Annotated in this window: 42 protein-coding genes (1 of these 42 running past the window's edge); 20 read left to right on the top strand and 22 right to left on the bottom strand. The window is 68.6% G+C overall.

Annotated features, from left to right (window positions below):
• The 8 genes from AC3WPZ_RS06610 to AC3WPZ_RS06575 all read right to left on the bottom strand — a co-directional run.
• A protein-coding gene (locus AC3WPZ_RS06610; RefSeq protein WP_492438709.1) for a 3-hydroxyacyl-CoA dehydrogenase NAD-binding domain-containing protein crosses the window boundary here: on the bottom strand, window positions 1-1,873 show its 5' portion. Its footprint begins 242 nt before the window's first position; the window shows 1,873 of its 2,115 coding nt (coding positions 1-1,873); its start codon is at window positions 1,871-1,873; its stop codon lies off the left edge, out of view.
• 343 nt (window positions 1,874-2,216) lie between these two features.
• Complete coding sequence (locus AC3WPZ_RS06605; RefSeq protein ID WP_382157796.1) at window positions 2,217-2,912, bottom strand: ABC transporter ATP-binding protein; 696 nt, start codon at window positions 2,910-2,912, stop codon at window positions 2,217-2,219.
• The gene (locus AC3WPZ_RS06600; protein ID WP_382324916.1) at window positions 2,912-3,694 is read right to left on the bottom strand and encodes an ABC transporter ATP-binding protein; all 783 of its coding nucleotides are present in this window, start codon (window positions 3,692-3,694) and stop codon (window positions 2,912-2,914) included. The genes AC3WPZ_RS06605 and AC3WPZ_RS06600 overlap by 1 nt, the downstream gene beginning before the upstream one ends.
• Before the next feature lie 2 nt (window positions 3,695-3,696).
• The gene (locus tag AC3WPZ_RS06595; RefSeq protein ID WP_492438707.1) at window positions 3,697-4,989 is read right to left on the bottom strand and encodes a branched-chain amino acid ABC transporter permease; all 1,293 of its coding nucleotides are present in this window, start codon (window positions 4,987-4,989) and stop codon (window positions 3,697-3,699) included.
• A gap of 3 nt (window positions 4,990-4,992) precedes the next feature.
• On the bottom strand, window positions 4,993-6,027 hold the full coding sequence (locus AC3WPZ_RS06590) for a branched-chain amino acid ABC transporter permease (RefSeq protein WP_382157790.1): 1,035 nt from the start codon (window positions 6,025-6,027) through the stop codon (window positions 4,993-4,995).
• An 81-nt stretch (window positions 6,028-6,108) separates the two neighbouring features.
• Window positions 6,109-7,344, bottom strand: coding sequence for a branched-chain amino acid ABC transporter substrate-binding protein (locus AC3WPZ_RS06585; protein ID WP_382157788.1), 1,236 nt, complete (start codon window positions 7,342-7,344; stop codon window positions 6,109-6,111).
• A gap of 136 nt (window positions 7,345-7,480) precedes the next feature.
• On the bottom strand, window positions 7,481-9,124 hold the full coding sequence (locus AC3WPZ_RS06580; protein ID WP_492438705.1) for a 3-(methylthio)propionyl-CoA ligase: 1,644 nt from the start codon (window positions 9,122-9,124) through the stop codon (window positions 7,481-7,483).
• A 181-nt stretch (window positions 9,125-9,305) separates the two neighbouring features.
• Window positions 9,306-11,030, bottom strand: coding sequence for a carboxylesterase/lipase family protein (locus AC3WPZ_RS06575; RefSeq protein ID WP_492438703.1), 1,725 nt, complete (start codon window positions 11,028-11,030; stop codon window positions 9,306-9,308).
• Between the two features lie 219 nt (window positions 11,031-11,249).
• Between AC3WPZ_RS06575 and AC3WPZ_RS06570 the strand changes: the two genes are divergently transcribed.
• From AC3WPZ_RS06570 to AC3WPZ_RS06550, 5 genes are read left to right on the top strand one after another with little or no spacing between them, the layout of a single operon-like run.
• Window positions 11,250-12,245, top strand: a complete 996-nt coding sequence (locus AC3WPZ_RS06570; protein WP_492438701.1) for an AraC family transcriptional regulator — start codon at window positions 11,250-11,252, stop codon at window positions 12,243-12,245.
• 44 nt (window positions 12,246-12,289) lie between these two features.
• The gene (locus AC3WPZ_RS06565; RefSeq protein WP_444686607.1) at window positions 12,290-13,777 is read left to right on the top strand and encodes a protein adenylyltransferase SelO; all 1,488 of its coding nucleotides are present in this window, start codon (window positions 12,290-12,292) and stop codon (window positions 13,775-13,777) included.
• Window positions 13,778-13,788: 11 nt separating this feature from the next.
• Window positions 13,789-14,208 carry a peptide-methionine (R)-S-oxide reductase MsrB gene (msrB, locus tag AC3WPZ_RS06560; RefSeq protein ID WP_444686608.1) on the top strand — a complete coding sequence of 140 codons (420 nt, stop codon included), beginning with the start codon at window positions 13,789-13,791 and terminating at the stop codon, window positions 14,206-14,208.
• Window positions 14,205-15,125, top strand: coding sequence for a cysteine synthase A (gene cysK, locus AC3WPZ_RS06555; RefSeq protein ID WP_382324931.1), 921 nt, complete (start codon window positions 14,205-14,207; stop codon window positions 15,123-15,125). Before msrB ends, cysK begins: the two co-directional genes overlap by 4 nt.
• A complete protein-coding gene (locus tag AC3WPZ_RS06550; RefSeq protein ID WP_382324933.1) occupies window positions 15,122-16,147 on the top strand; it encodes an LLM class flavin-dependent oxidoreductase in 1,026 nt (341 codons plus the stop codon). Before cysK ends, AC3WPZ_RS06550 begins: the two co-directional genes overlap by 4 nt.
• Before the next feature lie 90 nt (window positions 16,148-16,237).
• On the opposite strand, the gene AC3WPZ_RS06545 is transcribed toward AC3WPZ_RS06550, so the two are convergent.
• Window positions 16,238-17,197: a YcjF family protein gene (locus tag AC3WPZ_RS06545; protein WP_382324934.1), complete on the bottom strand. Its 960-nt coding sequence runs from the start codon at window positions 17,195-17,197 to the stop codon at window positions 16,238-16,240.
• 140 nt (window positions 17,198-17,337) lie between these two features.
• On the opposite strand from AC3WPZ_RS06545, the gene AC3WPZ_RS06540 reads away from it, so the two are divergent.
• The 3 genes from AC3WPZ_RS06540 to AC3WPZ_RS06530 all read left to right on the top strand — a co-directional run bounded on the left by AC3WPZ_RS06540 (window position 17,338) and on the right by AC3WPZ_RS06530 (window position 19,106).
• Window positions 17,338-17,886, top strand: coding sequence for a septation protein A (locus AC3WPZ_RS06540; protein ID WP_382324935.1), 549 nt, complete (start codon window positions 17,338-17,340; stop codon window positions 17,884-17,886).
• A gap of 61 nt (window positions 17,887-17,947) precedes the next feature.
• On the top strand, window positions 17,948-18,226 hold the full coding sequence (locus tag AC3WPZ_RS06535) for a BolA family protein (RefSeq protein ID WP_382324937.1): 279 nt from the start codon (window positions 17,948-17,950) through the stop codon (window positions 18,224-18,226).
• A 100-nt stretch (window positions 18,227-18,326) separates the two neighbouring features.
• A complete protein-coding gene (locus tag AC3WPZ_RS06530; protein ID WP_382324939.1) occupies window positions 18,327-19,106 on the top strand; it encodes a peptidylprolyl isomerase in 780 nt (259 codons plus the stop codon).
• Between the two features lie 67 nt (window positions 19,107-19,173).
• Here the strand turns inward: AC3WPZ_RS06530 and AC3WPZ_RS06525 are convergent, their stop codons facing one another.
• Together AC3WPZ_RS06525 and AC3WPZ_RS06520 are read right to left on the bottom strand one after the other, a co-directional pair.
• Window positions 19,174-19,869, bottom strand: coding sequence for a heparan-alpha-glucosaminide N-acetyltransferase (locus AC3WPZ_RS06525; protein WP_492438720.1), 696 nt, complete (start codon window positions 19,867-19,869; stop codon window positions 19,174-19,176).
• Window positions 19,870-19,924: 55 nt separating this feature from the next.
• On the bottom strand, window positions 19,925-20,680 hold the full coding sequence (locus AC3WPZ_RS06520; RefSeq protein WP_382326637.1) for an alpha/beta fold hydrolase: 756 nt from the start codon (window positions 20,678-20,680) through the stop codon (window positions 19,925-19,927).
• 69 nt (window positions 20,681-20,749) lie between these two features.
• Here AC3WPZ_RS06520 and AC3WPZ_RS06515 point away from each other — a divergent pair, with 69 nt between their 5' ends.
• Window positions 20,750-22,717 (top strand): peptidase U32 family protein, encoded by a 1,968-nt coding sequence (locus AC3WPZ_RS06515; RefSeq protein WP_444686610.1) that lies wholly within the window; start codon window positions 20,750-20,752, stop codon window positions 22,715-22,717.
• 5 nt (window positions 22,718-22,722) lie between these two features.
• Here AC3WPZ_RS06515 and AC3WPZ_RS06510 read toward each other — a convergent pair whose 3' ends face one another.
• The 4 genes from AC3WPZ_RS06510 to purL are packed head-to-tail and all read right to left on the bottom strand — an operon-like array spanning window position 22,723 to window position 28,840.
• Window positions 22,723-23,694 (bottom strand): DUF808 domain-containing protein, encoded by a 972-nt coding sequence (locus AC3WPZ_RS06510; protein WP_382326633.1) that lies wholly within the window; start codon window positions 23,692-23,694, stop codon window positions 22,723-22,725.
• A 12-nt stretch (window positions 23,695-23,706) separates the two neighbouring features.
• Complete coding sequence (locus AC3WPZ_RS06505; protein WP_382324943.1) at window positions 23,707-24,540, bottom strand: phytanoyl-CoA dioxygenase family protein; 834 nt, start codon at window positions 24,538-24,540, stop codon at window positions 23,707-23,709.
• A 3-nt stretch (window positions 24,541-24,543) separates the two neighbouring features.
• Window positions 24,544-24,816: a DUF2164 domain-containing protein gene (locus AC3WPZ_RS06500; RefSeq protein ID WP_444686611.1), complete on the bottom strand. Its 273-nt coding sequence runs from the start codon at window positions 24,814-24,816 to the stop codon at window positions 24,544-24,546.
• A gap of 13 nt (window positions 24,817-24,829) precedes the next feature.
• Window positions 24,830-28,840 carry a phosphoribosylformylglycinamidine synthase gene (gene purL / locus AC3WPZ_RS06495; protein WP_492438696.1) on the bottom strand — a complete coding sequence of 1,337 codons (4,011 nt, stop codon included), beginning with the start codon at window positions 28,838-28,840 and terminating at the stop codon, window positions 24,830-24,832.
• Between the two features lie 127 nt (window positions 28,841-28,967).
• Here purL and map point away from each other — a divergent pair, with 127 nt between their 5' ends.
• Complete coding sequence (gene map / locus AC3WPZ_RS06490; protein WP_382157755.1) at window positions 28,968-29,792, top strand: type I methionyl aminopeptidase; 825 nt, start codon at window positions 28,968-28,970, stop codon at window positions 29,790-29,792.
• Window positions 29,793-29,796: 4 nt separating this feature from the next.
• Window positions 29,797-32,484, top strand: coding sequence for a [protein-PII] uridylyltransferase (locus tag AC3WPZ_RS06485; RefSeq protein WP_444687477.1), 2,688 nt, complete (start codon window positions 29,797-29,799; stop codon window positions 32,482-32,484).
• 275 nt (window positions 32,485-32,759) lie between these two features.
• Here the strand turns inward: AC3WPZ_RS06485 and AC3WPZ_RS06480 are convergent, their stop codons facing one another.
• The 4 genes from AC3WPZ_RS06480 to def all read right to left on the bottom strand — a co-directional run bounded on the left by AC3WPZ_RS06480 (window position 32,760) and on the right by def (window position 39,144).
• Window positions 32,760-35,924, bottom strand: a complete 3,165-nt coding sequence (locus AC3WPZ_RS06480; protein WP_382324949.1) for an efflux RND transporter permease subunit — start codon at window positions 35,922-35,924, stop codon at window positions 32,760-32,762.
• Window positions 35,925-35,934: 10 nt separating this feature from the next.
• Window positions 35,935-37,056 carry an efflux RND transporter periplasmic adaptor subunit gene (locus tag AC3WPZ_RS06475; protein WP_382326629.1) on the bottom strand — a complete coding sequence of 374 codons (1,122 nt, stop codon included), beginning with the start codon at window positions 37,054-37,056 and terminating at the stop codon, window positions 35,935-35,937.
• Window positions 37,053-38,483 carry an efflux transporter outer membrane subunit gene (locus AC3WPZ_RS06470; RefSeq protein WP_382326627.1) on the bottom strand — a complete coding sequence of 477 codons (1,431 nt, stop codon included), beginning with the start codon at window positions 38,481-38,483 and terminating at the stop codon, window positions 37,053-37,055. The genes AC3WPZ_RS06475 and AC3WPZ_RS06470 overlap by 4 nt, the downstream gene beginning before the upstream one ends.
• A 121-nt stretch (window positions 38,484-38,604) precedes the next feature.
• Entirely contained in the window at window positions 38,605-39,144 is a 540-nt protein-coding gene (gene def, locus AC3WPZ_RS06465) for a peptide deformylase (protein ID WP_382324951.1), read from the bottom strand.
• 459 nt (window positions 39,145-39,603) lie between these two features.
• Here def and AC3WPZ_RS06460 point away from each other — a divergent pair, with 459 nt between their 5' ends.
• Both AC3WPZ_RS06460 and AC3WPZ_RS06455 read left to right on the top strand, forming a co-directional pair.
• The gene (locus AC3WPZ_RS06460; protein ID WP_492434955.1) at window positions 39,604-41,067 is read left to right on the top strand and encodes a collagen-like triple helix repeat-containing protein; all 1,464 of its coding nucleotides are present in this window, start codon (window positions 39,604-39,606) and stop codon (window positions 41,065-41,067) included.
• A gap of 20 nt (window positions 41,068-41,087) precedes the next feature.
• Window positions 41,088-42,785 carry a ShlB/FhaC/HecB family hemolysin secretion/activation protein gene (locus AC3WPZ_RS06455; protein ID WP_492438694.1) on the top strand — a complete coding sequence of 566 codons (1,698 nt, stop codon included), beginning with the start codon at window positions 41,088-41,090 and terminating at the stop codon, window positions 42,783-42,785.
• Between the two features lie 4 nt (window positions 42,786-42,789).
• Here the strand turns inward: AC3WPZ_RS06455 and ligA are convergent, their stop codons facing one another.
• From ligA to smc, 3 genes are read right to left on the bottom strand one after another with little or no spacing between them, the layout of a single operon-like run.
• On the bottom strand, window positions 42,790-44,862 hold the full coding sequence (gene ligA, locus AC3WPZ_RS06450) for an NAD-dependent DNA ligase LigA (RefSeq protein ID WP_492438692.1): 2,073 nt from the start codon (window positions 44,860-44,862) through the stop codon (window positions 42,790-42,792).
• Window positions 44,863-45,999 carry a cell division protein ZipA C-terminal FtsZ-binding domain-containing protein gene (locus tag AC3WPZ_RS06445; RefSeq protein ID WP_382157739.1) on the bottom strand — a complete coding sequence of 379 codons (1,137 nt, stop codon included), beginning with the start codon at window positions 45,997-45,999 and terminating at the stop codon, window positions 44,863-44,865.
• A gap of 14 nt (window positions 46,000-46,013) precedes the next feature.
• A complete protein-coding gene (gene smc / locus AC3WPZ_RS06440; protein ID WP_492438690.1) occupies window positions 46,014-49,532 on the bottom strand; it encodes a chromosome segregation protein SMC in 3,519 nt (1,172 codons plus the stop codon).
• A 150-nt stretch (window positions 49,533-49,682) separates the two neighbouring features.
• On the opposite strand from smc, the gene dapC reads away from it, so the two are divergent.
• From dapC to AC3WPZ_RS06405, 7 genes are all read left to right on the top strand, one after another.
• The gene (dapC, locus tag AC3WPZ_RS06435) at window positions 49,683-50,906 is read left to right on the top strand and encodes a succinyldiaminopimelate transaminase (RefSeq protein WP_444686619.1); all 1,224 of its coding nucleotides are present in this window, start codon (window positions 49,683-49,685) and stop codon (window positions 50,904-50,906) included.
• Between the two features lie 53 nt (window positions 50,907-50,959).
• Window positions 50,960-51,784: a 2,3,4,5-tetrahydropyridine-2,6-dicarboxylate N-succinyltransferase gene (gene dapD, locus AC3WPZ_RS06430; RefSeq protein WP_291121525.1), complete on the top strand. Its 825-nt coding sequence runs from the start codon at window positions 50,960-50,962 to the stop codon at window positions 51,782-51,784.
• Window positions 51,785-51,824: 40 nt separating this feature from the next.
• On the top strand, window positions 51,825-52,985 hold the full coding sequence (locus AC3WPZ_RS06425; protein WP_291121522.1) for a PilT/PilU family type 4a pilus ATPase: 1,161 nt from the start codon (window positions 51,825-51,827) through the stop codon (window positions 52,983-52,985).
• A 4-nt stretch (window positions 52,986-52,989) separates the two neighbouring features.
• Window positions 52,990-54,162 carry a succinyl-diaminopimelate desuccinylase gene (gene dapE / locus AC3WPZ_RS06420; RefSeq protein ID WP_382157731.1) on the top strand — a complete coding sequence of 391 codons (1,173 nt, stop codon included), beginning with the start codon at window positions 52,990-52,992 and terminating at the stop codon, window positions 54,160-54,162.
• Window positions 54,163-54,169: 7 nt separating this feature from the next.
• Entirely contained in the window at window positions 54,170-55,075 is a 906-nt protein-coding gene (prmB, locus tag AC3WPZ_RS06415; protein ID WP_382324967.1) for a 50S ribosomal protein L3 N(5)-glutamine methyltransferase, read from the top strand.
• Window positions 55,072-57,078, top strand: coding sequence for an ABC-F family ATP-binding cassette domain-containing protein (locus tag AC3WPZ_RS06410; RefSeq protein WP_444686621.1), 2,007 nt, complete (start codon window positions 55,072-55,074; stop codon window positions 57,076-57,078). Before prmB ends, AC3WPZ_RS06410 begins: the two co-directional genes overlap by 4 nt.
• Before the next feature lie 107 nt (window positions 57,079-57,185).
• The gene (locus tag AC3WPZ_RS06405) at window positions 57,186-57,434 is read left to right on the top strand and encodes a GlsB/YeaQ/YmgE family stress response membrane protein (RefSeq protein ID WP_382157725.1); all 249 of its coding nucleotides are present in this window, start codon (window positions 57,186-57,188) and stop codon (window positions 57,432-57,434) included.
• Window positions 57,435-57,671 lie beyond the last annotated feature (237 nt).

Here is a 57,671-nt window from a genome sequence, read left to right as displayed (position 1 = left end):
CGGCCTCGTTCACCAGCGAGTACACCAGGCGCTGCACGATCTCCTCGTCGGAGATCTTGCGCGGCGTGATGCCGAGCGACTTGCGGTGGTCCTCGATCATCTTCACGACCTCGGCGTTCGGGATCGCGTCGCGCTTGCCCGGCACGTAGTCGTACCAGCCGGCACCGGTCTTCTGGCCGAAACGGCCCTTCTCGCACAGCAGGTCGGCCGTCTTGCTGTACTTCATGTCCGGCTTTTCCTGGTAGCGGCGCTTGCGGATCGCCCAGCCGATGTCGTTGCCGGCCAGGTCGCCCATGCGGAACGGGCCCATGGCCATGCCGAACTTCTCCATCGCCTTGTCCACCTGTTCGGGCGTGCAGCCCTCGTCCAGCAGGAAACCGCCCTGGCGGCCGTACTGCTCGATCATGCGGTTGCCGATGAAGCCGTCGCACACGCCGGAGACCACCGCCGTCTTCTTGATCTTCTTGGCCACGGCCATCACGGTGGCCATGACGTCCTTGGCGGTCTTCTCGCCGCGCACCACTTCCAGCAGCTTCATCACGTTGGCCGGGCTGAAGAAGTGCAGGCCCACCACGTCCTGCGGGCGCTGGGTGAAATTGGCGATCTGGTTCACGTCCAGCGTGGAGGTGTTGGAGGCCAGGATCGCGCCGGGCTTCATCACGCGGTCGAGTTCCTTGAACACCTTTTCCTTCACGCCGATCTCTTCGAACACGGCCTCGATCACGAGGTCGGCCGAGCCGATGTCGTCGTAGCTCAGTGTGGTGCTCAGCAGCGCCATGCGCTGCTCGTACTTGTCCTGCTTGAGCTTGCCCTTCTTCACCTGGGCTTCGTAGTTCTTGCGGATGGTCGCGATGCCGCGGTCCAGCGCCTCCTGCTTCATCTCCAGCATCTTCACCGGAATGCCGGCGTTGAGGAAGTTCATGGAGATGCCGCCGCCCATGGTGCCGGCGCCGATGACGGCCACCGAGGCGATCTCGCGCTTGGGCGTGTCTTCCGGCACATCGGGAATCTTGCTCGCGGCGCGCTCGGCCGTGAACAGGTGGCGCAGCGCGCGGCACTCGGGCGTCCACATCAGGTTGATGAAGATCTCGCGCTCGAAGGCCATGCCGTCGTCGAACTTCTTCTTGGTGGCGGCTTCCACCGCGTCCACGCACTTGGCCGGCGCCGGGAAGTTCTTGGACATGCCCTTGACCATGTTGCGCGCGAACTGGAAGTACGCGTCGCCCTTGGGGTGCTTGCAGGGCAGGTCACGCACCCGGGGCAGCGCGCTGCCGTCGGCGTGTTTCGCGGCCATCTCGCGGGCCAGGGCCAGGGCTTCCTCGGCCAGGCTCTCGGGCGAGGCCGACAGCTTGTTGAACAGCATCTGGCCGGGCACCTGCGCCAGCATCTCGCTCTTGACGGCCTCGCCGCTCACGATCATGTTGAGCGCGGGCTCCACGCCCAGCGCGCGCGGCAGGCGCTGCGTGCCGCCGGCGCCGGGAATCAGGCCCAGCTTCACTTCGGGCAACGCCACGTTGGTGCCGGGCGCGGCGATGCGGTAGTGGCAGCCCAGGGCCAGCTCCAGGCCGCCGCCCATGGCGACGGAGTGGATCGCGGCGATGACCGGCTTGGAGGCGTTTTCCACCGCCAGGATCACCGACAGCAGGTTCGGCTCGGCCAGCGCCTTGGGCGAGCCGAACTCGCGGATGTCCGCCCCACCCGAAAACGCCTTGCCGGCACCCGTCAGCACGATGGCCTTCACGGCCGGATCGGCCTCGGCCTTGGCCAGCCCGTCGGTGATGCCCTGGCGGGTGGACAGCCCCAGGCCGTTGACCGGCGGGTTGTTCATGGTGATGACGGCCACATCGCCGTGGACCTGGTACTCAGCGGTCATGAAAAAGCTCCTTCGTTGTATGTCGGACAGTGCCTGAGGGCGTTGACTGTGACGCTCTTCTTTAAAAAGAACGATCGTTCGATTCTAGAAAGATTGTGCAACGCCGCAAGACCCGGGTGTCGCCGGCTTGTCTCAGGGAGGCGAAAAAAGGAATTGGCTCCGGAGGGCGTGCCCGCAACCAGGATGCCGTGGGTCCGGCTCCGCCGGCCCACAGGCATCGCCCCCCAGTGGGGGGGTGCCGCCGCAGGCGGCGCGGGGGAGTCCCGGCGCCGGGCCGCCCCAAGCCGGGAAAGCCCCCTTGGGGGGCAGCGACCCGCGCAGCGGCGGAGCGTGGGGGCCACACCTAAACCTCCAGCCACTCCTTGCGGGTGTAAGGATCGGCGCGCAGGCTCTCCGGCGTGCCCTGGAACACGATGCTGCCGTGCCCCATGACCAGCGCGCGATCCGAAATCGCCATGGCAATCGTCAGCTTCTGCTCGATCAGCAGCACCGAGATCCCGCGCGACTTGAGCGTCTGCAGGTACTGGCCGACCAGCTCCACGATCTTGGGCGCCAGGCCCTCGGTGGGCTCGTCGATGATGATGAGGTCGGGGTCGCCCATGAGGGCGCGGCACAGCGTGAGCATCTGCTGCTCGCCGCCCGAGAGCACGCCCGCTTCGGTGTGCTGGCGCTCGCGCAGGCGCGGGAACATGCCGTACATGTCCTCGAAGCTCCAGCGCGAGCCCTTGCCGCGGCCCTTCTGCCCCAGCATCAGGTTCTGGTGCACGGTGAGCGTGGGGAAGATGTCGCGGTTCTCCGGCACGTAGCCCAGGCCCAGGTGGGCCACCTCATAGGCCTTCTTGCCCATGATCTGCTGGCCCTTCCAGTGGATGCTGCCCTGGCATTCCACCAGGCCCATGACGGCCTTGGCGGTGGTGGAGCGGCCCGAGCCGTTGCGGCCCAGCAGCGCGACGATCTCGCCGGGCTGCACGTCGAAGCTCACGCCGTGCAGGACGTGGCTCTTGCCGTAGTAGGCGTGGAGGTTTTCGATTTTCAACATCAGTGTGCCGCTCCCTGCGCGTCTGCCACGTGCGAGCCCAGGTAGGCCTCCTGCACGCGCTGGTTGGCCCGGACGGCGGCGGGTGTGTCGAAGGCGAGCACCTCGCCATAGACGACCACGGCGATGCGGTCGGCCAGGCCGAACACCACGCCCATGTCGTGCTCCACCGTGAGCAGGGTCTTGCCCACGGTCACTTCCTTGATGAGGCTGATGAAGCGGCTGGTTTCGCTCTTGCTCATGCCGGCGGTGGGCTCGTCGAGCAGGATCACGTTGGCGCCGCCGGCGATGGTGATGCCGATCTCCAGCGCGCGCTGCTCGGCGTAGGTCAGGTTCATGGCCAGCGTGTCGCGCTTGCGGTCGAGTTTGATCATCTCCATGAGCTGCTCGGCGCGCTCGTTGGCGTCGTCCAGGTCGGCCAGGAACTTCAGGAAGGTGTACTTGTAGCCCAGGCTCCAGAGCACGCCGCAGCGCAGGTTCTCGAACACGCTGAGCTTGGGGAAGATGTTGGTGATCTGGAAGCTGCGCGAGAGCCCGGCGCGGTTGATCTCGAACGGCTTCTTGCCGTCGATGCGCTGGCCGTTGAGCAGCACCTGGCCGCTGCTGGGCGCGAAGCGCCCGCTGATGAGGTTGAACAGCGTGGACTTGCCCGCGCCGTTGGGGCCAATGATGCCCACGCGCTCGCCCGCCTTCACAGCCAGGTTCACGCCCCGGATGATCTCGGTCTTGCCGAAGCTCTTGCGCAGGTCCTTGAGTTCCAGCGCGTAGGTTGATGGTGCGTTCATGCTCACAGCGCCTCCCGCCGCTTGATTTCTTTTTCGATGTATTCCTGGATCTCGCCCCATTCGCGCAGGAAGGCGCGGCGCGTGAGTTCGAACAGGCCCAGGCCGGTGAGCATGACCATGCCCGCGCCGAACCAGCTGTTGATGCCCTTGGCGTCCAGTGGCACGCCGAGGAAGCGCAGTTCGGAGCCCAGGGTGGTGTTGAGCTGCAGGTGGTAGACCATCTCGATCATGGCCGCCGCGCCCACCAGCATCACCAGGGCGGTGCCGGCCAGCGCGAGGTAGCTCACCCAGAGTTCGCGCAGGCGCCCGAAGGCCGCCACGCGCAGGTTCATCATGATCAGGCTGGCGATGCCGCCGGGGGCGTACATCACCATGAACAGGAAGATCAGGCCCAGGTAGAGCAGCCAGGCCTTGGTGAACTCCGAGAGCAGCACGAAGGCCAGCACCATGAGGATGCCGCCGATGATGGGCCCGAAGAAGAAGGTGGCGCCACCCAGGAAGGTGAACAGCAGGTAGGCGCCCGAGCGCGCCGCGCCCACCACCTCGGCGGTGACGATCTCGAAGTTCAAGGCCCCCAGGCCGCCCGAGATGCCGGCGAAGAAGCCGGCGATGATGAAGGCCATGTAGCGCACGCGCTGGGTGTCGTAGCCCACGAACTCCACGCGCTCGGGGTTGTCGCGCACGGCGTTGAGCATGCGGCCCAGCGGCGTGCGGGTGAAGGCGAACATGAGCCCGACCGAGATGAAGGTGTAGACGGCGATCAGGTAGTACACCTGCACCTGCGGCCCGTAGGTGATGCCCATGAAGGGCTTGCCGGCCATGCGGTCGCCCGAGACGCCGCCTTCGCCACCGAAGAACTCGGGGATCATGAGCGAGAGCGCGAACACGAGTTCGCCCAGGCCCAGCGTGATCATGGCGAAGGTGGTGCCCGACTTGCGGGTGGTCACGTAGCCGAACAGCACCGCGAAGCCCACGCCCGCGAGGCCGCCCACGATGGGGATCAGCGACACCGGCAGCGGCAGCGAGCCGGCGGTCACGCTGTTGAGCGCGTGGATCGCCAGAAAGGAGCCCAGGCCGGTGTAGACCGCGTGCCCGAAGCTGAGCATGCCGCCCTGCCCCAGCAGGATGTTGTAGGACAGGCAGGCGATGATGGCGATGCCCATCTGCGAAAGCACCGTCATCGCCAGGCCGCTGGTGAAGATCCTCGGCGCCACGATGAGCAGCAGCGCGAAGAGGCCCCAGGTCAGCCAGCGCCCGACGTTGAGCGGCTTGAATTCGTAATGTTTGGAGGTCATCGCTCAGCCCTCCCGTTTGCCGAGCAGGCCACGCGGCCGGAAGATCAGGATCAGCACCAGGAACAGGTACGGCAGGATGGGCGCGACCTGGGACAGCGTGAGCTTGACGTACGAGTTGTTGGCCACGGCGTCCGACAGCGGCAGGCCGATCTGCTGGGCCAGCGTCGCCAGCGAGTACTCGAAGGCCACGGCGAAGGTCTGGATGACGCCGATGAGGATGGAGGCGACGAAGGCACCCGAGAGCGAGCCCATGCCACCGACCACCACCACCACGAAGATCACCGAGCCCACCGTGGCGGCCATGGCCGGTTCGGTGAGGAAGGTGCTGCCACCGATGACGCCGGCCAGGCCGGCCAGCGCGGAGCCCGCGCCGAACACCAGCATGAAGACGCGCGGCACGTTGTGGCCCAGCGACTCGACGGCTTCGGGGTGGGTGAGCGCGGCCTGGATCACCAGGCCGATGCGGGTGCGCGTGAGCAGCAGCCAGACCGAGGCCAGCATCACCACCGCCACCAGCATCATGAAACCGCGTGTGGCCGGGAACGGCGAGCAGACCACGCGGATGGCCGCGTCGGCGGCGCTGCACAGCTCGGGCGGCGCGGCGCCCCAGACCATGCGCAGGCCTTCGACGGAGTTGTTGATCAGGGTGAAGACCGGACCGCGCAGCTCTTCGGGCGGGCGGAACTCGACCGCGATGCGGCCCCAGACGAGCTGCACCAGCTCGACGATGACGTAGGACAGGCCGAAGGTCACCAGCAGTTCAGGCACGTGGCCGTACTTGTGCACCTTGCGCAGGCACTGGCGTTCGAACGCCGCACCCAGCAGGCCCACCACGATCGGCGCGATCAGCAGCGCGGGCCAGAAGCCCACGAACTGCGCCACCGTGTAACCCACGTAGGCCCCCAGCATGTAGAAGCTGGCGTGCGCGAAGTTGAGCACGCCCATCATGCTGAAGATCAGCGTGAGACCCGAACTCAGCATGAACAGCAGGAGCCCGTAGCTCAGCCCGTTCAGCATCGAGATGATGAAAAACTCCATTCCCTCAAACCTTCCTCATCGATGAATGAAAAAGAGCCCGATACGGCAACCCGCTCGGGCTCTTTGGATGGGTGTGGTGGTTTACCCGGGGCGCTTCATCTGGCAGCTCGTCGGCGTGCTCGACACGTAGTTGGGGTACTCCGCCACCGGCGCCAGCGTCATGCCGGTCTTCTCGGGGCTGTAGGGGTACTTGGCATCGGCCTTCTGCCAGACCGACATGTACAGCGGCTGCTGCAGCTGGTGGTCGTTCTTGCGCATCTGCACTTCGCCGTTGAAGCTCTTGACGGTGAGGCCTTCCATGGCGGCGGCCACCTTCACGGGGTCGGTGGACTTGGCCTTGGCCATGGCCGCGCCGAGGAACTCGAAGATGCGGATGGTGGAGCCGGTGTAGAAGTCGTCGTTGTACTTCTGGTTGAACTCCTTCATCCAGGCGTCCATCTGCCCACCCATGTTGTAGTGGTTGTAGGCGATCTGGTAGACCCGGCCGGCGCCGTTGGAGCCCAGCGCGGTGGGCGTGCCGGTGACGCCGGCGTAGTAGGTGAAGAACTTGCCGGTGTAGCCGTTCTCGTTGGCCGCCTTGATCAGCAGCGAGAGGTCGGAACCCCAGTTGCCGGTGATCACGGTGTCGGCGCCCGAGGCCTTGATCTTGGCGATGTAGGGGGCGAAGTCGCGCGTCTGGGCCAGCGGGTGCAGGTCTTCACCGACGAACTGGATGTCCGGGCGCTTGCGCGTGAGGGCTTCCTTGCCGAACTTCACGACCTGGTGGCCGTGCGAGTAGTTCTGGTTCAGGAAGTACACCTTCTTGATGTCGGGCTGCTTGGCGATGAAGCTGGCCATGGCTTCCATCTTCATGGAGGTGTCGGCATCGAAGCGGAAGTGCCAGTAGCTGCACTTGCTGTTGGTCAGGTCCGGGTCCACGGCGGAGTCGTTGAGGTACAGGACTTCCTTGCCAGGGTTGCGGGCGTTGTGCTTCTCGACCGCGTCGGCCAGTGCCAGCGCGACGGAGGAGCCATTGCCCTGGATGATGTAGCGCGCGCCCTGGTCGATCGCGGCCTTGAGCGCGTTCAGGCTTTCGGCCGGGCTCAGCTTGTTGTCGATCGGGGTGACTTCGAACTTCACGCCGGCCGGGTTGCCCTTGCCGCTGAACTTTTCGGCGAAGAACTGGTAGCCCTTGATCTGGCTCACGCCCACGGGACCGAGCAGGCCGGTCAGCGGGTCGATCCGGATCATCTTGACGGTTTCACCCGCCTGGGCAAACGACGCACCGGCGGCCACCAGCATGGCGGCGCCTGCAATCATCTTCACGGTCAGTTTCATACCTATGTCTCCTTGTTGTTGACGAATCGAATAGGCGCAGCGTAAGGGCTTCTGGTGCGGTGCAGCGTAGGGGATTGCCCGGGCTTCTATCACGCAGGCGACAAGGTGCCTTGCGATGGTGCGCCCGGGCCCCTTTTCACACGCCCGGCAGCACGTAGTCCTTGAGCTGCTCGCGCAGGGTCATCTTCTGCATCTTGCCGGTGGCGCCCAGCGGGATCGCCTCGACGAACACCACGTCGTCCGGGATCTGCCATTTGGCGATCTTGCCTTCGTAGAAGGCCAGCAATTCCTCGCGGCTGAGTTCGGTGCCGGGTTTCTTCACCACCACCACGATGGGGCGCTCGTCCCACTTGGGGTGCTTCATGCCCACGCAGGCCGCCATGGCCACGCACGGGTGCGCCATCGCGATGTTTTCCACGTCGATCGAGCTGATCCACTCGCCGCCGGACTTGATCACGTCCTTGCTGCGGTCGGTGATCTGCATGAAACCGTCGGCGTCGATGGTGGCCACGTCGCCGGTGGGGAACCAGCCGTGCCCCTGCGCGTCGTAGCGCAGCGGGTCGCCGCCCTCGCCCTTGAAGTAGCTGGCGATGATCCAGGGGCCGCGCACCAGCAGGTCGCCGTAGGCCTTGCCGTCCCAGGGCAGCTCTTCGCCGGCCTCGTTGACGATCTTCATGTCGGCGCCGAAGATGGCGCGGCCTTGCTTGAGGCGAACCTTGAGCTGCTCGGCCGGCGACAGCGCCAGCTGTGCGTTCTTCAGCGTGCAGACCGTGCCCAGCGGCGACATCTCGGTCATGCCCCAGGCGTGCAGCACGTCCACGCCGTACACGTCGTTGAAGGCGCTGATCATGGCCGGCGGGCAGGCCGAGCCGCCGATGACGGTGCGGTTGAGCGTGCTGAACTTGAGGTTGTTGGCCTGCAGGTGGCCCAGCAGCATCTGCCAGACGGTGGGCACGCCGGCGGCCATGGTGACCTTCTCGGCCTCGATCAGTTCGTAGACCGATTTGCCGTCCAGCGCCGCACCGGGGAACACCAGCTTGCAGCCGACGGCCGCCGCCGCGTAAGGCAGGCCCCAGGCGTTGACGTGGAACATGGGCACCACGGGCAGCACACTGTCGCGCGCCGAGAGGCACATGGCGTCGGGAAGCGCCGCGCCGAATGCATGCAGCAGCGTGGAGCGATGCGAGTACAGCGCGGCCTTGGGGTTGCCGGTGGTGCCGCTCGTGTAGCACATGCTCGAGGCGGAGTTCTCGTCGAAGGTCGGCCAGTCGTAGGTCGTGGGCTGTTGGCCCATCCAGGCCTCGTAGCTCCGCAGGCCGGGAATGCCGCTGTCGGCCGGCAGCTTGTCCGCGTCGCACAGCGCGATCCAGTGCTTCACCGTCGGGCACTTGGCCGCCACCGCCTTGACCAGCGGCAGGAAGGTCATGTCGAAACAGACCGCCTTGTCTTCCGCGTGGTTGACGATCCAGACCAGTTGCTCGGGGTGCAGGCGCGGGTTGAGGGTGTGCAGCACGCGGCCGGTGCCGCTCACGCCGAAATACAGTTCCAGATGGCGGTAACCGTTCCAGGCCAGCGTGGCCACGCGGTCGCCCTGGGGCAGGTCCAGGCCGTCCAGCGCATTGGCCACCTGGCGCGAGCGGCTCGCGATCTGGCCCCAGGTGCTGCGGTGGATGTCGCCTTCCACACGGCGGGACACGATTTCGCCACTCGAGTGGTGCCGCTCGGCATGCACGATCAGCGAGGAAATCAAAAGGGGTTGGCTCTGCATCTGGCCCAGCATGGGGAGTCTCCTGTCGATGAGGGGGTTGGAATCGGCGTTCATCGTAGCGGGTTGCCCCGCACGGCTGCCCCGGGGATATCCAGGGGGAATGCCCTCGGTGTCCGTTGCGGGACACGATACCTCGGCCTTCATCAACATGGTGTTGCGTCGAATGGGGTGAATGGCGGTGGCTTGATCTGCCTCAAGGCACGGCGCTGATCTGCGCGGCCGTGAGCGAGGCGTTGAAATGCAGCTGACCGGGCCAGGCCGGCCAGGTGGCGCCCAGCGTGGCGTGGTTGGGGTTGCCGGTGCGGGCGAACTGGCCGACGCTGGCCATCATGTGGCCCGACAGCGCCTCGCGCCCTGCCCGGTTGGCGTTGCCGCCAATGGCGTTGGCGAACAGCGAGGGGCCGAAGTTGCCGAACACGAACGGCAGGTCGAAGGCGTGCGCGGCGCCGTACACCGTGTTCCACGGCGCGGGTTGCTGCGCCCAGTCGAACCGGTAGTGCCAGATGTCGGCCTGCTGCGTGCTCAGCGTGTTGAGCACGTTGTCGCGGCCAACGCCGAAGGACGCCGCCGTGAGTTGCGCGGCCCGCGCGGTCCAGCCGGTCACGGCCGCGTTGGACGGCAGGTACGCGGCGTTGAGGAAGTCGCCCTCGGTCAGCAGCGTCGGCGCATTCGGGTCGAAGCCGAACAGCAGGTTGAAGAGCTGGGCGTCGGTCACGATGAAGCCGGCGGGCCCGCCCAGCAGCGTGAGGAAGCCGGGGAACAGCTTGCCCTCTTCCGCCGTGGTGCCGGCCAGAACGGGGACCTTGTTGTAACGGCCCGCCGCGAACTCGTTGATCGGGTTCAGCGGCAGCACCGTGCCGTCGGGAATCGGGCCTGAACCCGTGAGGTTGTTGGCCAGCAAGGTGGTGAGCACGGTGCCGCCGGCCTTGCCGCGCAGGTAGTCCGCCACCTGCGGCGCCGACTGCGTGGCGATGTAGGCCTGCGCCGTTGGCAGGTCGACGGCCAGGCCATCGGCAATCACCAGCCGGGCCAGCAGCGCATTGCCCTGCGCCAGCGAGGCCGCTGCGTCGTTCAGCGAGGGGATGGTGCCCACCGGCAGGTTGCTCGCCAGCGAAATGCCGCCCGAGATCGGCACGGCCTTGTGGAACAGGCCGGCGCCCAGCGGCGAGGCGACCAGCGACCACACGTTGGTCGCGCCGGCCGATTGCCCCATCAGCGTCACGTTGGCCGCGTTGCCACCGAAGACGGCGGCGTTCTGCTGCACGAACTTGAGGCCCTGCACGATGTCGAGCAGGGCGAAGTTGCCCGAATCCTCCGCGCTGTCGAGCCCGGTCTTGAGCTGCGGCAGGTTCATGAAGCCCAGCACGCCCAGGCGGTAGTTGAGCGTGACCACCACCGCATTGGCGCTGCGCGCCAGGGCCGCGCCGTCGTAGATGGGGTCGGCGGTGTAGCCGGTGATGTTGCTGCCGCCGTGCACGAAGACGATCACGGGCAGCCCGGTGGTGGCGCTGGCCGGCCGCCACACATTGAGGAACAGGCAGTCCTCGCTGCCCACCGGCGTGTTCAGCGTCGCGCCGATCGTGGCGTCGAAACGGTTGTTGGCGCCCGGCCCGTAGAGGCGGCCGTTCTGCAGACAGGCCGCGCCGAACTGCGTGGTGTCGCGTGTGCCGCTCCAGGCCGCCACCGCCGCGGGCGCCTTCCAGCGCCGCGCGCCCACCGGCGGCTGGGCGAACGGAATGCCCTTCCAGGCGTAGGTGCCGTTGGAGGCCGCGTCGTTGCGGCCCTTGATCGTGCCCTGGGCGATCTGCCGGACCTCCGGCCCCGGGACGGGCGGCGTCTCGCCGGACCCGCCGCCGCCGCAGGCCATCAAAGTCAGGCAGGCTGCGCCCGCCACCCACCACCGTGTGTTGCTGCCCATGTCTTGTCTCCTGTGATTCTTTGAAGCGATAACCCGCTTGCGCCAGCGCCTGAAATCCTTTTGAATTCCAGCTTCCCGCCGATGCCCACCGTCCTCGGAAATTCTAGGAACGGGTGCCCGATACGCCGCTATCGCAACACGACCAATCGAGTGACTTCACGACGCCACCACCCCAGCCGAAGAAGCAGTTCCGCCCTCTGGGTCAAATGCCTCGCCGACATGTTTGCCTCCCGGGGCCTGGACGCGCCGCGCCTGCTGGCCGGCGCGCGCATCGACGGCGCCCTGCTGCAGGACCCGGACGGGCGGGTCGAGGTCGATGACATCACCCGCCTGTGGGAACTGGCCGTCGCCTGGTCTGGCAACCCGGCCCTGGGCATGGACCGCGAGCTGCCGGCGCGGCATGTCAACTTCGACATGGTGGGTTACGTGATGCTGGCCAGCCCGACCCTCAAGGCCGGGCTGATCAACCTCTCGCGCTACTACGCCGTGATCTCGGACGCGATCACGCTGGACCTCGAACCCGACGGCAGCAACCACTGGATGGTGCTGGGCCTGATCGGCAACACCCGGCCGCTGCCGCGCCAGCGCCTGGAATACAGCCTGCTCACGGTGGCCACGCTGTGCCGCTGGATCACGCGGCGCGACGTGCAGCCCCAGGCCGTGGAGTTCGTCGACCCCGAGCCGGCGGATGCCCGGCCCTATGTGGCGGCGTTCGGCTGCCCGGTGCGCTTCGGCCAGCCGCGCAACCGGCTGCTGCTGACCAACCGGGACCTGGAGATGCCGCTGCTCTCCAGCGACCCGGTGCTGTTCGACATGCACCAGCGCGTGATCGAGTCGCGCCTGGTGCGGCTGGGCCATGCCAGCACCGGCCAGCGCGTGACCGAGGAAATCATCCACCGCCTGCACCTCGGCGAGCCGCGCCGCGAAGACATCGCCAGCAGCCTGGCCATGGCCGACCGCACCCTGCAGCGCCGCCTGCGCGAGGAAGACACCAACTTCCAGCAGCTGCTGGACGACGCCCGGCGCGACCTGGCGCAGAAGTACCTGGCCGAAGACCGCTACACCCTGGGCCAGGTGGCCGACCTGCTGGGCTTCGCCGACCAGAGCAACTTCTTCCGCGCCAACAAGCGCTGGTTCGGCGTGTCGCCGGGGCAGTACCGCGCCCGCCTGGCCGAGAGCGAGCCGCTGGCCGCGTCGCTGAACGCGTCGGATTGACCCTGCGCCCCGCCATGTCGGCCCCGATGCGGACAATGGTGGACATGAACCGACCCGTCGACATGGCCGCCAGCCTGGCGCTTGGCCTGGCCTGGCACAACCGCTTCGCCAGCCTGGGCGAAGCCTTCTACACCCTCAGAGCCCCCACCCCCCTGCCCTCGCCCCACTGGGTGGGCACGAGCCCGGCCGTGGCCGATCTGCTGGGCCTGGACCGGGCCTGGCTGTCCTCGCCCGCCGCGCTCGACGCCTTCACCGGCAACCTGCCCATCGCGGGCACACAGCCGCTGGCCAGCGTGTACAGCGGCCACCAGTTCGGCCAATGGGCCGGCCAGTTGGGCGACGGCCGCGCCATCCTGCTCGGCGAGGTGGACACGCCCTCGGGCCCGCAGGAGGTGCAGCTCAAGGGCGCCGGCCTGACGCCGTATTCGCGCATGGGCGACGGCCGCGCGGTGCTGCGCAGCTCGATTCGCGAGTTCCTCTGCAGCGAGGCCATGCACGCCCTGGGCATTCCCACCAGCCGCGCGCTGTGCGTCACGGGCTCGCCCGCGCCGGTGCGCCGCGAGCAGATCGAGACCGCCGCCGTGGTCACGCGTGTGGCGCCCAGCTTCATTCGCTTCGGCCACTTCGAGCATTTTTCGCACCACGGCCTGCACGGCGAGCTGCGCCAGCTGGCCGACTTCGTGATCGACCGCTTCTACCCCGCCTGCCGCGAAGCACCGGGCAGCCCCTACGCGGCCCTGCTGGAGGCCGTGAGCGCGCGCACCGCCGAAATGGTGGCGCAGTGGCAAGCCGTGGGCTTCTGCCACGGGGTGATGAACACCGACAACATGAGCATCCTGGGCCTGACCATCGACTACGGGCCGTTCCAGTTTCTCGACGCCTTCAACCCCGGCCACATCTGCAACCACTCGGACACCGGCGGGCGCTACGCCTACAACCGCCAGCCCAACATCGCCTACTGGAACCTGTTCGCGCTGGGCCAGGCGCTGTTGCCGCTGATGGACGACCAGCAGCAGGCGCTGGACGCGCTGGAGCCCTACAAGGCGCTGATGCCGGCCGCGCTGCAGCGCCGCATGAACGCCAAGCTGGGCCTGGGCCGCACGGAAGACGGCGACGCCGAGCTCACCGAATCGCTGATGAAGCTGATGGCGGCCGACGCGGTGGACTTCACCATCTTCTGGCGCCGCCTGAGCCACGCCGTGGCCGGCCCGCTCGACCCGGTGCGCGACCTGTTCCTGCAGCGCGAGGCCTTCGATGCCTGGGCCCTGCGCTGGCAGGAGCGCCTGCGGGCCGAACCCGGCTTCGATGCCGGCGCCACACAGGCCCGCATGCTGCGCACCAACCCGCAGGTGGTGCTGCGCAACCACCTGGGTGAGATCGCCATCCAGCGCGCCAAACAGGGCGACTTCAGCGAGCTCGCGCGGTTGCAAAACGCGCTCGAACACCCATTTGAAGAACTTCCCGGCCAAGAAGACCTGGCCGCTTTCCCGCCCGATTGGGCCAGCCAGATCGAGATCAGCTGCTCGTCCTAGGAGACCTCCCGATGAACTTCCCCGTCCAGAAAACCGAAGCCGAATGGCGCGAGCTGCTGGCCGCCAAAGGCGCCGAGCCGCGCGCCTTCGACGTGACCCGCCATGCCCACACCGAACGCCCCTACACCGGCAAGTTCGAGCAGGTCTGGGCCGACGGCAGCTACCACTGCATCTGCTGCGGCAACAAGCTGTTCGACGCCGACACCAAGTTCGACGCCGGCTGCGGCTGGCCCAGCTTCTCGCTGGCCGTGCCGGGCGCCATCACCGAGATCACCGACCGCAGCCACGGCATGGTGCGCGTGGAAACCGTGTGCAGCCAGTGCGGCGCGCACCTGGGCCACGTGTTCGAGGACGGCCCCTCCCCCACCGGCCTGCGCTATTGCATGAACTCCGCCTCGCTGGAACACCAACCGAAGAAGGACACGCCATGAAAGCCCAGAACATTCTCGACACCATCGGCCGCACCCCGCACATCCGCGTGCAGCGCCTGTTCGGCGACGCGAGCCAGCAGGTCTGGATCAAGTCCGAGCGCAGCAACCCGGGCGGCTCCATCAAGGACCGCATCGCCCTGTCCATGGTGGAAGACGCCGAGCGCTCGGGCGCGCTCCAGCCCGGCGGCACCATCGTCGAGCCCACCTCGGGCAACACCGGCATCGGCCTGGCCATGGTCGCTGCCGTCAAGGGCTACAAGCTGATCCTGGTGATGCCCGACAGCATGTCGGTCGAGCGCCGCCGCCTGATGCTGGCCTACGGCGCCAGCTTCGACCTCACCCCGCGCGAGAAGGGCATGAAGGGCTCGATCGCGCGCGCCGAGGAGATCGTGGCCGCCACGCCGGGCGCGTGGATGCCGCAGCAGTTCAACAACCCGGCCAACGTGGACGTGCACGTGCGCACCACGGCGGAGGAAATCGCGGCCGACTTCCCCGACGGCATCGATGTGCTCATCACCGGCGTGGGCACGGGCGGCCACATCACGGGCGTGGCGCGCGTGCTCAAGGCGCGCTGGCCCCAGCTCAAGGTGTTCGCGGTGGAGCCGTCGGCCTCGCCCGTCATCTCCGGCGGCAACCCCTCGCCCCACCCCATCCAGGGCATCGGCGCGGGCTTCATCCCCAACAACCTCGACACCAGCCTGCTCGACGGCGTGATCCAGGTCGACGCCGAACCCGCGCGCGACATGGCGCGGCGCAGCGCGCGCGAAGAAGGCATCCTGGTCGGCATTTCCTCGGGTGCCACCTTGGCGGCGATCGCGCAGAAGCTGCCCGAATTGCCGGCCAAGGCCGTGGTGCTCGGTTTCAACTACGACACCGGCGAGCGGTATCTCTCCATCGAAGGCTTCCTCCCGGCATGAAAAACCTCTCCGACATCCGCCTGTCCATGCTCGACCTGGTGGCCGTGCGCGAAGGCGGCACCGTGGCCGACGCGCTGGCCGTGGCCCTGCGCACCGCGCAGCACGCCGAGTCGCTCGGCTTCACGCGCTACTGGCTGGCCGAGCACCACAACATGAGCGGCATCGCCAGCTCGGCCACGGCCGTGCTGATCGGCCACATCGCGGGCGGCACGAAGCGCATGCGCATCGGCTCGGGCGGCGTCATGCTGCCCAACCACGCGCCGCTGGTGGTGGCCGAGGCCTTCGGCACCCTGGCCGAGCTCTACCCGGGCCGCATCGACCTCGGCCTGGGCCGCGCGCCCGGCACCGACCCGCACACCATGCGCGCGCTGCGGCGCGACCGCGTGGAGACCGAGGCCGACTTCCCGCGCGACGTGGCCGAGCTGCAGCACCTGCTGGGCCCCGCCTCGCCCGGCCAGCGGCTCATCGCCAACCCCGGTGCGGGCACCAACGTGCCGATCTGGCTGCTGGGTTCGAGCCTGTTTTCCGCGCAGCTGGCGGCCGAGCGCGGCCTGCCTTATGCGTTTGCCTCGCACTTCGCGCCGCGCCTGCTGCTGCAGGCGCTGGATGTCTACCGCACGCGCTTCCAGCCCTCGCCCACGCTGGCCGAGCCCTACGCCGTCGTGGGCGTGCCGCTGGTGGCCGCGCCCACCGACGAAGAGGCCGAGTACCTCGCGAGCAGCACCTACCAGCGCGTGCTGGGCATCCTCACCGGCAAGCGCGGCCAGCTGCCGCCACCGGTGAAGGGCTTCATGCAAGGCCTGCACGCGCAGGAACAGGCGGCGATCGCCGATTTCCTGGCCGCCGCCGTGATCGGCGGGCCCGAGACCGTGCGCGCGGGCCTGCAGTCGCTGGCCCAGGTGACCCAGGCCGACGAGTTCATGATCGTGAGCGACCTGTTCGACCCCGCGCTGCGCCTGCGCTCGCTGAGCATCGCCGCCGAGGCGATGGCCACGCAGCAGCCGGTCGCCGCCTCCGCTTGACCAGAGCACCCGCGGAACCGGCTTTGCCGGGCCGCTGGGTGCGCCCCCTCGAGGGGGAGACGCCGAAGGCGGCGCAGGGGTGCTTCTCGTCTATACCCCGCCGCGCACCATCTGCATCACCTGACCTGCATCCAGGGTCGCGGCTTTTTGCTGGATCTGCGGCAGGTACTGCGCCTGCATCTGCTTGGCCGGGCCCAGCAGGTCCTGGAAGCTCTGCTTGAGCAGCTCGGTGCTCATCACACGCCCGCCCGCGTAGTAGCGCCGGGCCACCTGGCCCAGCGCGTAGGTGGTGGCGAACGAAAACGCCATGCCGGTGGCCGCGCCGCCCAGGCGGCCCACGGTGCGCCCGGCGGCCTTGCCGAGCAGGCCGCCGAGCAGCTTGCGGCCGAACTGCTCCAGGTACTGCGAGGTCAGGCCCACGCCCACCGCCGCGATGAACTCGCGGATGTGGCCCTGGTCCAGCTCCACGCCGTGCGCCTTGCCGATCGCGTAGACCATCTTCACCTGCAGCGGGATGATGGCCATCGAGGCCCAGGACTGCGGCAGCAGCTCCAGCGCGCCGTTGAGCAGCGCGTAGTTCAGGATGGACTTGTCGAGGTCCACGCCCGGCGCCACGCTGGCGGCGACCACCGGGGGCGCCACGGGCACGGCGACCGGCACCGCCTTCTCCGCCGCGTCCAGGACGGCATCCGCCTCGCGCTCGAAGGCGGCGGCCTCGCCCGCGTCCAGCTTCAGGCGGGCCTTGAGATCGCTCAGGAAAGCCGCCTCGGCCGGGCTTTGCCGTCCGTCGGCGTCGCACACACAGACCGCCATTTCGTAGGCGAGCTGCCGTTGCCCGGCGTCCGGCAGGCCGGCCACCGCATCGGCCAGCGACACGCGCTTGAGCAGCACGTCCTGGTACAGGCGCACCAGCACGGTGCCGCCCGATTCGTGCGGCAGCGATTCGGCCATGCGCCGGATCGCTTCGCGCTCGGCGTCGGCTTTGTTGCCGTCGGCGAACGCGGCCAGCAAGGCGATGGAGAGGATGGACTGCTGTTCCTGTGGGGTCATGCGCGCGAGGCTCCTGGAGAAAGGGTGAATCGGGACCGGGGACACGATAGAGAGCCTCTGCCGGGCCGCAAGTTCCGCTCGGCCGCCGCGCCCAAAGCCCCGCTTAAGGATGCGTCATATCCAAGCCCGATAATCGCCGCATGCGTTTTCTCATCGATTTTTTCCCCATCGGCCTTTTCGTCGTGGCCTACAAGATGGCCGACATCTACACCGCCACCGGTGTGCTGATGGCCGCCACCCTGGTCCAGACCGCCCTCATCTACGCGCTCGACCGCAAGCTGCAGACCCTGCACAAGGTCACGCTGGTGCTGGTGCTGGTGTTCGGTGCGCTCACGCTGTTCCTTCAGGACGAGCGCTTCATCAAATGGAAGCCCACCGTGCTGTACGCGAGCATGGCCATCGTGCTGGCGGCCGCCCTGTGGATCTGGAAGAAGAATTTCCTGCAGATCCTGCTGGGCAGCCAGCTCAACCTCCCCACGAACGTGTGGGCCCGGCTCACCGTGGCCTGGGTCGGCTACTTCCTGTTCATGGCGGGCATCAACGCCTATGTGGCGGCCTACTACTCGACCGAAGACTGGGTGAACTTCAAGCTCTGGGGCTATGTGTTCCCGGTGGTCTTCATCGTGGGCCAGGGCCTGTACATCGCGCGTTACCTCAAGGACGACGACGCCGTGGAGAAGAAGCCATGAGCTCCCGCCCGGCCGCTCCGAAGGGGGCTCGCACCGCAGCCCGCAGGGTGGAGGTACTCCAATGAGCGACACCGCCGTGGTCCCCACCGCCGCCGCGATCGAGGCGCGCCTGCGCGAAGCCCTCACCCCCACCGTGCTCGAAGTGCTGGACGAAAGCGCGGCCCACGCCGGCCATGCGGGCGCCAATGGCCTGGGCTATGGCACGCATTTCCGTGTGCGCATCGGCGGGCCCGCGTTCGTTGGCCGCACGCGGGTGGCGCAGCACCGCCTTGTGTATGATGCGCTGCAAAAATTCACCGAGGCGGGGCTGCATGCCCTGGCCATCGAAATCAAGGCCTGAAGGCCGACCACACCCCATTCAGCCGCTACGTTCTGATACCTGATTGCTGAAACCCTGCCCCTGGCGGCGGCTCCAACCCCCTTTTATCCCGAGGAACACCATGAAATTCTCCCTGACGGCCCTCACCGCGGCTGCCCTCATCACGGCAGCGCCCTGGGCCCTGGCCCAGAACGTGGCCATCGTCAACGGCAAGCCCGTTCCCACGGCGCGCCTGACGGTGCTGGAGCAGCAGATCGCCGCCTCCGGCCGCCCGGTGGACGACAACGTGCGCGCCCAGCTCAAGGAAGAAGTGGTGCTGCGCGAGGTCTTCATGCAGGAAGCGCAGAAGCGCGGCATCGCCGCCACCGAGGAATACAAGAACCAGATGGAACTGGCGCGCCAGACCATCATGATCCGAGCCCTCTTCACCGACTACCAGAAGAAGAACCCGGTGACCGACGTCGACGTCAAGGCCGAGTACGACAAGTTCGTGGCGGCCAACGGCGGCAAGGAATACCGCGCGCGCCACATCCTGGTGGAGAAGGAAGACGAAGCCAAGGCCATCATCGCCAGCCTCAAGAAGGGCGGCAAGTTCGAAGAGATCGCCAAGAAGCAGTCGAAGGACCCGGGATCCGGCGCCAACGGGGGTGACCTGGACTGGGCGGCCGCGGCCAGCTACGTGCCGGAGTTCTCCGAAGCCATGGTCAAGCTCGAAAAGGGCCAGCTGACGCAGGAGCCGGTGAAGACGCAGTTCGGCTGGCACATCATCCGCGTGGACGACGTGCGCACCGCCGAACTGCCCAAGCTGGAGGACATCAAGCCGCAGATCGAGCAGCAGATGCAGCAACAGAAGCTGGCCGAGTTCCAGAAGACGCTGCGCGAAAAGGCCAAGATCCAGTAAAGCGTTTCGCCTCTTACACGAAAAAGCGCGGCCGGTCCGCGCTTTTTTGTGCCCGGCGCTCGTCCGCTCAGCGCATCTGGGCGGCGACCCAGATCAGGCCCAGCAGCACCGGCTGGTGCAGCAGGTAATAAGACAGGCTCCAGCGCCCCAGCGTCACCAGGCCCCTTCGCACACCGGTGGCCGCCGCGTCGGCCGTGCCCAGCCAGTGCGGCCGGTGCCACAGGGCCCACTGGCCGGCCGCCATGCCCCACCACATCACGCCCAGCCAGGGCGCCAGCGGCACATAGTCTTCGGTGATCGGCTTGCGGTTGATCAGGCCCAGCCAGTTGAGGGCCGGGGTGTTGAGCACGTCCAGCGCCGGCCAGGTGGCGATGGCGTGTGGCGCCGCGAACTTGAACGCGATGACCAGCGCGCCCAGCCACCACAGCCAGGCGCCCCACCCCGCCGTGAGCCGCACGATGATCAGCATGGCCGCGATGCCGTGCAGCACGCCGAAGTAGATGAAGCTGTTCGGGAACATGGCCACCGAGCCCGCCGTGACAAGCAGCGCCGCCCCGGCCACCTGCAGCCAGCGCCGCCAGAAGCGCGCCCAGGTCTGCCCCTGGTGCAGGGCCACGGCCTGGGACAGGCCGGCGGTGAACAGGAACAGGCTGACGATGGCGGTGCGTTGCCCGGTCCAGACCGGGTCGCGGTAGAAGTCTTCGTTGATGAAGCCGAAGAAATCCAGGTCGAAGCAGAAATGGAACGCGGTCATCCACAGCATGGCCGCCGCGCGCAGCAGGTCGATGCGGTCCAGGCGCTGTGCCACGGCGGTGCTTTCAGGCGGCGGAAGCGCGGTGGATGCCCAGCAGCATCTCGGCCAGGGCCTGCGGTTCGCTCACCATCGGGTCGTGCCCGGTGGCCAACTCCAGCACCTGCCAGCCGGGTTCGCGGCGCACGCGCTCGCGCGCGGGAGCGATGGTGGCCAGCGCGGGCGAGGTGCAGTCGATGAAGGTGCGGGGCACGGCATTCACGAGCGCGGCGTCAAAATCCAGCGGTTGCTGGTAGAGCCGGTAAGGCTGGGGGGTCTGGCGGCGGTTCACCCAATCGCGGTCTGAACCCTCCAGCCCGAACAGCTTGGCGTCGGGCGGCGGAAAGCTCAGGCCGCCGCTGGGTTTCGCGGCATCGGCGCGGGCCTGTTTGGTTTCGGCCGAATGGTGGCTGCTCCAGCTGTCGCCGGGATACGGCACGGCCGCGTCCAGGTAGACCAGGTGCGCCAGGCAGCCGGGGCGCTCGCGCTGCAGGCGGTCGGCGACGCCGGTGACCACCACGCCCGCGTAGCTGTGGCCCACCAGCACGATGCGCTGCAGTTCCTCGGCCTCGACCAGGCCGAACACGTCCTGGATGTGGGTATGCAGGTCCACGGCCAGGCTGAGCAGGTGGGCGCGTTCGCCCACGCCGGTGAGGGTGACGGCGTGCGCCTCCACGCCCGCGCCGCGCAGCAGCGGCAGCACGCGGCGCCAGCACCAGGCGCCGTGCCAGGCCCCGTGGACCAGCACGACAGCGGTTTTTGGGGTGTCGGGGCTTGGGGACATGGACGTTCTCCTGGACAATATCGGGCTGTTTTTCCTGGCCCGATTCTGCCCGCTCCACGACCGACCGCCATGCTGCCCCACCAGATTGAACTGCTCTCCCCCGCCCGCGACGCCGAGATCGGCATCGAGGCGGTGAACCACGGCGCCGATGCGATCTACATCGGCGGGCCCTCGTTCGGCGCGCGCACCAGCGCCGACAACCGCGTGCAGGACATCGCGCGCGTGGCCCGGCACGCGCACCGCTTCGGCAGCCGCGTCTACGTGACCATGAACACCATCCTGCGCGACGACGAGCTGGAGGGCGCGCGCAAGCTGGCCTGGCAGCTGTACGACGCGGGCGTGGACGCGCTGATCGTGCAGGACATGGGCCTGCTGGAGATCGACCTGCCCCCGATCCAGCTGCACGCGAGCACGCAGACCGACATCCGCACGCCCGAGAAGGCGCGTTTCCTGCAGGACGCGGGCCTGTCCAAGCTGGTGCTGGCGCGGGAACTCACGCTGCCGCAGATCGCCGCGATCCGTGACGTGCTGGATGCCGAGCGCTGCCAGATCGAGTTCTTCATCCACGGCGCGCTGTGTGTGGCGTACAGCGGCCAGTGCTACGTGAGCCATGCCCACACCGGGCGCAGCGCCAACCGCGGCGACTGCTCGCAGGCCTGCCGCCTGCCCTACGAGGTGAAAGACAGCCAGGGCCGCATCGTCGCGCACGACAAGCACGTGCTCTCGATGAAGGACAACAACCAGAGCGACAACCTGCGCGAGCTCATCGACGTGGGCGCGCGCAGCTTCAAGATCGAAGGCCGCTACAAGGACATGGGCTACGTCAAGAACATCACGGCGCACTACCGCCGCCTGTTCGATCAGATCCTGGACGAGCGGCCCGAGCTGGGCCGGGCCTCGAGCGGCCGCTGCAGCTTCAGCTTCACCCCCGACCCCGGCCAGAACTTCAACCGCGAGTTCACCGACTATTTCGTGCAGGGCCGCCAGGAGGACATCGGTGCCTTCGACACGCCCAAGAACCCGGGCCGGCCCATCGGCTGGGTGAGCAAGGTCGGGCCCAACTTCGTCGAGATCGAAACCGACGACCCGGCCACCGTGGTGCACAACGGCGACGGCCTGTGTTACCTCGACCTGCACAAGGAACTGGTGGGCCTGCAGATCAACCGCGCCGAACCCACGGGCACGCCGGGCCAGTGGCGCGTGTTCCCCAAGGACGCGATGGACGGCCTGCGCCACCTCAAGCGCGGCACGGTGGTCAACCGCAACCGGGACGTGGACTGGGTGCGCACGCTGGAGAAAAAATCGGCCGACCGCCGCATCGGCGTCTGGCTGCGGCTGGACGACACGGCCGAGGGCCTGACGCTCACCGCCACCGACGAGGACGGCCACTGCGCCGCCGCCACCCTGCCCGGCGCGCTGGAGCCGGCCAAGGACGCCGCCCAGGCCGAGGCCCGGCTGCGCGAAGGGCTCTCTCGCCTGGGTGAGACGGTGTTCGAGCCGATCGACGTGTCGCTGCAGCTCTCGCAACCCTGGTTCGTGCCGGCCTCGCTGCTCAACCCGCTGCGGCGCGACGCCATCGCCGCGCTGGAAGCCGCGCGCGCCTCGGCCTGGCAGCGCCTGCCCCGCGCCACCCGGGTGGAGCCACCGGTGAGCTACCCGGAAGACACCCTGACCTACCTGGCCAACGTGTTCAACCACAAGGCGCGCGACTTCTACGCGAAACACGGCGTGAAGGTGATCGCCTCGGCCTACGAGAGCCACGAGGAAGAAGGCGAAGTGAGCCTGATGATCACCAAACACTGCGTGCGCTTCTCGCTCAGCCTGTGCCCCAAGCAGGCCAAGGGCGTCACCGGTGTGCAGGGCACGATCCGCGCCGAGCCCATGAGCATCACGCACGGCAGCGAGAAACTCACGCTGCGCTTCGACTGCAAGCCCTGCGAGATGCACGTGGTCGGGCGCATCAAGCCCGCCGTGATGCAGGCCGTGCCGGCCAGCCCGCTGAAGTTCTACCGCACGCGGCCTGCCACGACCGCCTGAGGCACTCAGGCGGTCTTCGCGCCGCCGCGCAGGCGCTTGCCCAGGCTCACCAGGGCCAGCACCACCCCACCGGCGACCAGGCCCGCGAGCGCGCCCGCCAGGCTGGAAGCGAGCGAGCCGATCCAGCCCAGCGTGGCGGCGAAGGCCTCGATGCCATGGCCCAGCGCTGGGATGCCATGCACCAGGATGCCACCGCCGACCAGGAACATGGCGGCGGTGCCGACCACCGACAGCGTTTTCATCAGCCAGGGCGCGGCCGCGAGGATGCCGCGGCCCAGGGACTGTTTCCAGGCCGCGGCCTGCTGGTTGAGGTGCAGGCCCAGGTCGTCGAGCTTGACGATGCCCGCCACCAGGCCGTAGACGCCGATGGTCATGATCAGCGAGATGCCCACCAGCACGGCGATGCGCTGGCCCATGCCGACGGCGGCCACCGTGCCCAGGGTGATCACGATGATCTCGGCCGACAGGATGAAGTCGGTGCGCACCGCGCCCTTGATCTTCTGCTGCTCGAACGCCACCAGATCGACGCTTTCGTTGGCCGCGGCCTCCACCAGCGCTTCGCGGTTCGCCGCGTCTTCCGCCTGGTGCGGGCCGAAGGCGTGCCACAGCTTCTCGGCGCCCTCGAAGCATAGGAACAGGCCGCCGAGCATCAGCAGCGGCGTGATGGCCCAGGGGGCGATCACGCTGATGACCAGCGCGCTGGGCACCAGGATGGCCTTGTTGAGGAGCGAGCCCTTGGCCACGGCCCAGACCACGGGCAGCTCGCGGTCGGCCTTCACGCCGGTGACCTGCTGGGCGTTGAGCGCGAGGTCGTCGCCCAGCACGCCGGCGGTCTTCTTGGCCGCCAGCTGGGTCATGGCGGCCACGTCGTCCGCCACGGCCGCGCTCTTGCGCGCCGCCACCTTGGTCATCAGGGCCACATCGTCGAGGATGGTGGCGATGTCGTCGATCAGCGCGAGCAGGCTGGTTCCGGCCATGGGGCGGCCCTTTCAGGAGTGGGTGTTGTCGTGGGAGGGCCAGACGGGCGGAAACAGGGGATCGTCGAGCTCGGCGCCATCGGCCATGCGCTCGGCCAGGCCGGGAAACGGCGGCGAGGTGCGCCAGGGCCGGGGTGCATGGCGCGCGTCTTCGCCCAGGTAGCGGGCCGAGAACACGCGACGGCGCTGCCCCGGGCCCACGCCGCTGGAGGCGTGCAGCGCGAGCATGTGGAAGGCCACGCAGTCGCCGGGCTCGAGTGCCCAGGCCAACTGGCGGAAACGGTCGGGCTCGGCGTCGATGGCCGGCAGCTCGGCCAGCGTGCCTTCGGGGAACCAGCGGGCCTGCTGGTCGCGGAAGGTGCGCGGCATGTACCAGGTGCCGGCATGCGAGCCGGCCACGAAACGCAGCGTGCTGGCCAGCGGCACCGGGTCCACGGGAATCCAGAAGCTCACGTTCTGGCGGCCACTGACGTTGTAGTACGGCTGGTCCTGGTGCCAGGGCGTGGGCTGGCGCGTGCCAGGCTCCTTGACCAGCAAATGATCGTGGTAGATCCGGGCCGTGCGGCTGTGCATGAGCTGGGTGGCGATGTGCGGCAGGGCCGAATCGCGCAGGATGCGCTGGTACGACGGGTTGTCCTGCCAGGTGCAGAAGTCCTCGACGAAACGGCCCGGGTCGTCGGGTTCGCTCGCCACCAGCGCCAGCGGGCTCAGATGCGCCAGGTTGTGCTCGATGCCGCGTTCGAGCAGGGCCAGTTCGTCGGCATTGAACACCCCGCGCAGCACCACGGCGCCGTCGGTGGCGAAATCGGTGGCGGTGCCCTCAGGCAGAAAGAGTTCTCGGGCCATGCGTCATCTCCCCTTGGCGGGTTTCTCCCGCTTGCGCCAGTAGGTGAAAGCGTCCTCGTGCACTTCGATGTCGAGCTCCGCCACGCGCGCCTGCAGGCGTTCCTGCACATCGGCCACGGCCTGGTTGTAAACCGCGGGCGCGATCTCCTCCAGGAAAAAGCCCAGCAGGCCACCGGCGGCGATGTTGCCGATGCGCTCGTCCATGTTCGCGTCGAAGTAACGCTGGATCGAGGCGATCGCCTCGTCGCGGGTGGCTTTGGGCAGTTCGATGGCCATGGGATGCGTCCGGTCAGCCGACCCACTTGCGCGCGTTGCGCCACAGGCGCATCCAGGCGCTGAAAGCGGCCGGGTCCTGGTCGGTCCAGCTCATCTGGATGTTGCGGAACACGCGCTCGGGGTGCGGCATCATGGCCGTGAAGCGGCCGTCGGCCGTGGTCACCGCCGTCAGGCCGCCCGGGCTGCCGTTGGGGTTGAACGGGTAGGCCTCGGTGGCCGCGCCGCCGTGGTCGGTGAAGCGCATCGCGGCGATGGCCTTGCTGGCGTCGCCCCGGTGGCGGAAGTTGGCGTAACCCTCGCCATGCGCCACCGCGATGGGCAGGCGGCTGCCGGCCATGCCCTGCAGGAACAGGCTGGGCGAGTCCAGCACCTCCACCAGGGACAGGCGCGCCTCGAAGCGCTCGCTCTGGTTGGTGGTGAAGCGCGGCCAGGCCTCGGCACCGGGAATGATGTCGGCCAGCTCGGCGAACATCTGGCAGCCATTGCACACGCCCAGGCCGAAGGTGTCGTCGCGGCCGAAGAAGGCCTGGAACTGCTCGGACAGACCGGGGTTGAAGGTGATGCTGCGCGCCCAGCCGATGCCCGCGCCCAGCGTGTCGCCGTAGCTGAAGCCGCCGCAGGCCACCACGCCCTTGAAGTCGGCCAGCTTCGCACGGCCGGTCTGCAGGTCGGTCATGTGCACGTCGAAGGCCTCGAAATCGGCCTGGGTGAAGGCGTAGGCCATCTCCACGTGCGAGTTCACGCCCTGCTCGCGCAGGATCGCGACCTTGGGCCGGGCCAGGTTGAGGTACGGCGCGGCCACGTTGTCGGTGGCGTCGAACGTCAGCTTCGTGTGCAGGCCGGCGTCGTCGGGCCGGCCGGCGGCCGCGTGTTCGGCATCGGCGCCCGCCGGGTTGTCGCGCTGCTGGTTGATCTTCCAGCTCACGCTGTCCCAGACCTGTTGCAGGTCGAACAGGCTGGCCGAGAACACGGCCTTGGTGTCGCGCCAGACCTGCAGCTGGCCCTTGCCGGCGTCCATGGTGGACGAGGCCGGGCGGGTCTTGCCGACGAAGTGGCTGTGTTTGGACAGGCCGTGCTCGCGCAGGGTCTGCATCACGGCGTTGCGGTCCTCGGTGCGCACCTGCAGCAGCACGCCCAGCTCTTCGCTGAACAAGGCCTTGAGCGTGAGTTCCTCGCGGCGCGCGCTGACCTGGCCGGCCCAGTTCTTGGCGTCGCCCATCTCGGCGCGGCTGTCGCTGATGCCATCGCCTTCGGTCACGAGCAGGTCCACGTTGAGCGCCACGCCCACGTGGCCGGCGAAGGCCATTTCGGCGGCCGCCGCCAGCAGGCCCCCGTCGCTGCGGTCGTGGTAGGCCAGGATCTGGCCCTGGGCCCGCAGCGCGTTCACCGCGTTGACCAGGCTCACCAGGTCCTGGGCGTCGTCCAGGTCGGGCACCTCGCCCCCGCCCTGCCCCAGCACCTGGGCCAGCACGCTGCCGCCCATGCGGTGGCGGCCCTTGCCGAGGTCGATCAGCACCAGCGTGGTGTCTTCGAGCGCATTGTTGAGTTGCGGCGTGAGCGTGCCGCGCACGTCGGCCAGCGTGGCGAAGGCGCTCACGATCAGGCTGACCGGCGAAGTCACTTTCTTCGTCTCGCCGCCTTCGCTCCATTGGGTGCGCATGGACAGGCTGTCCTTGCCCACCGGGATGGAAATGCCCAGCGCCGGGCAGAGTTCCAGGCCCACGGCCTTGACGGTCTCGTACAGCGCGGCGTCTTCGCCCGGTTCGCCGCAGGCGGCCATCCAGTTGGCGGAGAGCTTCACGCGCGGCAGCTCGATGGGCGCGGCCAGCAGGTTGGTGATGGCCTCGGCCACCGCCATGCGGCCCGACGCGGCGGCGTCGAGCGCGGCCAGCGGCGTGCGCTCGCCCATGCTCATGGCCTCGCCCGCGAAGCCCTTGTAGTCGGCCAGCGTCACGGCGCAGTCCGCCACCGGCACCTGCCAGGGGCCGACCATCTGGTCGCGGTGCGACAGGCCGCCCACGGTGCGGTCGCCGATGGTGATGAGGAAACGCTTGGAGGCCACAGTCGGGTGGCTGAGCACGTCGATCACGGCCTGCTGCAGGTTCACACCGGTGAGCGCCAGCGGGGCCGCCTGGCGCGCCACGCTTTTCACGTCGCGGTGCATCTTGGGCGGTTTGCCCAGCAGCACGTTCATCGGCATGTCCACAGGGCTCGGCGCGCCCTCATCGGCCAGCACCAGCTGGCGCTCTTCGGTCGCCACACCGATCACGGCGAACGGGCAGCGCTCGCGCTCGCAGAAGGCCTGGAACGTGGCCAGCGATTCGGGAGCGATCGCCAGCACGTAGCGCTCCTGGCTCTCGTTGCACCAGATTTCCTTGGGCGCCAGGCCGCTTTCTTCCAGCGGCACGGCACGCAGGTCGAAGCGCGCGCCCCGGCCGGCGTCGTTGGTGAGTTCGGGGAAGGCGTTGGAGAGGCCGCCCGCGCCCACGTCGTGGATCGCCAGGATGGGGTTGTTCTCGCCCTGCTGCCAGCAGTGGTTGATGACCTCCTGCGCGCGGCGCTCGATCTCGGGGTTGCCGCGCTGCACGGAGTCGAAGTCCAGCGAGGCGGCGTTGGTGCCGGTGGCCATGGAACTGGCCGCGCTGCCGCCCATGCCGATCTTCATGCCCGGGCCGCCGAGCTGGATGAGCAGCGAGCCGGCCGGGAATTCGATCTTCTTCGTCTGGATGGCGTCGATCACGCCGACACCGCCGGCGATCATGATGGGCTTGTGGTAGCCGCGCTGCACGCCGTCCACCGCCAGCTCGTACTCGCGGAAGTAGCCCAGCAGGTTGGGCCGGCCGAACTCGTTGTTGAAGGCCGCGCCGCCCAGGGGGCCCTCGGTCATGATCTGCAGCGGGCTGGCGATGTGCTCGGGCTTGCCGCCCGGCTGGTCGGAGAGGCCGCCCCAGAGCTTGCCAACGGTGAAGCCGGTCAGGCCGGCCTTGGGCTTGGAACCCCGGCCGGTGGCGCCCTCGTCGCGGATTTCGCCGCCCGCGCCGGTGGAGGCGCCCGGGAACGGGGAAATGGCGGTCGGGTGGTTGTGGGTCTCCACCTTCATCAGCACGTGGTGCGTGGCGGTTTCGGCGGCGTAGGCCGGCGAGACGTCGCCGCCGGCGCGGGCCACGAAACGCTCGACCACGCTGCCTTCCATGATGGAGGCGTTGTCCGAGTAGGCCACCACGGTGTGCTGCGGCGCCTGCTGGTGGGTGTGGCGGATCATGCCGAACAGGCTCTTGTCCTGCGCCACGCCGTCGATGGTGAACTGCGCGTTGAAGATCTTGTGGCGGCAGTGCTCGCTGTTGGCCTGCGCGAACATCATCAGTTCGACGTCGGTCGGGTTGCGATTGAGGCCGTTGAAGGCGTTGACGAGGTAGTCGATCTCGTCGTCGGCCAGGGCCAGGCCCCAGTCGGCGTTGGCGCGCTCCAGCGCGGTGCGACCACCGCCGAGCACGTCCACCTGCTCCATGGGCGCGGGGTGCAGCTCGGTGAACAGGGCCTGGGCCTGGCTGCGGTCGAGCGAGACGTTTTCCGTCATGCGGTCGTGCAGCAGGTCGGCCACGGCGCGCAGCTGCTCTTCGGACAGGCTGGCCTTCTTGCCCAGCAGGCCGGACTTGAGGCCGACCCGGTACTCGACCAGGCGCTCCACCCGGTGCAGGCTCAGCCCGCAGTTGTGGGCGATGTCGGTCGCCTTGGAGGCCCAGGGCGAGACCGTCCCCAGGCGCGGCATCACCAGCAGGGCCGGCGCGCCGGCCGTTTCCAGCTGGGCGTGCGCCGGGGTGCCAGGTTCGCCGTAGGTCAGCAGCTCGCCCACGCGCTGCAGCGTGGCCGCGTCGGGCTCGCCGTCGAAGCTCGCCAGGTGCACGAAGCGGGCCGAAAGGCCGTTGATCTTGTCGGAAATGCCCGCGAGGCGGGGCAGGAGCTGCTGGACTTTGAAGTCGCTGACGGCGTTGCCGCCTTCAAAAAAGCGCAGGTGCAGGGACACGTTGGGAGCCTGAGGTGCGTTGACCCGCCGGCGGCAGGTGGAAAACCCGGAATTTTACCCGGCCGCCCCCATGGCCTTGCCTTGCCGAGGGCCCTCCAGACGGGGTCAGATGGGATAATCGCACCCCATGAGCATCACCTACAAAGACGAAGCCGGCATCGCGGGCATGCGCACGGCCTGCCGCCTGGCGTCCGAAGTGCTGGACTACCTCACGCCGCTGATCCAGCCGGGCATCACCACGCTGGAAATCGACCGCCTGGCGGCCGAGTACATGAAGCAGCAGGGCACCGTCTCGGCCACCATCGGCTACCAGCCCAGCGGCTACCCGCCCTACCCGGGCCACCTGTGCACGTCCATCAACCACGTGGTCTGCCACGGCATCCCGAACGAAAAACCGCTCAAGAAGGGCGACATCCTCAACGTCGACGTGACGGTGATCAAGGACGGCTGGTTCGGCGACAACAGCCGCATGTTCCTGATCGGCGGCGAGGCCGCCTGCTCGGTGCAGGCGCGCCGGCTCTGCCAGGTGACCTACGAGGCGATGTGGAAGGGCATCGTGATGGTGCGCCCCGGCATCCGCCTGGGCGACATCGGCCACGCGATCCAGACCTTTGCCGAGGGCAACGGTTTCTCGGTGGTGCGCGAGTTCTGCGGCCACGGCATCGGCCAGCGCTTCCACGAAGACCCGCAGGTGCTGCACTACGGCCGCCCCGGCACGCTGGACGAGCTCAAGCCCGGCATGACCTTCACCATCGAGCCCATGATCAACGCCGGCAAGCGCGACATCAAGGAAATGGGCGACGGCTGGACCATCGTCACGCGCGACCGCTCGCTCTCGGCCCAGTGGGAACACACCGTGCTGGTCACCGAGACCGGCTACGAGGTGCTCACCCTGTCGGCCGGCAGCCTGCCCGCGCCCGCCTTCGTGACACCGGCGCCCGCCCTTGCCTGAGGCCATGGCGCCCGCGCCGGTGCCCGCCGCGCCCGACCTCGGCACCCTGCGGCAGCAATACCGCACGGACAAGGCCGCCCTGCTCGACCAGCTGGGCGTGCAGGGCTCGTCCACCCGGGGCGTGCGCAAGGCGCTGCAGCAACTCTCCCGCCTGACCGACCAGACCCTGCGCGAGCTGTGGTCCCTGGCGGGCTTCGGGCCCGGTTTCTCGCTCATCGCCGTGGGCGGTTTCGGGCGCGGCGAGTTGTTTCCCCATTCCGACGTGGACGTGCTGGTGCTGCTGCCCGACGGCAGCCGGCCCGACGACGACGCCGCGCTCAAGGCCCGCCTGGAAGGCTTCATCGGCGCCTGCTGGGACCTGGGCCTGGAGATCGGCTCCAGCGTGCGCACCATCGCCGACTGCGTGGACGAGGCGGCGAAAGACGTGACGGTGCAGACCTCGCTGCTCGAATGCCGGCTCATCGCGGGCAGCAAGAACGCCTTTTCCACCCTGGTGAACCAGCTGGCCGAGGCCATGGACCCCAAGGCCTTCTTCGTGGCCAAGACGCTGGAAATGCGCCAGCGCCACACCAAGTTCGAGAACACGCCCTACTCCCTGGAGCCCAACTGCAAGGAGTCGCCCGGTGGCCTGCGCGACCTGCAGATCATCCTGTGGGTGGCCAAGGCCGCCGGCCTGGGCCGCAGCTGGGACGAACTGGCCCGCAAGGGCCTGGCCACGCCCCTGGAGGCGCGGCAGATCAAGGCCAACGAGGCCCTGCTGAGCCTGATCCGCGCGCGCCTGCACCTGCTGGCCCACCGCCGCGAAGACCGGCTGGTGTTCGACCTGCAGAACGCCGTGGCCGAGTCCTTCGGCTTCAAGGCCCAGGTGCCGGCCGGCATGGCCAGCAGCGCCAAGGGCACGCGCCGCGCCAGCGAGGCGCTGATGAAGCGCTACTACTGGGCGGCCAAGGCCGTGACCCAGCTGAACCAGATCCTGCTGCTCAACATCCAGGAGCGGCTGCAGAGTGACGTGGCCGGCGTGGACCGCCTGCGCCCGCTCAACGAACGTTTCTTCGACAAGGGCGGCATGCTCGAGGTGGCGAGCGACAACCTGTACGTGCAGCAGCCGCACGCCATCCTGGAAACCTTCCACCTCTACCAGACCACCGTGGGCATCAAGGGCCTGTCGGCGCGCACCCTGCGCGCGCTGTACAACGCCCGCCCGGTGATGAACGCGCGCTTTCGCGCCGACCCGGTCAACCGCGCGCAGTTCCTGCAGATCCTGAAGGAGCCCGAGGGCATCACGCACGCCATGCGGCTGATGAACCAGACTTCCGTGCTCGGGCGCTACCTCTGGGTGTTCCGTCACATCGTGGGGCAGATGCAGCACGACCTGTTCCACGTCTACACGGTGGACCAGCACATCCTGATGGTGCTGCGCAACGTGCGCCGCTTCTTCATCGCCGAGCACTCGCACGAGTACCCGTTCTGCTCGCAGCTCGCGGCCGGCTGGGACAAGCCCTGGATCCTCTACGTGGCGGCGCTGTTCCACGACATTGCCAAAGGCCGGGGCGGTGACCATTCCGACCTGGGCGCGCGCGACGTGCGCACCTTCTGCCACCAGCACGGCATCGACCGCGAAGACACGAAGCTGATCCAGTACCTGGTGGCCGAGCACCTCACCATGAGCCGCATGGCGCAGAAGGAGGATCTGAGCGACCCCGACGTGATCGCCGCCTTCGCCGGGCGCGTGGGCAACGAGCGTTACCTCACGGCGCTGTACCTGCTCACGGTGGCCGACATCCGGGGCACCAGCCCCAAGGTGTGGAACGCCTGGAAGGGCAAGCTGCTCGAAGACCTGTACCGCTACACCTTGCGCGCGCTGGGTGGCCGGGCGCCCGACCCCGGGGCGGTGATCGAAGGCCGCAAGCGCGAGGCGCTGTCCATGCTGGCCTTGCACGCCCTGCCCCACCAGGCGCACAAGGCGCTGTGGGACACGCTGGACGTGAGCTACTTCATGCGCCACCAGGCCGACGAGATCGCGTGGCACACGCGGGTGCTCTCTCGCCAGATCGCGCAGGCGGCGGCCAAGCCCGCGGCCAAGCTGGAAGAAGGGGCCGAGAAGCCGATTGACAAGTGCATCGTGCGCGCGCGCATCTCGCCCGAGGGTGAGGGCCTGCAGGTGCTGGTGTATGCGCCCGACCAGCCCGATTTGTTCGTGCGCATCTGCGGTTATTTCGACAGTTCGCACTTCAGCATCCTGGACGCGCGCGTGCACACCACGCTGACCGGCCATGCGCTGGACACCTTCCAGGTGGTGGCACCGACGATGTCGGAGCACTACCGCGAGCTGATCGCGATGGTGGAGAACAACCTGGCGCAGACGATCGACGAACGCGGCCCCTTGCCCGCGCCGACCAAGGGCCGGCTTTCGCGCCGTGTGAAGAGTTTTCCGATCACGCCGCGGGTGGATCTGCGGCCGGACGAGAAGGCGCAGCGCTGGCTGCTGTCGGTCTCGGCGAGTGACCGCGCTGGGCTGCTTTATGGCATCACGCGGGTGCTGGCGCGCTACGACATCAACGTGCAGCTCGCCAAGGTGACCACCCTGGGGGAACGGGTGGAAGATACCTTCCTGATCAGTGGCGCGCAGTTGCAGATGAACAAGCGGCAGATCGAGATCGAGACGGAGCTTCTGGAGACGCTTGAGGGCTGACTTGGTTGGCGGCCCGCGAGGGCGGGTGCCCTGCTCCGCGGGTGTCCCCCGGCGGCTGGTGCCGCCTCCTCCTTTACCCCGCTGCGCAGAACACCCACCCTCGCGGGCTTGGAAGTGCTCTTGGCACACCACCGACCATGGGCCAACCCGTCGGCAGGATCAGGGGGACGGCGGTGCGTTCAGCGCAGCGAAGTAAAGGAGGAGAGGCGGCGAAGCCGACTCGGGGGACATTCGCGGAGCTGAGCGCACCGCCGTCCCCCTGATCCTCCAACGGACTAGGCGCGAAGGGTCCCCGTCTCCACAGGGTCATGCCCATCGGCCGCCGGCTTGCGCCGGAACAAGCCAGCGAACCACAGCGACACATCGTCCACGATGGTGAACACCGCCGGAATCACCAACAAGCTCAGGAAGGTCGAGGTGATCAGGCCGCCGATCACCGCCACCGCCATCGGTGAACGGAAGCTGCCATCGGCCGCGCCCCAGCCAATCGCGATCGGCAACATGCCCGCGCCCATGGCAATGGTCGTCATCACGATCGGCCGGGCCCGCTTGTGGCAGGCGTCCAGGATCGCGTCGAGCCGGCTCAACCCGTGCTCGCGCCGCGCCTCGATCGCGTACTCCACCAGCAGGATCGAGTTCTTCGTCGCCACCCCCATCAGCATGATCAGACCGATCAGCGAAGGCATGGAAAAACTCTTGTTCGCCAGCAGAAGCGCCACGAAAGCCCCACCCAGCGACAACGGCAGCGCCGCCAGGATGGTCACCGGGTGCAGGAACGCCTTGAACAGCAGCACCAGCACGATGTAGATGCACAACACGCCGGTCAGCATCGCCAGGCCGAAGCTGGCGAACAGCTCGCCCTGCACTTCCGCGTCGCCGATCTCCAGCACCGACACTCCCGGTGGCAGGTTGCGCAGGCTGGGCAGCTTTTCCACCGCCATCTTCATGTCGCCCAGCGCGATGCCCGCGAGCTCCACCTCGAAGTTGATGTTGCGCGCGCGGTCGTAGCGGTCGATCACCGCCGGCCCGCCGCCGAAGTCGAGCTGGGCCACCTGCCCCAGCATCACCGGGCCCTTGCTGCCGGGCACCGCGAGGCGGTTGAGCACCTCGAGGTCGTGCCGCGCGCCCACGTCCAGCTTGACCACGATGGGGATCTGCCGCTCGGGCAGGTTCATCTTGGGCAAGGCGTTGTCGTAGTCGCCCACGGTGGCGATGCGCAGCGTTTCGGCGATGGCCGAGCTCGTGACGCCGAGTTCGGCGGCGCGCGCGAGGTCGGGCGTGACGATGATTTCCGTGCGCACCAGCGCGGCCGTGGACTGGATGCTGCCCACCCCCTGGATGGTGCGCAGGTCGCGCTCGATGGCGCGCGCCGCGGTGCTCAGCGCATGGGCATCGCTGCCGGTGAGCGTGAGGATGTATTTCTCGCCCGAGCCGCCCAGGCCCACCTTGCTGCGCACGCCCGGCAGGTTCGACATCGCCTCGCGCAGCTGGTTTTCAATGCCCTGCTTGCGCGGCCGTTCGCCGCGCGGGTCGAGCTGGATGGTCAGCGCGGCCTTGCGCGACTCGGCCGCGCCCTGCGGCGCGAACGGGTCGGTGCCGGCCGTGCCCGAGCCGATGGTGGTGTAGACCGAGCGCACGTGCGGCACCGCCGCCACCAGCACCCGCGCGCGCTCGGCCGTGGCGATGGTCTGTTCCAGCGTCGCGCCGGGAGACAGCTCCAGGAACACCTGGGTCTGCGAGTTGTCGTCGGGCGGGATGAAGCCCTGCGGCAGCAGCGGGATCAGCAGCAGCGAGCCGACGAAGAACAGGCCCGCGCCGATGCTGGTGATCCAGCGGTGGCGGATGCACCAGCGCGCCCAGTTCTGGTAGGTGTTGAGCCAGCCGGGCTCCTCCTGGTTGTTGACCCAGCGCCAGGCCGCGGCGGTGACGGGGTTGGACGCCGCCCAGCGCGGCATCTCCCGGGACACGAAGGGCTTGAGGATGTAGGCCGCCATCATCGGCGTGAGCGCGCGCGCCACCACCAGCGAGGCGAACACCGCGAGCGCGGCGGTCCAGCCGAACTGCTTGAAGAACTTGCCCGGAATGCCCGCCATGAAGGCCGTGGGCAGGAACACCGCGATCAGGGTGAAGGTGGTGGCGATCACCGCCAGGCCGATCTCGTCGGCCGCCTCCATCGCGGCCTGGTACGGTGACTTGCCCATGCGCATGTGGCGCACGATGTTCTCCACCTCCACGATGGCGTCGTCCACCAGAATGCCGATCACCAGCGAGAGCGCCAGCAGCGTCACCACGTTGATGGTGAAGCCCATGTAGTACATGCCGATGAAGGCCGGGATGGCCGACAGCGGCAGGGCCACGGCCGAGACGATGGTGGCGCGGATGTCGCGCAGGAAGAGCCACACCACCAGCACGGCGAGCAAGGCGCCCTCGTAGAGCAGCGTCATGGAGGCGTCGAACTCTTCTTTCACCGGCGTCACGAAGTCGAACGATTCGGTGATCTTCAGGTCGGGCCGCGCCGTCTGCAGGTCCTTGAGGCGCGCGCGCACCCCGTCGCCCACCTCGATCTCGCTCGCGCCCCGGCTGCGCGCGACCTCGAAGCCCACCACCGGCTTGCCGTCCAGGAAGGCGGCGGCGGTCGGTTCGGCCACGGTGTCGCGCACCTCGGCGATCTGGTCCAGGCGGATGCGGCGGCCATCGCTGAGCGCGATTTCCATCTTCGACAGCGCCTCGGCCGAGGCCAGTTGCGACAAGGTGCGCAGCGGCTGCTGGCTGCCGCCCAAATCCACCCGGCCGCCCGCGCTCTCGATCTGCACGCGCGCCAGCTGGCGCGACACGTCGGTGGCGGTGGTGCCCAGCGACTGCAGCTTGAGCGGGTCGAGCAGCACCTGCACCTCGCGGTCCACGCCACCGACGCGGCTGACAGCGCCCACGCCGGTCACCGACAGCAGCTGCTTGGACACGTCGTTGTCAACGAACCAGGACAGGGCCTCGGCGTCCATCTTGTCGGAGGACACCGTGTAGGCCAGCACCGCGCCGCCGGCCAGCTCCACCTTGTTGACGATGGGATCGCGCAGGTCGGTGGGCAGCTCGCTGCGCACCTTGGCCACCGCCGAGCGCACGTCGTCCAGCGCTTCCTGGGTGTTCTTCTCGATGCGGAACTCGACCGTGAGCGAGACCGTGCCGTCCTGCACCTTGGTGTAGATGTGCTTGAGGCCCTGCAGCGAGGCCAGGCTGTTTTCGATGATGCGGGCGACGTCGTTTTCGAGCTGGTTGGGCGAGGCGCCCGGCAGCGCCGCCACCACGGTGATGGTGGGCAGGTCCAGGTCGGGGAAGTTCTGCACCTTCATCTGCTTGAAGGAGAACAGGCCCGCCAGCGTGAGCATGACGAACAGCATCGCCGCCGGGATGGGGTTCTTGATGGACCAGGCGGAGACGTTCATGGCCGCGCCCTCACTGAACGACCTTGACCAGGTCGGCTTCGTTCAGGAAGCCCGCACCCTGCACCGCCACCGCCTCGTCCGCCTTGAGGCCTTCGAGCACCTCGACGCGCTCCTCCACCCGCCGCCCGGTCTGCACCTTGCGCTGGTTGGCCTTGCTCTGCGCGTCGACCACGAACACGTAGTTGCTGCCGTCGCGCACCACGATGGCCTGGCTGGGCACGGTGAGCGCCTCGCTCTGCCCGAGGTCGAAGCTGCCCTTGGCGAAGGTGCCGGCCTTGAGTTCGGCGTGGCGCGGCAGGTCCACGAAGACCAGGATGTTGCGCGTCTGCGGGTCGGCGCTGGGCGCGATGGCGCGCACCTGGCCGTTGATCTCCAGGCCGGTGGCCCCCGTGACCTGCACCTTCTGGCCGACGCGGATGCGGCCCACCTCGTTGGGCGTGACCTCGCCGCGCCATTCCATGCGGCTCTGGCGCACCATGCGGAACAGCTCCTGACCGGCGCCCACCACCGCACCCACGGTGGCGGTGCGCGCGGAGATCACGCCGTCGTCGGGCGCGAGCACGCGCGTGTTGCCCAGTCGCACCTCGGTCGCGCCGAAGGCGGCCTTGGCGGCCTCGAACTGCGCGCGGGCCACCCGTTCCTGCGTGAGGTACTGCGCCACCTGCGATTTCGACAGCGCACCGGTGTCCTGGATCGAGCGCGCGCGGTCGGCGTCGGCCTTGGCGTTCTCGAAGCTGGCCTCGGCCTGCGCCAGGCTGGCCTGGCTCTGCAGGCTGTCGGCCTTGGTGGTTTCGTTGGCGAACACGGCCAGCACCTGGCCCTTGCGCACCACGTCGCCCACGTTCACGTTCACCGAGGCCAGGCGCAGGCCGTTGACCTCGGCACCCACGCTGGCTTCCTGCCAGGCCGTGATGTTGCCGTTGGCCTGCAGGCGGATCGGCAGGTTGCCGCGCGTGGGCTTGGCCACGGTGACGGTGAGCGAGGGCCTTGGCGCAGCTTCGGCGGCGGGCGTGGGCGCGTCGGCGTTGCCCGGCTTCTTGATGAAGACCCAGAACACGCCCAGAAGGACGACGGCCAGGGCGATGGCCAGCCAGAGCCAGCGTTTGCGCGATTGCGGAGGAACGGCGTTCATGATGGGTCTTTGAGAGCGTCGGGGTTGTTCACGGGGTCGAAGCCGCCACCGAGGGCGACGTACAACTGGATCCAGGCGTTGATGCGTTCCTGCTGCAGGGCCACGGCGCTGCTGTCGGCCGCGAGCTTGAGGCGGCGCGCCTCTTCCAGCTCGTTCAGGCTGGCCAGGCCCACGCGGTAGCGCGCCTCGGTGGCCTGGAAGGACTGGCCGTAGCCGGCCACGGCGGTGTCGGTGGAGGCCACGCGCTCGCGCAGGCTGGAGATGCTCACCAGCGCCTGCTCCACCTCGGCCACGGCCTGGCGCAAGGTGCCGGCGTAGGCGATGGCGGCGGCTTCGTAGCGCGCCTGGGCGCTGTCGGTGTTGGCGCGCAGGGCATCGCGCCCGAGCAGCGGCATGCTCAGCGTGAGCGGGCCGACCGACCAGGTGTTGAAGGTGCCCTCGGTGCCGCCGCCCGAAAAGCGGTTGCGCAGCAGGCTGCCCGAGAGCGACAGGCTGGGCAGCAAGGCGGCGCGGGCCACGCCCACATCTTCGCTCGCCGCCACGAGGTCGCGCTGGGCGCGGTACACGTCGGGGCGCTGGCGGATCACCTCGGCCGGCACGGCGTTCACCGACAGCAACTGGTCCATGCGCGGGGATTGCAGCAGTGCCTGCAGGTCGGGCGCGGCGGTCAGCCGCTGCCGCACGTCGGGCTCGGGCACGCCGGTGAGCGCGGTGAGCGACTTCACCTGGCGCTCGCAGACTTCGTCCTGTTGCCGGAAGCGCGCGGAGCCCTCGGCACCGCTGGCGCGCGCCAGCGCGGCCACGGCCGGCGCCGTGAGGCCGGCGCGTTCGGAGACCGCGTTGTTCTCGGCTGTCACGGCGCGCGAGTCGCGGTCGCGCGCGGCCACCGCCAGTTGCTCGCGGCACAGGCGCTGGGCGAAGTACAGCTGCGCGAGTTCCGAGGCCACCAGCACGCGGGCCTGGTGCCAGCCGGCGCCGGCCGCTTCCTGTTGCGCCTCGGCGCTGCCCCGGCGGGCCTCGTTGCCGCCCCACAGGTCGATCGCCCATGAGGCCTGCAGGCCGGCATTCAACGAGGTGCCCAGCGGCTGGGTCGGATCGGTGCGGCCGCGGCTGGCGTTGGCCACCGCGTTGAGCTGCGGGCCGGTCTCGGCCTCCACACCCAGGCGTGCCGCGCGGGCGGCGAACACCTGTGCGCGTGCCGATGCGGCGGAAGGGCTTTGGGCCTGCGCGCGCGCCACCCAGTCGGTCAGCACCGGGTCATCGAACCGGCTCCACCAGGCGGTGAGCTGTTCGGTGCTGCCCTGGTGTGCCAGCGGCGGTGCGTACCAGGTGGACGGCAAGTCCACCGGCACAGTGGCGGGCGGCTTGGTCACGCTGCAGGCGCTCAGTACGGCCGCGCTGGCCGCCACGACAAGCATTCGCTTCATGGAAAGGGAGTCCCTGTTCGGTTGTTATGCCGGGGACTGACTCTAGTCGATTTCGCTGACTGGATATTTCAATACGTTTCAACTGCGGCGCGGTTTGTAACAGCCGTTTGGAGGCGGTTTTTCAGTCGTCTTCGGCGGCCGCCAGACCGGGGAACAGCACCTCGGTGAAGCCGAAGCGGCGGAAGTCGCGCACCCGCATCGGGTACAGCGTGCCCCAGAGGTGGTCGCATTCGTGCTGCACCACGCGGGCGTGAAAGCCTTCGGCTTCGCGGTCGATCGAACGGCCCTGCACGTCAAAGCCCTGGTAGCGGATGCGCCGCCAGCGCGGCACCACGCCACGCATGCCCGGCACCGACAGGCAACCTTCCCAGTCTTCCTCCTCTTCGTCCCCCAGCGGCGTGATCACGGGGTTGATCAGCACCGTGCGCGGCACCGGCGGCGCATCGGGGTAGCGGGGGTTGGGCAGGCCGCTGCCGAACAGCGCCACCTGCAGATCAACCCCGATCTGCGGCGCGGCCAGGCCGGCGCCGTGGGCCGCGGCCATGGTGTCCTGCAGGTCGACCACGAGCTGGTGCAGCTCGGGGGTGTCGAACGAGGTGACGGGCTGGGCGTGCCGCAGCAGGCGCGGATCCCCCATTTTGAGGATGGTCTGGATGCTCATGTCGCTCCGATGTGGAATTGGAAGTGGGAATGGGTGATGCCGCTGCCGTGTCAAAAGTCGCGGGACATTGGGATTTCTGCCGCTCGTTCAAATTTGACCAATTGGAAAATCATTCTATGGAAATTGAAATGAAAGACAGATTGCCCTGTTGAATAAAGTTTGCATTTCCCGTTGCAATACAGCTTTCCCTTCGTCAAAGGGCCCCATGCCGTCCGGATGCAGCGAGATTGAGCCGCTCTTTCTGAGCAAGGAAACCCTGCTGCGAATTGCAACAACAGTCTCTAGACTGGTCGCGGGAGTCAGCCATTTCGCACCGGATGTCCGCACCGGGAATTAATTCCGAGGCAAGGTGAAACAAATTAATGTTGTTTCCCGACCCGTCGATGAATTGCTGGCAACCGCCCCCGGAATTGGCCGGGGGTGTCTGCACTTGCTTTATTTTTTACCAGGAGGATATCCATGAAAAGGATTATCGATCGTTCCCACGGCCCGGCTCGGGCCGGCTTGACCGTGCTCGCTGCGGCCCTGCTGGTCCTTGGCGGGTGCTCTGGCACGGGTTCACTCAACACCGCCGGCGACGGCGCGGCCGTTTCCTCGGGCGGAGGCTCGGGTGGTGGTGGTGGTGGCGGCAATGGCGGTGGGGGAAGCGGTGGTGGCACCAGCAGCTCCCCGCTGGCCGCGGTCGTGCGCGAGCAAGGCAACACGGTCACCGACCTGGGCCAGGCCGTCTCCGGCCTGGGCGGCACGGTGTCCAACGTGGTCAAACCCCTGGTGGGCGGTGCCTCGGCGCAAGGCGTGGATGGCGTGGTCGGCCACACCGGCGGCGTGGTCAGCGCCTTGGGTTCGGCGGTGGCCAACGGCGTCGGCCAGATCGGCAAGGTCGACAACCCCCTGGGCGTCACCGCGGCCGGCCTGGGCGGCGCGGTGGATCAGGCGGGCAACGCGGTGTCCAGCGCGGGTGACGTCGTCACCGGCCTGGGCCAGAACCCGGCCACTTCGGCCCTGCGTCCGGTGACCAACGTCGCGGGCCAGGCCGTGGATCAGGCCGGCCAGGTGGTCAGCCGCGTGGGGCAGGGTCTGGAAACGCAGTTGGGCACGGGCCCGGCCAACCAGTTGCTGGGCGGCGCCAGCAAGGTGGTGGAGACGGTGGTGAACACCGGCGTGGGCGCCACGCAGACCGTGGGCAAGGCCACGGGCCTGGGTCCCGTGGTGGACCGCGTCATCGACCCCGTTTCAGCGGCCGTGGGCCAGGCGGGCGGGAAGCTCGCAGGCAGCAACACGCCGCTCACCCGGGATGTGGGCGAGGTCCTCGGCAACACCTCGCGCACGCTCGGCCACACGGGTGACCTGGTGAGCGGGCCCGCCAACGGCGGCGCCGTCAGCCCGGTCGAACAGGTGGGCCGCGCGATCAACACCGCGATCGTGCCCATCACCACCGGTGTGACGCAAGTGGCGACCCGGGTGAACGATGCCACCGGCGTCGGCACACCCGTCGGCAACCTGCTGGTGACCACCGGCGGCGCGGTGCAACAGCTGGGTGTGGGTGTGCAGGGCAACGGCAGCCAACCCGTGGTCAACAGCCTGGGTGAGGTGGTCAACCAGACCGGCGGCCTGGTCGCCCACATCGGCGGCGCCGTGGGCGGCACCACGGGCGGTGGCGGCGGCGCGGGGGGCGTGCTGGCACCCGTCGTCGGTGCCGTGAGCGGCCTGACCGGCGGCGCCGTCGGCGGCGGCAGCACGGGCGGTGCGGTCAACGTGCTCGCGCCCGTGGTCAACACCGTCGGCGCGCTGACCGGAGGCATCACCGCCACCGTGGGTGGCGGCGCCGCTGCCGGCGGTGGAACCACCACCCCGCTGACGACCACCCTGACCAACACCCTCGGTGGCATCACCGGTGGCCTGACCGGCGCGCTGCGCCGCTGACGCACGGAGGGCGGGAGCACATGCCAAGCCAGTTCACGCGACCACTGCTGCTGGCGGGGGCCGCCTGGTGGGTGGCCACGGGTGCGGGGGCGCAAGCCCTCGCCCCGGTCGGCAGCCCGCTGGACACCCTGCCCCGCCCCGCGCTGCCCACGCAGCCGGGCGCGGATGTGCGGGTGGACGTGGATGTGCAGGCCCCCGCCCCACCAGGCGCCGAGGTGTTGAACGCGCGGCTCACACCGCGCAAGTTCGACATCGAGGGCGTGCAGTCGATTCCCTTCGAGACGGTGGCCGCGCTGTTCGCGCCGCTGGCCGGGCAGTCGGTCACGGTGGGCGACATCGTGGCGCGCGCCCAGCAGGCGACCACGCTGTACCAGCAGCGCGGCTACGCGCTCTCGTTCTTCTTCGTGCCCAAGCAGGACTTCCAGCACGGCGTGGTGCGCGTGGTGGCCGTGGAAGGCCATGTGCAGACGGTGCGCATCGAAGGCCACCCCGGCAAGGCCGAGGCCCGGTTGCGCGAGATCGCCGAGCACATCCGCCATGAGAAGCCGCTGCGCACGGCCACTTTCGAACACTTCACCGCCCTGCTCGGCCGCCTGCCGGGCATGGGCATCCAGGCGCAGGTGCAACTGCCCACGAGCACCGACGGGGCCAGCACACTGGTCATCCAGGCGAACCAGAAGCCCTATGACGTCGCCGTGGGCCTGGAGACGCGCAAGCCGAATCCGCGCGCCGTGGTCACCGGCGTGCTGAACGATCCCCTCGTGGCCGGCAGCCAGCTCGGTGTCTCCACCCTGTTGTCCACGGCGGACAACGACCGGTACAACGCCCTGCACTACGAGCAAGTCCTCGGCAGCCGGGGATGGTCGGTCAGAGGGTCGCTTTCGCATTACCGGGGCGATCCCGACGAGCAACTCGGGGTGAGCAACCCGCTGCAGCGAAGAACCGAGGTCGAGCGGGCCGAACTCACGGCCAGCCTGCCGTTGAAACTGTCACGGGAAACCAGCTGGGTGGCCAGCACCGGGCTGTACGGCGTGAACACGCGCGACAGCCTCGCCAACCCCGCCAACGGCGCACAGCTGACCGACGACACCCAGGTGCGCGCCGTGTTCGGCCAGTTGAGCTACACCGCGCAGAAGCCCAACGACAGCGTGCAGCTCAACCTGCGGCTGACCCATGGGCTCTCGGGCCTCGGCGCCGACGCGGGCATCACCAGCAACGTGCCCGGGCTCTCAGGCCCCAGCGCGGCGAAGCTGGACTTCGCGCGCCTGCAGGCCGAGGCCAGCCACCAGCACCGCTTCGCCAACCGCTTCGGCACCGCGGTGTCCTTCGCCATGCAATACAGCCCGCACAACCTGCCCAGCAGCGAGAAGCTGTCCTTCGGCGGCAACCGTTTCGCGCGCGGCTACGGCGCCGGTGAAGCGGTGGGCGACTCGGGTTGGGGTCTGGGCCTGGAGCTCAACCGCGTGTTCGCGGTCGATGGCACCTGGTTGCGGCAGTGGCAACCCTACGTGCTGCTGGAGGCCGCCCGTGTGTACGCCCGCCTGGCCACGCCGGCACCTGCGCAGCTGAGTTCGGTCAGCCTGGGCCTGAGGCTGACCAACCACCGGCACTACAACCTCGATCTGGCCGTGTCGAAGCCGACCGGGGACATGCCGCTGGAGAACACGCAGCGCCACTGGCGCGCGAACCTCACGCTGAGCTACCGGCTGGGCGAGTGAAGCGTCAGGCCTCGGTGCCCAGCATCGCCAGCATGGCCGCTTCGTCGATCACCGCCACGCCCAGCGTTTGCGCTTTCTCCAGCTTGCTGCCGGCTTCGGTGCCGGCCACCACGTAGTCGGTTTTTTTGCTCACCGAGCCGGCCACTTTGGCGCCGGCGGCTTCGAGCAGGTCCTTGGCCTGGTCTCGGCTGAGCGTGGGGAAGGTGCCGGTGAGCACGAAGGTCTTGCCGGCCAGGGGCTGCGGCGCGCGCGCGGCGGGCTCGCCCTCTTCCCAGCTCAGGCCGCAGGCGCGCAGCTGCTCCACCACTTCGCGGTTGTGCGGCTGTTCGAAGAAGGTGTGGATGCTCTGCGCCACCACCGGGCCCACGTCGTTGACCTCCGAGAGGGCTTCGACGCTGGCGTCCATGATGCGGTCGAGCTGGCCGAAGTGGCGCGCCAGTTCCTTGGCCGTGGCCTCGCCCACGTGGCGGATGCCCAGGCCGAAGAGGAAACGCGGCAGCGTGGTGCGCTTGGATTTCTCGAGCGCGGCCACGATGTTGTTGGCGGACTTCTCGGCCATGCGGTCCAGCCCGGCCAGGGCGGTGAAACCGAGTTTGTAGAGATCGGGCAGCGTCTTGATCAGGCCACTGTCGACCAGTTGCTCCACCAGCTTGTCGCCCAGGCCCTCGATCTCGACGGCCCGGCGGTGCGCGAAGTGCAGGATGGCCTCTTTGCGCTGCGCGGCACAGAACAGGCCCCCGGTGCAGCGGTGGTCGGCCTCGCCCTCTTCCCGCACCGCGTCGCTGCCGCACACCGGGCATTGGGCGGGCATGGTGAACGGCGGAGGATCGCCGACGCGCTTGTCGGTCAGCACCGAGACGACCTCGGGAATCACATCGCCCGCGCGGCGCACGATCACCGTGTCGCCCACGCGCACGTCCTTGCGGCGCGCCTCCATCTCGTTGTGCAAGGTGGCGTTCGTCACCGTGACACCGCCCACGAACACGGGTGCCAGCTTGGCCACCGGCGTGAGCTTGCCGGTGCGGCCGACCTGCACGTCGATGGCCTGGACGGTGGTCAATTGTTCTTGCGCCGGGTACTTGTGCGCCACGGCCCAGCGCGGCTCGCGCGTGACAAAGCCCATCTGCTTCTGCCGCGCCAGGGAATCGACCTTGTAGACCACGCCGTCGATGTCGAACGGCAGCGTGTCGCGCAGTTCGCCGATGCGGCGGTGAAAGGCCACGAGCTCATCGGCACCGCGGCAGCGCGTGGTCTGCTCGGCGACCGGGAACCCCCAGGCCTTCAGGCGCATGAGCCAGTCGTACTGCGTCGCAGGCGGCTCGGCATCGCCCAGCACCTCGCCCCAGGAGTAGGCGAAGAAGCTCAGGGGACGGTCGCGCGTGATCTTCGAGTCGAGTTGCCGCACGGCCCCGGCGGCGGCGTTGCGCGGATTGACGAAGGTCTTCTCGCCCTTCGCGCCACTGGCGATCTTCTCGCGCTGGCGTTCGTTGAGCTGCTCGAACTGGTCGCGGCGCATGTACACCTCGCCGCGCACCTCGAGCACCTCCGGCACGCCCTCGGGCAGGCGCAGCGGGATCTGCCCGATGGTGCGCACGTTGTGGGTCACGTCCTCGCCGGTCTCGCCGTCACCGCGCGTGGCGGCCCGCACCAGCACGCCCTGCTCGTAACGCAGGCTCATGGCCAGCCCGTCGAACTTCAGCTCGGCCAGGTAGTCGACGGGTGGATCGGTTTCGCTCAGCTTGAGCTCGCGCCGCACACGCGCGTCGAAGGCCACCGCGCCCGTGGCTTCGGTGTCGGTCTCGGTGCGGATGCTGAGCATCGGCACCGCGTGGCGCACGGGCACCAGTTCCTTCAGGATCGCACCGCCCACGCGCTGGGTCGGCGAGTCGGGCGTAAGCAGCTCGGGGTGCGCGGCCTCGATGGCCTGCAGCTCGCGAAACAGCCTGTCGTACTCGGCGTCGGGGATCTCCGGTTCGTCGAGCGTGTAGTAGCGGTGGGCGTGGTGGTGCAGTTGCGCGCGCAATTCGGCGGCGCGCGCGGCCGGCGACGGCGGCTCGGCAAACAGGTCAGCGGTCATTTAGGAGAAGAGTCGGCGCGCCTGCGGGGAACCGGCGGACAGGTCGCGGCTGTCGAGCGCGTCGTACAGGCTTTCGAGGTCGGCACCGATGCGGTCCATGGTGTCGGTGGACAGCGGCTGGCCGCCGTCGTCGGTGACGACGCCTTCCATGGCCTCGGCCAGCGCCGTGGCGGCCTGGCGCATGCGCACGAAGGGTTGTTCGCTGCGCGGCACGTGCGTGACTTCGAGCGAGAGCGCGATCTCGCGCAGGGCGGTCTGTTCGGGGTCTTCGGCCATGGCGGCCTGCGGGTCGAACATGAGGCTGAGGATCGGTGCCTGGCCGCTCTGGCTGCCCGAGAGCACCATGCGCCCGGGCAAGGCCCCCGCGACGAAGCCGAGCTTGGACGCGTGCTGCGCGACATAGCCCGGGCTCCAGGCAGTGCGGCGCGCGCGCAGCGTGAAGCCCAGCTGGGCATCGTGCCCACTGGCGAAGGCATCCAGCTCGCGGGCCCGGGCCACCTCGGCGCGCATGTCGGGGAAATCGGGCGAGGCGCCGACCGCATCGGCGAAGGCCTGGGCCTTCACCACGAATTCGGAGAACTCGATGTCGTTGAGCGGCCCCGAGCGGTTGGCCAGTTGCACGCCGGCCTGCAGCGCGCGGTAGCGCTGGCCCAGGCGGGGGCTTTCCCATTCGCCGGTGGTCTCGCTCTGGCCTTCCACGGCAAACGGTTTGCTGCCCACGCGCCGCGTGCCCGGCAGCGCGGCGAGCAAGGCGTCGCCTGAGACCTCGTGTTCCAGCAGCAGCGGTGCGATCACGTCGATCAGCGCGTCCAGGCCCGGGCGCTTCTCGGGCGGCTGGGTCATCAGCGGGTTGAGGCTCACCGCCGCGGCCGCTTGCGCGATCGCCGCCGGATCGGGTGGCGCGGGGGCGCCCGGCATGTCGCCGAGCACCGGGTCGATGCGCTGGATCTCGTGCTCGGAGAGGTCCGCCGGCGTGTAAGGCAGGGTCTCGTCGCCAGCCGCTTCGTCGCGCGGCGCCTCGCTGCGTTCGCGAGCCGTGCGCGGCGCGCTGCGGCTGGTCGTCCAGGCGTTGTAGGCCACCAGGCCCGCCAGTACGAGACCGCCCATGATGGCCAGACCGATTTGCAATGTGCTCATGGTGTGGAGTGTGATCAGGTGGGTTCGAGCATGCCGGCGGCCGATTCCATGTCCACCGCCACGATGCGGGAGACGCCCTGCTCCTGCATGGTCACGCCGATCAACTGCTCGGCCATTTCCATGGCGATCTTGTTGTGGCTGATGAACAGGAACTGGGTTTCCTTGGCCATGGCGGTCACCAGTTTCGCATAGCGTTCGGTGTTGGCGTCGTCCAGCGGCGCGTCCACCTCGTCCAGCAGACAGAACGGCGCGGGGTTGAGCTGGAAGATGGCGAACACCAGCGCGATGGCGGTCAGCGCCTTCTCGCCGCCCGAGAGCAGGTGGATGGTCTGGTTCTTCTTGCCGGGCGGCTGCGCCATCACCTGCACGCCGGCATCGAGGATCTCCTCGCCGGTCATCACCAGCCTGGCGTTGCCGCCACCGAACAGCTCGGGGAACATGCGGCCGAAGTGGCCGTTGACGGTCTCGAAGGTGCTGCCCAGCAGTTCGCGGGTTTCGTTGTCGATCTTCTTGATCGCGTCTTCCAGCGTGTTCATGGCCTCGACCAGGTCGGCCGATTGCGCGTCGAGGAAGGTCTTGCGCTCGCGCGCCGCGGTGAGTTCATCGAGCGCGGCGAGGTTGACCGCACCAAGCGACTGGATCTCGCGGTGCAGGCGGTCGATCTCGCCCTGCAGGCCGGCGAGCCGCACATTGCCTTCGGTGATGCTTTGCGCCACCGCCGCCAGATCGGCCTGGGCCTCTTCGAGCAACTGGCTGTACTGCTCCACGCCCAGGCGGGCGGCCTGCTCCTTGAGCTGGAAATCGGTGATGCGGTTGCGCAGCGGTTCGAGTTCGCGTTCCAGCTGCAGGCGGCGCTCGTCGCTGGCGCGCAGCTTGGCGGTGAGTTCGTCATATTGGCTGCGCAGCGCGCCCAGGGCCTGTTCGCGCTCCAGTTTCATGGCCAGGGCGTTCTGCAGACCAGCCTGGGCCGCCGCGTCGTTCAGCCGGGCGAGTTCGTCGCTGGCGCGCTGCTGCTCGTCCGCCAGCGATTTTTCCTGGGTGGCCGCGGTTTCCATGGCGCGCTGCAGTTCGCTCTGGCGCGCCTGCAGACTGCGCAGCGCGAAGACGGCTTCCTGCGCGGTGCGCTCCAGCGAGCGCTGCTGCTCGCGCGCCTGGTTCAGCGCGCGCTCGGCTTCGATCACCTTGTCGTCGAACTGTGCGTGGCGCTCCTGGCTGTCGGCCAGCTGCATGTCCAGCTCTTCGAAGCGGGCCTCGGCCGTCACGCGGCGCTCCTGCAGCTCGTCGAGCTGGGCGTCCACTTCGGCCAGGTCGGCGCCGATCTGCTCGCTGCGCGCGCGGGTCTGTTCGGCCAGCTGTGTCAGGCGCAGGGCTTCCACCTGCAGCTCGTGCGCTCGGCTGCGCGACTCGGCGGCATCGCGGCGCGCGCTCACCAGGCGCTGCGAGGCGTCGGTGTAGGCCGCCTCGGCGCGGATCAGGGATGAGCGCGCCTGCTCGGCGATCAGCACCTGGGCCTTGAGCTGCTTGTCGATGTTCTCGATTTCCTGGGCCCGCGCCAGCAGGCCGGCCTGCTCGCTGTCGGGCGCGTAGAAGCTCACGCTGTGCGCGGTGACGGCGTGGCCGCTGGCGACGAAGATCACCTCGCCGGCCTGCAGCTGCGCGCGCTGGGCCAGCGCCTCTTCCAGGCTGGACGCCGTCAGGCAGCCGTGCAGCCACTCGGCCAACAGCGCCTGTTGGCCGGCGTCGTTCAGGCGCAGCCATTGCACCAGGGGTTTGAGGCCGGTGGCGCTGCTGCTCGCGGCCGCACCAGGCGGTGGGCTGTAGAAGGCCAGCTTGGCCGGTGGCGCGTCGTTGCCGAAGGCGCGCACCATGTCCAGGCGAGACACCTCCAGCGCACTCAGGCGTTCGCGCAGCGCGGCTTCCAGGGCGTTTTCCCAGCCGGTTTCGATGTGGATGCGGCTCCACAAACCCTGCAGGCTGTCCAGGCCGTGCTTGGCCAGCCAGGGCTTCAACTTGCCGTCGGTCTTGACCTTGTCCTGCAGCGCCTTAAGCGCCTCCATGCGGGCCGACAGGTCGGCCTGCTTCGCGGACTCCTGGTTCACCGCCTGCTGCGCGGCGCGGCGCGCCTCGTCGAGCTGGGGCACGCTGTCCTGCAGCTCGTGCAGCACGGCGTCGTTGAGTTCGGCGGTCTCCTGCGCGCTGGCCAGCTGGGTCTGGGCACTGAGCAGGCGCGCCTCGTCGGGCGCGGCCAGGGCATTGCGGTCGGCCACCAGGCGCTCGCGGCGCTGGTTGAGCGTGCGGCTCTGTTCTTCGACGTTGCGCTGCTCGGCGGCCAGCACCTGGATCTGCTGCTGCACCTGCGTGACGCTGGCGCGCTGCTCGTTGGCCCGGGTCTGAGCCTGGCGCAGGTGGTCTTCCAGCGCGGGCAAGGCGCCCGACTGCTCTTCGCCCTGCGCGGCCAGCACGACCGACTGGTCCTCGGCCTGCACCATGGACTCGGCGAGCTGCTCCAGCTCCACCGCCGCGTCCTGGCTGCGCGTGGCCCAGGAGCCCATCTGTTCTTTCAGCTGCACCAGGCGCTGTTCGACGCGCTGGCGGCCCTCGACCACGAAGCGGATCTCGGCCTCGAGCTTGCCGACCTCGGCACTGGCCTCGTACAGCTTGCCCTGGGCCTGGTTCACCTGATCACCGGCCGCGTAATGGGCCTGGCGGATGGTTTCGAGCTCGGATTCGATGCGGCGCAGGTCGGCGGTGCGCGATTCGAGGTCGTTGACCGCCTGGGCGGCATCGGTCTTCACCTTGACCTGGTCCGACTCGGCCTCGCTGCGCTTGAGGAACCACAGCTGCTGCTGCTTGAGCGTGGCGCTGGCCTGCAGGTGGTTGTAGCGCGCGGCCACCTCGGCCTGTTTCTCCAGCTTGTCGAGGTTGGCGTTGAGCTCGCGCAGGATGTCTTCCACCCGCGTGAGGTTTTCGCGCGTGTCGGCCAGGCGGTGCGCGGTCTCGCGGCGGCGTTCCTTGTACTTGGAAACCCCGGCGGCTTCCTCCAGGAACAGGCGCAATTCTTCGGGCTTGCTCTCGATGATGCGGCTGATGGTGCCTTGGCCAATGATGGCGTAGGCGCGCGGGCCCAGGCCGGTGCCCAGGAACACGTCCTGCACGTCGCGGCGGCGCACCGGCTGGTTGTTGATGTAGTAGCTGCTGGTGCCGTCGCGCGTGAGCACGCGCTTGACCGCGATCTCGCCGAACTGGCCCCACTGGCCGCCCGCGCGGTGGTCGCTGTTGTCGAACACCAGTTCGACGCTGGAACGGCTGGCGGGCTTGCGCGAGGTCGTGCCGTTGAAGATCACGTCCTGCATGGATTCGCCGCGCAGCTCGGAGGCCTTGGACTCGCCCAGCACCCAGCGCACCGCGTCCATGATGTTGGACTTGCCGCAGCCGTTGGGCCCGACCACACCCACGAGCTGGCCCGGGAGCATGAAGTTGGTGGGTTCGGCGAAGGACTTGAAGCCGGAGAGCTTGATCGAGTTGAGACGCACGCTGGGAGGCCCCCTGGCATAGCCAAGTGTTTGATTTCAAAGGCATTTCCTCCATCGCAGGCGCGATGGAGGGGTGGCTGATGATACCGTGCATGCGCCCCGGGGTACGGTACGGTGCACCCATTGCGCCAAGCCCGATAATCGTCGGCCATGAACCCCTTGCTCTCGCGCCTGCAGCCCTACCCCTTCGAGCGGCTGCGCAAGCTCTTTGCCGACATCACCCCCAACCCCGCCCTGCGCCCCATCAGCCTGGGCATCGGCGAGCCCAAGCACGCCGCGCCCGATTTCCTGAAACAGGCCCTGGCCGCCTCGCTCGACACCGGATTGAGCAGCTACCCCGCCACGGCGGGCACGCCGGCGCTGCGCGAGGCCTGTGCCGCCTGGGTGCAGCGGCGCTACGGCGTGGCGCTGGACGCGGCCACCCAGGTGCTGCCCGTCAATGGCTCGCGCGAGGCGCTGTTCGCGTTCGCGCAGACCGTGATCGACCCGACGCGCCCGGGCGCCACCGTGGTGATGCCCAACCCGTTCTATCAAATCTACGAAGGCGCGGCCTTCCTGGGCGGTGCCGAGCCGCACTACGTGGCCTGCGACCCCGCGCGCAACTTCGCGGCCGACTGGGACAGCGTGCCCGAGGCGGTCTGGGCGCGCACGCAACTGCTGTTCGTGTGCTCGCCCGGCAACCCCGCTGGGGCCGTGATGCCGCTGGACGAATGGCAGCGCCTGTTCGAGCTGAGCGACCGCCACGGCTTCGTGATCGCCTCCGACGAGTGCTACAGCGAGATCTACTTCCGCGACGACGCCCCGCTGGGCGGCCTGGAAGCCGCGCAACGCCTGGGCCGCACCGACTTCCGCCGCCTGATGATGTTCACCAGCCTGTCCAAGCGCAGCAACGTGCCGGGCCTGCGCAGCGGCTTCGTGGCGGGCGACGCCTCGCTGATCAAGCCCTTCCTGCTCTACCGCACCTACCACGGTGGCGCCATGAGCCCGGTGGTGCAGGCGGCCAGCGTGGCGGCCTGGGGCGATGAAGACCACGTCGTGGACAACCGGCGCCAGTACCGCGAGAAATTCGCCCAGGTCACGCCGCTGCTGGCCCAGGTGCTCGACGTGGCCCTGCCCGACGCCTCCTTTTACCTATGGGCCGCCGTGCCGGCCTCGTTTGCCGACGCCGCGGCCGGCCTCAGCGCCGACGAGGCTTTCGCCCGCGAGCTGCTGGCTCAATACAATGTGACGGTGCTGCCCGGCAGCTACCTGGCCCGCGAGGTCGGCGGCGCGAACCCGGGCACCGGCCGCGTGCGCATGGCCCTGGTGGCCGAACCTGCCGAATGCCTGGAAGCCGCCGGGCGCATCCAGGCCTTCCTGTCGCGCCGCGCCTGACGCGGCGCCCTCCCGCTTTCTCTCCTTTTCTTCACCCTTGCTCCTCTGAGACCATGACCCAACAACTGCAAACCCTGATCGACAACGCCTGGGACAACCGTGCCGAACTCTCCCCCGCCTCCGCTCCCAAGGAAGTGGTGGACGCGGTGGAGCATGTGATCTCCGAGCTCAACAACGGCAAGCTGCGCGTGGCCACGCGCGAAGGCGTGGGCCAGTGGACGGTGCACCAGTGGATCAAGAAGGCCGTGCTGCTCTCCTTCCGCCTGAAGGACAACGAAGTCATGCGCGCCGGCGACCTCGGCTTCTTCGACAAGGTCAAGACCAAGTTCGCCCACCTGAGCGAAGCCGAGATGAAGGCCACCGGCGTGCGCGTGGTGCCGCCGGCCGTGGCCCGTCGCGGCAGCTACATCGCCAAGGGCGCGATCCTCATGCCCAGCTACGTGAACATCGGCGCCTACGTGGACGAGAACACCATGGTCGACACCTGGGCCACGGTGGGCTCCTGCGCGCAGATCGGCAAGAACGTGCACCTCTCGGGCGGCGTGGGCATCGGCGGCGTGCTGGAGCCGCTGCAGGCCGGCCCCACCATCATCGAAGACAACTGCTTCATCGGCGCCCGCTCCGAAGTCGTCGAAGGCGTGGTGATCGAGGAGAACTCGGTCATCTCCATGGGCGTGTACATCGGCCAGAGCACCCCGATCTACGACCGCGCCACGGGCGAGGTGAGCTACGGCCGCGTGCCGGCCGGCTCGGTCGTGATCAGCGGCAACCTGCCCAAGGACGGCGGCAAGTACAGCCTGTACGCGGCGATCATCGTCAAGCGCGTGGATGCGCAGACCCGCGCCAAGACCAGCCTGAACGACCTCCTGCGCGATTGAGGCGGCAGCGGCGGCCCGGAGCAACCCACAGGGAGATGGCATGAGCAGCGGAACGATGGAGCGCATCCTGCGCCTGATGGCCGACAAGAAGGCCTCGGACGTGTACCTGACGGCGCACGCGCCGGCCATGATCAAGATCAACGGCCAGACCATCCCCGTCAACAGCCAGGTGCTGCCGCCGGAGGCGCCGCGCAACCTGCTGGCCGAGATCGTGCCGCCCACCCGCATGGAAGAGTTGCAGGAAACCGGCGAGCTCAACATGGCCGTGCCGCTGGAGAACCTCGGCAACTTCCGCGTCAGCGCGTTCCGCCAGCGCGGCCACGTCGCGGTGGTGATCCGCTTCGTGTCGAGCGAGATCCCCCCGCTGGACTCGCTCAACGTGGCGCCGGTGCTGGCCGATCTCATCATGGAAAAACGCGGGCTCATGCTCATGGTCGGCGCCACCGGCGCGGGCAAGAGCACCACGCTGGCGGCCATGATCGACCACCGCAACGAGCGCGCCACGGGCCACATCCTGACGATCGAAGACCCGATCGAGTACGTCTACCGCAACAAGAAGTCGGTGGTGAACCAGCGCGAGATCGGGCCTGACACCGCCTCGCTCCAGGTCGCCCTGAAGAACGCCTTGCGCCAGGCGCCGGACGTGATCCTGATCGGCGAGATCCGCGACCGCGAGACCATGTCGGCCGCCATTTCCTACGCGCAGTCAGGCCACCTGTGCCTGGCCACGCTGCACGCCAGCAACAGCTACCAGGCGCTCAACCGCATCCTGAGCTTCTACCCGGTCGAGGTGCGCCCCACGTTGTTGGGCGACCTGGCCGCCGCGCTGCGTGCCATCGTCTCGCAACGCCTGCTGCGCACCCACACCGGTGGGCGCGTGCCGGCGACGGAGGTGATGCTCAACACCTCGCTGATTGCCGACCTGATCCAGAAGGCCGACTTTTCGGGTGTGCGCGAAGCCATGGAGAAGTCGCTGGCCGAAGGCTCGCAAAGCTTCGAGCAGGACCTGGCCCGCCTGATCAACGATGGCCTGGTCGCGCGCAACGAGGGCCTGGCCCACGCCGATTCGCCCAACAACCTGCTCTGGCGCCTGCAGAACGACTTCAACGCCACCAAGGCGAGCGAAGCCGCGCAGGCCAGCGAAGAGGACGGGGGCGACAGCGCCACCTTCACCGAGTTCACGCTCGACGTCAAATTCTGATCCGATGACCGATACCCTGCGCCTGACCGAAGCCCTGATCGCCTGCCCCTCCGTCACCCCCCGCGACGAAGGTTGCCAGGCGCTGATCGGCGCGCGGCTGGCGCGGCTGGGCTTCGCGTGCGAGACCATCGAGAGCGGCCCGGCCGACTTTCGTGTGACCAACCTCTGGGCCCGCCTGGGCCAGGGCCGGCGGCCCACCCTGGTGTTCGCCGGCCACACCGACGTGGTGCCCACCGGCCCGCTGACCGCCTGGGCCAGCGACCCCTTCGTGCCCAGCCACCGCGACGGCAAGCTGTTCGGCCGGGGCACGGCCGACATGAAGACCTCGCTGGCGGCCATGGTTGTGGCCTGCGAAGAGTTCGTGGCCGCGAACCCGGCGCCCGCCATCGACGTGGCCTTCCTGCTCACCAGCGACGAGGAAGGCCCGGCGCTGGACGGCACGGTGATCGTCTGCAATACCCTCCAACAGCGCGGCGAGCGGCTGGACTGGTGCATCGTGGGTGAGCCGACCTCGGTCGAGCGCACCGGCGACATGATCAAGAACGGGCGCCGCGGGACCATGAGCGGCAAGCTCACCGTCAAGGGCATCCAGGGCCACATCGCCTACCCCCACCTGGCGAAGAACCCGATCCACCTCGCCGCCCCCGCGCTGGCCGAACTCGCGGCCACCGTGTGGGACGGTGGCAATGAATTCTTCCCGCCCACCAGCTGGCAGATCAGCAACATCCATGGCGGCACCGGCGCGAGCAATGTGATCCCGGGCACGGTGGTGATCGATTTCAATTTCCGTTTCTCCACCGAGTCCACGCCCGAGGGCCTTCAGCAGCGGGTCGGCGAGCTGCTGCAGCGCCACGGCCTGCAGCCCGGCGCCGACTTCGACCTCGACTGGACGCTCGGAGGCCGGCCCTTCCTCACGCCACCGGGCACGCTGGTCGATGCGGTGCGCGCGGCCATCCACGACGAGGTCGGCGTGGCCACCACGCTGTCCACCACCGGCGGCACCAGCGATGGCCGCTTCATCGCGCAGGTCTGCCCGCAGGTGATCGAGCTGGGCCCGCCCAATGCCACCATCCACAAGATCGACGAGCACGTGGCCGTGGCCGACATCGAACCGCTCAAGAACATCTACCGCCGCACGCTGGAGCATCTCGACGCCCAGGCCCGTGCGCCTGCTTGAGCCCACCGTGAACCTGAACGAACTCCTCATCCAAGCCCGTCAACGCCTGGAGGCCGCGCAGCTGGCCTATGGCCATGGCACGACCAACGCCCAGGACGAGGCCGCCTGGCTGGTGCTCTGGCAACTCGGCCTGCCGCTGGACAGCGACCTGGAAACCCTGGCCAGGCGCCGCGTGACGGCCGAAGAACAATCCGCCGTGCTGGCCCTGATCCAGCGCCGCATCGACACGCGCGAGCCCGCGGCCTACCTCACCGGCGAGGCCTGGCTGCAGGGCGTGCCGTTCTACGTGGACCGGCGGGCCATCGTGCCGCGCAGCTTCATCGCCGAACTGCTGGCCGAAGGGTCGATCGACCCCTGGCTGGACGAGCGGTCCCGCGATGTGCTCGACCTGTGCACCGGCAACGGCAGCCTGGCCGTGCTCGCCGCCATGGCCTACCCCGATGTGCGCGTCACCGGCGCCGACATTTCGCCCGATGCGCTGGCCGTGGCCCGCATCAACGTCGATCGGCATGGGCTGCAGCACCGCATCCGGCTGGTCGAGTCCGATGGGCTGGCCGCCTGCCGCGGCCCCTGGGACCTGATCCTGTGCAACCCACCCTACGTGAGCGCGCAGAGCATGGCCACGCTGCCGCCCGAGTACCTGGCCGAGCCCGGTCTGGCGCTCGACGGCAACACGGCCGGCAGCCGCGACGGCATGGACTTCGTGCGCGCCCTGCTGCGCGGCGCGGCCCGCTGCCTGAAACCCGACGGTGTGCTGGTGCTTGAGATCGGCAACGAACGCGAGCACTTCGAAGCGGCCTTCCCTCAGCTCGAAGCCATCTGGCTCGAAACCAGCGCAGGCGACGACCAGGTCCTGCTGCTCACCCTTGAATCCCTTTTGGCGCTGCCCATCTCGCAGGCGCCCGCTCCATGATCACTTTGAAGAATGTTGTCCTTCGCCGCGGGGCGAAGGTCTTGCTCGATGGCGCCTCCTGCACCATCAACCCGGGAGAAAAAGTCGGCCTGGTGGGCCGCAACGGCGCCGGCAAGTCCAGCCTGTTCCGCCTGCTCGATGGCACGCTGCACGAAGACAAGGGGGACTTCTACGTGCCCCCGCAATGGCGCATGGCGCAGGTCGCGCAGGACATGCCCGAGACCGACATGTCCGCCACGCAGTTCGTCATCGAAGGCGACTCCACGCTGCTGAAAGCCCAGCAGGAAGTGACTGCCGCCGAAGACAGCGGTGACGGCGAGCGCATGGCCCACGCCTACATGGCCTTGCACGATGCCGGCGCGCACGACGCGCCCGCGCGCGCGCAGGCCCTGATCCTCGGCCTGGGTTTTCGCACCGACGAACTCGAGCGCCCGGTCGACAGCTTCTCCGGCGGCTGGCGCATGCGCCTGCAGCTCGCGCGCGCCCTCATGTGCCCCAGCGAGCTGCTGCTGCTCGACGAACCCACCAACCACCTGGACCTCGATGCCCTGGTCTGGCTCGAAGCCTGGCTCAAGCGCTACGACGGCACCCTGCTCGTGATCAGCCACGACCGCGAGTTCCTCGACGCCATCACCAACGTCACCGTGCACATCGAGCGCGCGCTGCTCAACCGCTATGGCGGCAACTACAGCCGCTTCGAGGACATGCGCGCCGAGCAGATGGCGCTGCAGGCCACGTCGTACGCGCGCCAGCAGGAGAAGATGGCCCACCTGCAGAAGTTCATCGACCGCTTCAAGGCCAAGGCCAGCAAGGCCAAGCAGGCGCAGAGCCGGGTCAAGGCGCTGGAGCGCATGGAGAAGATCGGGCCGGTGCTGGCCGAGGCCGACTTCAACTTCGAGTTCAGCGAACCGCAGAACCTGCCCAACCCCATGCTGGCCATGGAAGGCGTCACCTTCGGCTACCCGCCGCGCGAGCCCGGCGGCGAGCCGGTGGCCATCGTGCGCGGCATCAGCCGCTCGGTGCTGGCCGGCCAGCGCATCGGCATCCTGGGCGCCAACGGCCAGGGCAAGTCCACGGTGGTCAAGACCATCGCCCGCGATCTGCAGGCGCTGGCGGGCCAGATCACCGAAGGCAAGGGCCTCAACATCGGCTACTTCGCCCAGCAGGAACTCGACGTGCTGCGCCCCGCCGACACCCCGCTGGAGCACATGATCCGCCTGGTGCGCGACTGCACCGCGCAAGGGCGCCTGAGCGGACAGCCCACGCGCGAGCAGGACCTGCGCAGCTTCCTGGGCAACTTCAACTTCACGGGCGACCAGGTCAAGCAGAGCGTGGGCAGCATGAGCGGCGGCGAGAAGGCGCGGCTGGTGCTGTGCATGATCGTCTGGCAGCGCCCCAACCTGCTGCTGCTCGACGAGCCCACCAACCACCTGGACCTGGCCACACGCGAAGCCCTGTCCGTGGCGCTCAATGAGTTCGAAGGCACCGTCATGCTGGTCAGCCACGATCGTGCCCTGCTGCGCGCCGTGTGCGACGAGTTCTGGCTGGTCTCGCGCGGAGGCATCGAACCCTTCGATGGCGACCTCGACGACTACCAGCGCTACCTGCTCGACGTGGCCAAACAATCGCGCGAGGCGCAACGCCAGGAGCAGCGTGGGCAGTCGCGCAGCCCCGCGCCGCCGCCCGCAGCCGCTCCGGTGGCCGCCCCCAAGGCGCCCGAGCCCGCTCGCACGCCGGAACAGAAGCGCCAGGACGCGCAGCGCCGCCAGCAGGTGGCCGAAAAGACCAAGCCCTTGAAGAAGGAGCTCGAACAGACCGAGAAGCGCATGGCGCAACTCGCCCAGGAGAAAACGCGCCTGGAAGCCGCCATGAGCCAGCCCGCCAGCCCGGCCGACATCGCCGAATCGGGCCGCCGCCTCAAGGCCGTGAACGACGAGAACGACACGCTGGAGGCGCGCTGGCTGGAACTGCACGAGGCGATCGAGGCGGCGGCAGGCGCCTGAGCCGGGCGGGACAACCCTGTAGACCCTGGCGGGAGGCGCTGGAGTATCCTGTGCAGGCCGGTCAAGCGGACCGGCCTTTCTCACACAAACCAGGAGGGTCCCTCAACATGATGTCCATTCTCGGCACGCTTTTCATCGGTCTCATTGCCGGCTTCATTGCCCGCGCGCTCAAGCCCGGCGACGATGGCATGGGCTGGATCATGACCGCCATCCTCGGTGTGGCAGGCGCCTTCGTCGCCGGCTACCTGGGCTCCGCGCTCGGCTTCTACCAACAGGGCGAACCGGTAGGCTTCATCGCCTCCGTCATCGGTGCGATCCTGCTGCTGGTGATCTACGGCCTCTTCAAGAAGAAGTGAACCTTACCGGCCCATCGCGGCTGGCATGCCCCCCCACGTCTCCATCACCGGATCTGGCACGGTCGTCGGGTGTGGAGGCCGTGGCTGGGAGACTCAAAAGTGCGTTTGGGCCATGAAAACAAGCGCCTGAATCCTGAATAGGAGCGCTTCATTCTCCTGTGACTGCTGTGCGCATGGCCTGCGATATGGTTCGCAGCCATTCGCCCCATGCCCCAGCGTCCAGTGCCCCTCCTCCTC

This window comes from Hydrogenophaga sp. FW305-3-2-15-A-LB1, from assembly GCF_058787875.1.
Note: the sequence above shows the minus strand (reverse complement) of the source record. Positions and strands in the feature narration are given on the sequence as shown.

What these genes read in the sequence shown, in the direction of transcription:
- AC3WPZ_RS06600 (WP_382324916.1), bottom strand. Translation starts at nt 3,694, where the DNA reads ATGAACGCACCATCAACCTACGCGCTGGAACTCAAGGACCTGCGCAAG.
- AC3WPZ_RS06405 (WP_382157725.1), top strand. Translation starts at nt 57,186, where the DNA reads ATGATGTCCATTCTCGGCACGCTTTTCATCGGTCTCATTGCCGGCTTC.
- AC3WPZ_RS06520 (WP_382326637.1), bottom strand. Translation starts at nt 20,680, where the DNA reads ATGTCCCCAAGCCCCGACACCCCAAAAACCGCTGTCGTGCTGGTCCAC.
- dapD (WP_291121525.1), top strand. Translation starts at nt 50,960, where the DNA reads ATGACCCAACAACTGCAAACCCTGATCGACAACGCCTGGGACAACCGT.
- AC3WPZ_RS06595 (WP_492438707.1), bottom strand. Translation starts at nt 4,989, where the DNA reads ATGACCTCCAAACATTACGAATTCAAGCCGCTCAACGTCGGGCGCTGG.
- AC3WPZ_RS06500 (WP_444686611.1), bottom strand. Translation starts at nt 24,816, where the DNA reads ATGGCCATCGAACTGCCCAAAGCCACCCGCGACGAGGCGATCGCCTCG.
- AC3WPZ_RS06510 (WP_382326633.1), bottom strand. Translation starts at nt 23,694, where the DNA reads ATGGCCGGAACCAGCCTGCTCGCGCTGATCGACGACATCGCCACCATC.
- AC3WPZ_RS06590 (WP_382157790.1), bottom strand. Translation starts at nt 6,027, where the DNA reads ATGGAGTTTTTCATCATCTCGATGCTGAACGGGCTGAGCTACGGGCTC.
- dapE (WP_382157731.1), top strand. Translation starts at nt 52,990, where the DNA reads ATGACCGATACCCTGCGCCTGACCGAAGCCCTGATCGCCTGCCCCTCC.
- AC3WPZ_RS06570 (WP_492438701.1), top strand. Translation starts at nt 11,250, where the DNA reads ATGTTTGCCTCCCGGGGCCTGGACGCGCCGCGCCTGCTGGCCGGCGCG.
- AC3WPZ_RS06410 (WP_444686621.1), top strand. Translation starts at nt 55,072, where the DNA reads ATGATCACTTTGAAGAATGTTGTCCTTCGCCGCGGGGCGAAGGTCTTG.
- AC3WPZ_RS06455 (WP_492438694.1), top strand. Translation starts at nt 41,088, where the DNA reads ATGCCAAGCCAGTTCACGCGACCACTGCTGCTGGCGGGGGCCGCCTGG.
- AC3WPZ_RS06525 (WP_492438720.1), bottom strand. Translation starts at nt 19,869, where the DNA reads ATGCTGTGGATGACCGCGTTCCATTTCTGCTTCGACCTGGATTTCTTC.
- ligA (WP_492438692.1), bottom strand. Translation starts at nt 44,862, where the DNA reads ATGACCGCTGACCTGTTTGCCGAGCCGCCGTCGCCGGCCGCGCGCGCC.
- AC3WPZ_RS06585 (WP_382157788.1), bottom strand. Translation starts at nt 7,344, where the DNA reads ATGAAACTGACCGTGAAGATGATTGCAGGCGCCGCCATGCTGGTGGCC.
- AC3WPZ_RS06485 (WP_444687477.1), top strand. Translation starts at nt 29,797, where the DNA reads ATGGCGCCCGCGCCGGTGCCCGCCGCGCCCGACCTCGGCACCCTGCGG.
- AC3WPZ_RS06460 (WP_492434955.1), top strand. Translation starts at nt 39,604, where the DNA reads ATGAAAAGGATTATCGATCGTTCCCACGGCCCGGCTCGGGCCGGCTTG.
- AC3WPZ_RS06515 (WP_444686610.1), top strand. Translation starts at nt 20,750, where the DNA reads ATGCTGCCCCACCAGATTGAACTGCTCTCCCCCGCCCGCGACGCCGAG.
- AC3WPZ_RS06505 (WP_382324943.1), bottom strand. Translation starts at nt 24,540, where the DNA reads ATGGCCCGAGAACTCTTTCTGCCTGAGGGCACCGCCACCGATTTCGCC.
- AC3WPZ_RS06535 (WP_382324937.1), top strand. Translation starts at nt 17,948, where the DNA reads ATGAGCGACACCGCCGTGGTCCCCACCGCCGCCGCGATCGAGGCGCGC.
- cysK (WP_382324931.1), top strand. Translation starts at nt 14,205, where the DNA reads ATGAAAGCCCAGAACATTCTCGACACCATCGGCCGCACCCCGCACATC.
- AC3WPZ_RS06580 (WP_492438705.1), bottom strand. Translation starts at nt 9,124, where the DNA reads ATGCTGGGCCAGATGCAGAGCCAACCCCTTTTGATTTCCTCGCTGATC.
- map (WP_382157755.1), top strand. Translation starts at nt 28,968, where the DNA reads ATGAGCATCACCTACAAAGACGAAGCCGGCATCGCGGGCATGCGCACG.
- AC3WPZ_RS06565 (WP_444686607.1), top strand. Translation starts at nt 12,290, where the DNA reads ATGAACCGACCCGTCGACATGGCCGCCAGCCTGGCGCTTGGCCTGGCC.
- AC3WPZ_RS06545 (WP_382324934.1), bottom strand. Translation starts at nt 17,197, where the DNA reads ATGACCCCACAGGAACAGCAGTCCATCCTCTCCATCGCCTTGCTGGCC.
- AC3WPZ_RS06550 (WP_382324933.1), top strand. Translation starts at nt 15,122, where the DNA reads ATGAAAAACCTCTCCGACATCCGCCTGTCCATGCTCGACCTGGTGGCC.
- AC3WPZ_RS06425 (WP_291121522.1), top strand. Translation starts at nt 51,825, where the DNA reads ATGAGCAGCGGAACGATGGAGCGCATCCTGCGCCTGATGGCCGACAAG.
- AC3WPZ_RS06470 (WP_382326627.1), bottom strand. Translation starts at nt 38,483, where the DNA reads ATGAAGCGAATGCTTGTCGTGGCGGCCAGCGCGGCCGTACTGAGCGCC.
- AC3WPZ_RS06445 (WP_382157739.1), bottom strand. Translation starts at nt 45,999, where the DNA reads ATGAGCACATTGCAAATCGGTCTGGCCATCATGGGCGGTCTCGTACTG.
- AC3WPZ_RS06575 (WP_492438703.1), bottom strand. Translation starts at nt 11,030, where the DNA reads ATGGGCAGCAACACACGGTGGTGGGTGGCGGGCGCAGCCTGCCTGACT.
- AC3WPZ_RS06540 (WP_382324935.1), top strand. Translation starts at nt 17,338, where the DNA reads ATGCGTTTTCTCATCGATTTTTTCCCCATCGGCCTTTTCGTCGTGGCC.
- AC3WPZ_RS06530 (WP_382324939.1), top strand. Translation starts at nt 18,327, where the DNA reads ATGAAATTCTCCCTGACGGCCCTCACCGCGGCTGCCCTCATCACGGCA.
- AC3WPZ_RS06605 (WP_382157796.1), bottom strand. Translation starts at nt 2,912, where the DNA reads ATGTTGAAAATCGAAAACCTCCACGCCTACTACGGCAAGAGCCACGTC.
- AC3WPZ_RS06480 (WP_382324949.1), bottom strand. Translation starts at nt 35,924, where the DNA reads ATGAACGTCTCCGCCTGGTCCATCAAGAACCCCATCCCGGCGGCGATG.
- def (WP_382324951.1), bottom strand. Translation starts at nt 39,144, where the DNA reads ATGAGCATCCAGACCATCCTCAAAATGGGGGATCCGCGCCTGCTGCGG.
- msrB (WP_444686608.1), top strand. Translation starts at nt 13,789, where the DNA reads ATGAACTTCCCCGTCCAGAAAACCGAAGCCGAATGGCGCGAGCTGCTG.
- AC3WPZ_RS06475 (WP_382326629.1), bottom strand. Translation starts at nt 37,056, where the DNA reads ATGAACGCCGTTCCTCCGCAATCGCGCAAACGCTGGCTCTGGCTGGCC.
- dapC (WP_444686619.1), top strand. Translation starts at nt 49,683, where the DNA reads ATGAACCCCTTGCTCTCGCGCCTGCAGCCCTACCCCTTCGAGCGGCTG.